Below are 53,527 nucleotides of genomic sequence, written 5' to 3'. Positions count from 1 at the left end.
GCTGTTTGACAATGCTGTCATGAGTGTTGGCAGATATTTTTTGCTGATATACATCTGCATGCCAATGTTTATGAATAGAAACAAGAAGCCGCTACCGACAAATAGAAGTGCCGCTTCATGAGGCCAAGTGCTCATGTCGGTGATATTCATATGAGGTCTGTCCTGTAAATAAGTTCTCCGAACTCTTCGCCACCCCAGCCCGTAGTGGGAGTTATGGGGAGTCGCGGAATTTCATGGTGACCATTGAAGTACTTCTTCGTTATGTATATGTTGTGTGGAATGCTTGTGGAGAAAGATACGAAAACAAACAGTGATGCTATCAGGCTCGCGTGAGGATACCATTCTTCAAGATTATTTAGCATGTTGCTGCCGTTAACCCATGAGGTCTACTGCAAGAGTGATGGTGAGTACAGTCGTGATCCATGTGATGGAAAGGACTGTAATCGTGTGCTGTGTGTATATAAGTATTTTAAGATGTCGTGGGAATCGTTCAATGTCCTGAGCCGAGACGTATCCCAGGGCGATCATCTTTGGAGCATATCTAATACTTCCATATACGAATTTTAGTAGTGCTCTTTGTGTGATGTAGCCTTGGCTTTCCAGAGCAGGTGCTATCTTCATGATGATAGGGCTGCTGCCGAGGGCCAATATCATTTTTCTGAGATGAAATTTTTGTATGTAAGATCGAAAGAAAAAATTTATCATGATCAGCACTACCCAGCCCGAGCATGAAAAAAGTTTCCACTCAAAAGACCATGAGTTAAAGTCGAACACGGAGAAAGTGGTCACGTATCGTTTTCCTGAAAATACATTGGTCTCGATTAAAGAGTTTCGTGATAGATCTTGGCTTTGCTCAACTTTATAAATGGTAGTGCGCTGCCTCAAGCGGCCTCTGTTCACGCCTGAAGTTTTCTGTGATATAAGTGAGGCCAATTTTACAGGACGGTCTATGATCAGGGAATAATAGGGATTAGTGAGATTCCTCCTAGAAAAAACAGCAGCATTACATTAAATAGAAAATTGTCTATGGTTAGCAGTTTTAATAAGTGCGGCGGGAACTCTTCGATGTCGCGAAGTGATAGGTATTCACTGGATAGTAGTCTTGGGCTGGATAATGCGCTTTGAAGCTCACGTATTGCGTATATTTTTCTTGAAAAACCCATTAAGGCTTGTGTCTTTAAATTTGAATGTAAGGCTGGGCTGCTTTTTACCGAGGAAAGTATCTCGGTGAAATGTTTTTTTACTATGTATGCTGAGTGCCCAAAGGCGATGGCGAATGAAATGACAAAACCTAATCCCATGAACATGATGCCCATGGTGTGCCAGTATTTCAACTCGACCAATTCAGTGTCTCCTAAGTAAGTGCGGCCCGTCCTGAGCATAAAAATTCTCGATTCAATAGGTCCCGGATTTAGTTCAGTCGCGGAGAAAGTGATCGTGAATGGATTCTCCAATTACGTTGCCAAGGTGCCCGCCACCATAAGCGCCCAGCCAAGAAGATCCACCAACTACAGTTACTGTACATACTGCATAACCCGCGATTGATGGTTTCTGGCCCCGGCCCAGACAGAGCTTCAGGCTAGAGGCAGCGTGCCCAGCAGCTAATCCGCCGAGAGCGGAGAACGTGAACTTATTCCCTTCCGTCAACGCAATTCTTGTGCACTCTTCATTTGTGCCTGTCTTACAGGCTTCCTTGATCAGAAGGGCAGAGGATACCCCTCCAATCCCGATGGCAATGTAGCCCCCGGTCTTCATATACGCAGTAGCTTTCTCCATTGACTTTACATATTTTGAGTAGCCTGGTATTTGCCCGGGACCGCCAGCTTTATTCCAGTGGTGTACTAAGCTTTTTGTTGAAACGTTCAAAGATTTTCTCAGCTTAGGATGGTCACCTAGTGAGGTGAAACCACGAATTCGCGTGGACTTGAATAATACGGTGTCTAGTTTTGCGAGTATTTGTCTGCGCTTTTCAAGAAATTCTCGGGATTTAAAGTGTCCATGGGTGCGGTAGGTATCCTGATGGAGCTCTTGGTACTCTATCAATATATTGGTTATATCTTTCATGTGCTTTTCCAGCACTGCTGCGGTCACTCCGGCCCATGTAGATGTTTCACCAAGAACTGCAGCAATCTCCCCGCGATACTTGACCATGAAGTCCGCATCGTCCGGCTCCAGATCCGCCAGCGCGACGGAAACTTCTTCCGCTGCGGCCATCAAATGAGCTTCTTCCCGTATGCACATGTAATTACGCGGATCAGCAAGCACTACCATCTGCCCCGCCTTGACGATACCGTCGCCCAGGCTGCCGTTCAGACCATTGAACTTGCGCATCACCTCCGGCGAAGGCGCATCGCCGAACAGCTCGGCGACCAACTGCTGGCGGGAGATGGATTTCGGCACGATGTAGAAGCCTGGCTCGGCGGGCTCGTTGTCTTGCTCTGCAGAGAAGGGCGCTGCCGGTGCCACGGGTGATGCATTCCGAGCAGTCGCGGCGGCGGGCGCTGCATGGCTGGTAGCCGCAGCCGCCGGACTGGCCATCCGGGCGGAACGCGCCGGCGGGTCCTGGGCGATCAGTCGATTGCTACCCGCAGGACAACCACATTGCACCTGTGCACCATGCAACGCAGTCGGCGCGCCATGCCACTTGAACCCTGCCCAACCCTCGACGATCGTGCCCTGCTGGCCACAGCGCGGGCATTTGCTGGTCTTGTCGCCGACCCGCAGTACGCCGCGGTTGCCCTGGGTCGAGTTGGGCAGGCTGCTGTAGCAGACGGCGCCGCTAGTGGTTTCGTCGCCGTGCAGGCCCTGGCCGAGGCCGTTGACTGTCGAACGGGTCATGGCTCAGTCCTCGCTCTTGCCGAGACGCACGTTGTTCCAGAGGCCTTCGTCGGGAATTCGTTGGGTAAGGCATTGCATTGGCATGGCTCCTTGCTCATAAGCACCGCCTGTTTCTTCGGAATGAAAAAGCAGCGGTGCGTGTCGGTTAGGAGCCTGCAACCCTGAAGGCTTGAGACTGGGAAAAACATCGGATGCGTCTGACAGATATGTAGGGATTTTTTGAGAGGGGGTGGGCATAAATCGTGTGAGGACCCTGCTAGCCTCATCGCCGGCAAGTCGGGGCGCCGTAGTCGCGGTCTCAAGACGGCTTGTCGGAAGCCTCCCAGGCAACTGCCAGGCCTGTTGCAATGAGCTGATTCGAATCCAGGGGGTGCCTGAACCGACACCCCCTTTTTTTGCGCCCGCTTGCGTCCAGGAACGAACCATCGAGCCGGCGTGCCCCCTGTTCCCGCCGATCACCTCGCCCAGCCGCCTGTGTTCACAGGCGCGCATTCGCGCGTGTCTCCTCGCCCGCCCCCTTGGCCCCCCACCAGCCACCTGACCTGGGGGGACGTGCTCATGCCGCTCGCCCGGCAGGATCAGCAAAACGCACAAGAACAAATCGAAGGTGCCTGTATGCAAAACCTGGAGTCGTTTCCCGACGATTGCATCGTCTGCCGCTCTGCCAGCGATGAGGGGGACAGTCGGTCAAGCGCAGCGTCCGCTGCTCGCGCAGCCCCCTCAGCGGTCTCGATAGACAGCCGAAGGCCAGGCCTGATCCTGCCGTGGCTGGCGAAACTGTCGCCCTGGATGCTGATCGCCGGCCTCGCCTACGCCGCGGTTTTCGTCGAGCCGTCGAGCAATGGCGCGCCACTGCTGCAGCCGGTGGTGGAGCCGCGCGACATGTTCTTCGGCGCCGCGGGCGACGCCACCTCGCTATGGGTGGTGGGCCAGGACGGCGCCGTGCTGCATGGCGTGGACGGTACCTGGCGCCGCGAGGTGCTACCCGGCCGCGGCAACCTGCAGGCCGTGGCGGTGTCGCCGGACGGCGAGGTGGTCACCGTCGGCAGCCAGGGTGACCTGTGGCTGCGCATGCCGGGGCAAGCCTGGCGCCACGCGCCGCTGCCGGTGGCGGAAGAGGGCGGCAAGCTGCTCGACGTGGCCTTCCTGCATGGCCACTTCTGGGTGGTCGGCGAGATGGGCGCGCTGTTCCGCGCAGCCCCCGGGGCCACTACCTGGGAGCGCATGGGCGAGGCGCAGGACGTCGCCTTCAACGCCATCCGCCCTGGCGTCGGCAACGACCTGTGGATTGCCGCCGAATTCGGCCGCCTGCTGCGCAGCCGCGATGGCGGGCAGACCTGGAGCACCCAGGAACTGGGCAGCGAGAGCCTGCGCGCAGTGGCGTTCGACGGCCAGACCGGGGTCGCCGTGGGCAACACCGGGCACCTCTACCTCAGCGACAACGGCGGCGACGACTGGCGTGCGCTGGCCGCGTTCACCAGCGACCACCTGCACGACGTCGTGGTGCGCAACGGGCTCTGGCAGGTGGTCGGTGACAACGGCAGTTACTTCCAGAGCGACGACCCAAGCGGTACCTGGACCAATGCCGCCCTGGGCATCGCCGAGCTGAGCAAGGGCTACCTCACGCGCATCCTGCCGCTCGCCGGCGGCAACCTGCTGGTGGGCCGGCAACTGGTGCTGCTGAGCGCCGGCCAGCCGCAGCTCATCGGTGAAGGAGCACGGCCATGAAACAGTTGCAGAGTTTCGCCACGCGCTTCGCCGAGTGGTGCATCGCCCGCCGCGTAGCGGTCAGCCTGGTGGTCGCCGTGATCACCCTGGGCTTCGCCCTGTGCCTGGTCCGCCTCGACGTGCAGACCCGCTTCGCCGACATGATTCCCCACAGCCACCCCTACGTGCAGGTGCACCAGGCCTACAAGGACAGCTTCGCCGCGAGCAATCGGGTGACCATCCTGGTCAAGGCCACCCAGGGCGACATCATCGACAGCCAGATCCTCGCCGAGGTGCAGCGCATCAGTCGCGCGCTGCGCAAGGTCGAAGGGGTCAACCCGCAGCAGATCGTCTCGCTGGCCTCGCGCAAGCTGAAGCGGGTCAACGCCTCCAGCGAGGGCATCGAGACCCGGCCGCTGATGAGCGAGGTGCCGACCACGCCGGAGGACCTGCGCCAGCTGCGCCAGGCGATCCTCAACAACTCCATGGTCTATGGCCTGTTCGTCGATCGCGAGTTCAAGTCGACCCTGATCCAGGTGGACTTCTACGATCACCTGGTCAACTACAAGGCGATCTTCCCGCAGATCCAGGCGATTCTCGACGCCTCGCCGGTCAAGGAGCGAGTCAGCCTGCACCTGGTCGGCGAGCCGGTGCTGTACGGCTGGGTCGCCCATTACCTGCCGGAAACCCTGAGCCTTTCCCTGCTGTCGCTGGGCGCCATGCTGGTGCTGCTGTTCGTGCTCAGCCGGACCTGGCGCGGCACCCTGCTGCCGCTGCTGGCCGGGAGCATCTCGGGCATCTGGGCACTGGGGATCAGCGCACTGCTCGGCTACAACTGGGATCCGCTGGTGGTGGTGGTGGCCTTCATCATCACTGCGCGGGCCTTCTCCCACTCGGTGCAGTTGATCACCCGCTACGACGACCTCGCCGTGGACGGCCAGGTGCCCTCGCGGCGCGCCGCCGAGCAGGCCATGGCCGAGCTGTTCCGGCCGAGCATGCTCGGGCTCTACGCCGATGCCGGGGCCATTCTCTGCGTGATGCTCACGCCGATTCCGCTGCTGCACAAAGTGGCGATCATCGGCGCGGTGTGGGTGATGAGCATCGCCGTGTCGGCGGTGGTGATGACCCCGATCATGCTGTCCTGGGTGCGTCGCCCGCAGGGCTTCGTGCACCCGCTCAAGCTCGACTTCATCCTCGATGCGGTGCTGCGCGGCGCGTCGCTGCTGGTCTCGACCCGGGCCCGCTACCTGGTGGCGCCGGTGTGCCTGGCGGCACTGGCCGGCCTGCTGTTCGAGGCGTCGCGGATCCAGGTCGGCGATGCCAGCGACGGCTCGCCGATTCTCTGGAAGAACGCCTCGTTCAACCGTGACAGCGCCCTGATCAACCAGCTGTACCCGGGTTCCGAACAGCTGTTCGTGGTCATCGAGGGGCATGCCCCGGATGCGCTGAAGACGCCCGAGGTACTGGCGTGGGCGCAGCGTTTCTCGCGCTACATGGAGCGCCAGCCGGAAATCGGCGGCAGCGTGTCGCTGGCCGACCTGGTGGTGGACGTGCGGCGCAATCTCTACGAGGGCAACCCGCGCTATCGCGAGCTGGGCGCCTCGCAGACCGAGAACGGCGAGCTGATCAACTTCTACCTGCAGGGCGCCGCGCCCGAGGACATGGCGCAGTATGCCGACCGTCACTTCCAGAACGGCGCCATCACCCTGTTCTTCCGCGACCACAAGGGCGAGACCCTGCGCAACGCCATGCACTACGCCAAGCAGTTCATCGCCGAAAACCCGCTGGAGCAGGCCGAGGTGAAACTGGCCGGTGGCGGCCTGGGGGTGATCGCGGCGGTCAACGAGGTACTTCTGCGCGACCAGATCGAAGCCATCGCCCTGGCCTTCCTGGTGGTGGTGCTGTGCTGCCTGGTGGTCTATCGCTCCTCGGTCAGCGGCATCTTCTTCATCATCCCGGTGCTGGTGTCCAACGTGGTCACCTTCGCCTTCATGTCCTGGCAGGGCATCGGCATGAGCATCAGCACCCTGCCGGTGGTCGCCCTGGGGATCGGCCTGGGCGTCGACTACGCCTTCTACATCGTCGACTCGATCAAGGAGTACCTGGAGAAGAACCCGCGGGCCAGCAACCTGGAAGCGGTGCTGCAGGCCATCGGCTCGGCCGGGCGCGGCGTGCTGCTGACCGCCTTCACCCTGGCCGCCGGGGTGCTCCTGTGGGGCTACTCGTCCCTGCGCTTCCAGGCCGAGATGGGCCTGCTGATCGGCCTGTGGCTGATGGTCTCGGCCTTCACCTCGCTGTTCGTCATGCCGGCCCTGGCGCTGGTGTTCAAACCCGACTTCATCTTCGCCCCCGCTCACCCGCAGGAGGAGCTGGGCGCCCGTGACTCCGAGGCCGCCGTGTAGACGACGGCCTGCGAGAGCAACAACTACTGCCATCCAACAAGAACAATGAGAGGTAATCGGGATGCAATCGACCCTTCGCGCCAAGCGGCCGACCTGGCTGCTCGCGCTGCTGCCACTGGGCGCCTTGTCCACCGCTGCGCAGGCGATGGACTATGGCAATGACGAATACGGTTTCAGCCTTGGTGGCTACCTGCGCGGCTGGACGTCGTTCAACCTGAACAACGCACCGGAAACCCGTGGCAACGACAAAGGCAAGCTGTCCATGCTGCGCGGCTCGCTGCTGCTGGATGCCGACGCGGTGACCGGGCCGTTGACCTGGAAGGCCATCGGCCGCTTCGACAAGGAGTGGATGACCGGCTACCAGGACGACCTGCAGGACATCAACCGCTCCATGGTCAACACCGGCTATCGCGGCCGCGGCAGCGACCTGATGGACGAGTACGACCGGGCCGAGCTGCGCGAGTTCTACTTCGACTACGAGTACGACCGGGTCAAGTTCCGCGTCGGCAAGCAGCAGGTGGTGTGGGGCGAGACCGACTTCTTCCGCGCCATGGACGTGGTCCACGGCTTCGATTACCGCTGGCGCTCCTTCCTCGAACCGGAGAACGAGGAACTGCGCAAGCCGCTGATCATGTTCAACACCACCGTGCAGGTGCCCGAGCTGGACGGCTCCCTGCAGGTGCTGGTGCGCCCGGGCTGGGACGCGCACAACGCGATCGGCAACAGTGTCGACTTCTACGGCGGGCGCTGGGCGCCGCAGCCGTATCGCGGCACCGACTTCTTCTCCCTGCTCGACACCGACTACGACCACCCGTCCGGCGACAACGAAAAGGTCACCGGTGGCCTGCGCTGGTCGGGCCTGGCCGGTGACGTCAACTACTCGCTGGCCTGGCTCAAGTCCTACCAGGGCGATCCGGTGGTCAACTCGCGCTTCGCGCCCTACAAGAAGACGCCCAAGGGTGTGCTCGGCGATGTGATCCACCCGGAAATCACGGTGTGGGGCGCCACCGCGTCGACCTACGTGGCGGCGGCGGACGCGGTGTTCTCCACCGAGGTGGTGTACACCGAGGGCGTGGGCTTCAACCAGGGCAGCTACCAGAACCCGATGTTCGGCGGCGCGGTGCCGCCGGGCTTCGCCGGCCTGCAACGCAAGGACACCCTGACCACCATGCTGCGCATGGACAAGACCGTGGACCTGACCCGCGTGCTCGGCACCAGCCGCCCGTCGTTCCTCTCCATGCAGCTGTTCAACACCCGCGTGCTCGGCTTCGACAGCGACGACGACCTGGTCGAGCTGGCCGCCTACGGCGCGAAGAAACGCCGCGACACCATGCTGTTCACCACCGTGCTGCAGACCAACTACCGCAACGACACCATCAACCCGTCGCTGGCCGCCGGCATCGATGTGAACAACAAGGGCGGTTTCCTCATCCCCGCCGTGGAGTTCGCCCTGGGCGACAGCTGGCGCCTGCGCGCCGAAGCCGACCTGTTCTACGCCGCTGGCCGCGGCAGTGATGGTGGCGGCGATGCCCAGGGCAAGGGCGACACCCGCCTGTTCGGCTATTTCGACAACCATGACCAGCTCGTGCTGCGTCTGACCCGCCAATTCTGACCCGGAGTCGCTGACCGATGAAAACCCTCTTCAAACACGCGGCGCTGAGCTGCGCCCTGCTGGCCACCAGCGTCACCGCGCTGGCCGCCGATCTGCCCGCGGGCACCCTGGTGAACAAGGCCAACCTCGACCAGGTGCTCAACGAAACCTTCGAGGGCAAACCGCTCAAGACCCTGCTGACCGACAAGGTGCAGTGGCAGATCCGCAACTACAACCTGGGCCTGACCCTGGCCCCGTCGCGACCGGTGGACCTCGACCCGGCCTACGTGGCGGCCAGTGCGGCCAACGTCGGCAAGGTCGGTTTCGACAAGGCCACGCGGACCGTGCAGGGCTGGGAGAAGGGCGTGCCCTTTCCCAAGATCGACAGCAACGACCCGGACGCCGGCGACAAGATCGTGTGGAACTTCATCTACGGACGGCCCATGGGCGACTCCCAGGAAATGAAGAACTTCCACTACATCCTCATCGACGCCAAGAAGGGCGTGGAGCGGGTCCAGCGCTACCGCCTGGACCGCTTCTACACCCGCGGCCGGCTCAACGGCCCGGCCAGCATCGGCAGCGACTTCATGCTGCAGAACACCCTGCTGTTCGCCGAGGCGCCGCAGGACATCAAGGGCATCGGTACCTATACCAAGCGCTACGCCGACGGCTTCAAGGCCGACGACGTGTGGGCCTACCTGAAGTCGGTGCGCCGCGTGCGGCGCATCTCCGGCAACGCCTGGATGGACCCGGTGGGCGGGCTTGACCTGCTCGGCGACGATATCGACGTCTGGGATTCGCCGCCCAACTGGTACAAGGGCATCAAGCTGATCGAGAAGCGCTGGATCCTCGCCGTCACCGACACCCCGGCGACCGTCGGCACCGTCGGCGGCGACAACGCCGCGGCGTTCCCGCAGCAGGACGTGAGCACCCCGCCGTACTGGAACCCCAATCCCAAGCTGGGCTGGCAGCCGCGCGAGGTCTGGGTGCTCGAGGGTACGCCGCCGGACGCCCACCCCTACGGCAAGAAGGTGCTCTACGTGGACGTGCAGGCCAACCGCCCGCTGATGGCCGAGATCTACGACAAGAGCGGCGAGTTCTGGCGTTTCCACCACATGCAGCAGCAGCCGATCGTCGGCGAGGACGGCTACAAGGCGATCCTGCCGGTCCAGGGCCAGCAGATCGACTTCAAGCGCCAGCACTCGACCAACTTCGTCTCCGCTTTCGTCATCAATCGCAAGGGAGCCAAGGTGATGCCGCGCGCGAAAAATCCGGCGGTTGAGTTGAGATATTTGAAATCCCAATTCTTTGCGCGCAGTGCAAGAGAATTGCAAATGTATCTACTCATTGAGCCAGTCAGGCGCATCAGGGCGACGACCTGAATCTGGGAACTGCTCGTCCTGTGCCCAATCACGCAGAGCTTGCAGATAATGCAGGAGTTGGGTGTATTGCTCTGCTCTCAGAGTTGTAGCGCGCACAAGCTCCAATTCGTCTCTGTGTCTGTCACGTAACCAGGTCAAGCGCTGAATCTCGCTATCACGCCAAGAGCGCTCTAGCCGTGCCGAGGCATCTGGGTCGGGTTCCAGTGCCTCCAGAACTGGCTCCCCTCGGTTGTTGAGCACGATGATTTGACCTGTGCGTTCGCCTTCAAGGAGCTTCTTTTTCTGAGCCGTCGTGACCTTTACAGCAGCCGGGGGAATGCTGTCGGCTACGTGTACAGCCGTGTCGTAAAAGCTGCGCGTTTCAGCGTGGTAGAAAAGGGTCATGACGATTCCTTAATTGCCCAAGGCGATCCAGAAGATGCTGCCAGGGGAGGCTGTGTAGTTGTTTTGCACGCGCACAACAGAGTTTGAAATTGCTGTCGCTCCTGGGGCCCTAGCTGATGGCGTTGCCATGCTGTGGAATGCCATCGAACAGAGGACGCCCAAGCTCTGACTCGGAAATGCAAGCGACATCGTTGCGTCGCGAGTAGGACCGACAGAGCCGGGACTGTCAGTAGCCACCGCGATGTCAGTCTCAAGACCCCAATTCACGATTAGGCCGCCGAGCCAAGACGGCAGTGCTATGTGGCCACGAGAAGTAAACGAGACTGAAAAACCGTAGCGAAGCTTGAGCGGCGTGATCGTCTTCGTGTCGTCTGCGCCAGCGTTGGCCTCTTCCTGGGTGGCAAGACGGGCCACGCCAAACGTTGATTCCGTCGCTTGCTTCCAGAGGAAGCCGATCTTCTTTTGCAGCGTCAGCGGAGTAACAGCCTTTACCGCATCAACTCCATCAATTACCTCCACATCTGTCGCAAGCCTTACGACGCCGAACACGGACTCCGTCGCTTGCTTCCAGAGGTCGCCGATTTTCTTTTGCAACGTCCATGGCGTTACGGTCTTTACCAAGTTCGTTCCCGCGTCTACCTCGGCTTGCGTGGCAAGCTTTGTGACGCCGTACTCCAGCTCTGTTGCTTGTTTCAGCAGAGTTCCAAGTGCGACCGCAAGCTTGAGCGGCGTGATCGCCCTCGTGTCGTCTGCGCCAGCGTTGGCCTCTTCCTGGGTGGCAAGACGGGTCACGCCAAACGTTGATTCCGTCGCTTGCTTCCAGAGACCGTCGAACTTCTTTTGCAGCGTCAGCGGAGTAACAGCCTTTACCGCATCAACTCCATCAATTACCTCCACATCTGTCGCAAGCCTTACGACGCCGAACACAGACTCCGTCGCTTGCTTCCAGAGGTCGCCGATTTTCTTTTGCAACGTCCATGGCGTTACGGTCTTTACCAAGTTCGTTCCCGCGTCTACCTCGGCTTGCGTGGCAAGCTTTGTGACGCCGTACTCCTGCTCTGTTGCTTGTTTCAGCAGAGTTCCAAGTGCGACCGCAAGCTTGAGCGGCGTGATCGCCCTCGTGTCGTCTGCGCCAGCGATGGCCTCTTCCCGGGTGGCGAGACGGGTCACGCCAAACGTTGATTCCGTCGCTTGCTTCCAGAGACCGTCGAACTTCTTTTGCAAGGTCAGCGGAGTAACAGCCTTTACCGCATCAACTCCATCAATTACTTCAACATCTGTCGCAAGCCTTACGACGCCGAACACGGACTCCGTCGCTTGCTTCCAGAGGTCGCCAATTTTCTTTTGCAACGTCCATGGCGTTACAGTCTTTGCAACATTGGTTCCCGCGTCTACCTCGGCTTGCGTGGCAAGCTTAACCACCCCATACAGGCTTTCGGTCGCCTCAAGCCACAACCTAGAAAGCACCTTGGCCACGGCCAAGTGTACCAATGCAGCATTCATGGGATTATCGGTACCGGTGCCGTCCTCGGCCCTTTCCTGCGACTCAAATGAGATTCCCAATCCGGCAAGGGTGCTCGGGGAACTGCCGTTTGTCGCGACCCCTTTCCCGTTGAAAGTAACCTTCGTATAGGTGCCAGCCGCAATACCGCTATCAGCCAAAGTGACGACGATATCCGCATCACTAGAGCCATCGAACATCGCGGAGCCGGTCATTGCGCCCCTAATTCGAAGCACTCGCGCTGTGGCGAGCTGAGTCGCCTTTCCTGCAGCGCTTACTCCATCTACCAGCTTTTGCAGTTGCGCTCGCAGCCAACGGGTTCGCCCAGAAAGCTGCTTGGCCTGCAGGTTGTCGATTCCTTCTGGCCCACCTAAAACCGGGTCAGACGTCTCCAACTGGTAAATTCCAGGTGCCCACTCATCGATTTCTGGCAAGTCAGCCATTAACTACTCCCTCGGTTGTAATAACCGTCACGCTTGGCGAAGCCGTTGTGACGGATTGCGATTGCTGTGAAATCAAGGGAGACCAGCCGGCAGCGCGCAGGTGCAACTGACAGCATCAGTCGCCGCACTAGAGCCGCTTGATCATTTGTGAGGGGGCGCTGCAGGAATACTCGGTAGCACGGCCATGCGGATGGATCGCCATGCACGTATTCGCCATCGCGTCGTATGGAACCGTCCCGGACACGATTACTGAGCCCCTCCTGTAGAGTGACTTCGCCGAAACCGAGCAGCCGGATGACTTCGCGTATCGCCCAGGGCGTGCCCTTGTAGCGATGCAGCTCGGCGGCGCTCTTGATCAAATTGCGTCGAGCGTCTGATGACTCGGCCAGCAGCCATGCTGTCTCATCGAGCAGTGAGAACTGATCAGCTAGAAATGGCAGTACCCTGGGTTTAACGAGGTCGACCAGGTAGACGAGCATTGCATTGAGATCGAGGTCAGACATGCTTTCAGCGAGCAGCTCAGCCAACAAAGAGAAGCGCTCGTCTCCGGCCAGAGCTGATGGAAGCTGCTGCTCAGCCATAGGCCACACCCTCGGGGATCAACTCGATAGCGGTGCAGTTGGCCCACTCATTGCCCTGAAGTTCGTGCAAGCCGCTGGGCAGTTCCAACTCCGCCCGATAGACGCCCGAGACTTGCAGCGCGGCGGTCAACTGCTCGCGAACCAGGTCAAGACCGAGCTTTGATCGACGATGTGCGGCGTAAGCCTCAGCGGCCTGTTGAGCCGCCGCCAGGGTGTCGGCCTGCTCAGCCGTGGCATAGAAGGTCAACCGAGCCCGGATGGTGTAGGCAACCTCGGTACAAGCCCAGGCATGCACTGTGTCGCACAAAGGGCGGACCTTCTCCGCACTCAACCGGGCTTTGACCTGATCGATGATGGATTGGGAAGGCAGCCCGGTATTGGTCAACAGAAAGAGTGCGACATGACCGTCTACCTGGCCTTCATCAGGGCCATGCACGGCTACATCGGTGATCGACTGATGCACTGCCAGCGCGTGATAGCGATATGCACCACGGCTACCAGCGTTGCTGAAAGCCTCGGGGGCTAGAATGATCCGCTCGCGGTAGCGGTCATCATCCTCATCATCTGCAGCATCAGCAGTTTCGCTGATGTTCGTTGCTACCAGCCCCGGCAGCGGGCTATTGCTGATCACACTAATCTGACCAGGCGCCCAGCCGTTACCTTGCGCGCCGGCCGTCATGCAGGTGGCATTCACAATAGTCGAAAGCTGGCCAGCCGCGATCTGCACGTCCTGGTCTGTGGTGAAGGACAACTTCCCATCTTGGGTACTGACGCGGGTGCCGGCACTGACGAGCAGCGCAATGGAGCGAACTGAGGGCATCGTGAAGCGCAGTTGACAGCGTGCGGGTTGGGCAAGCAACCGTGGTGTTGCCACAAGCTCGCCCAGGTAGTCGAGGATCGGACCGGAAGAGAATCGTACCAGGAGCTGCTCGCCGGCGTTCTGAATCGACATATCCAGGCGCGACCGCGTGTAAGCGATCAGATCGATGAACAGGCGCTCGATCTGTGCCGGGTACAGTGTCTTGCCCGACTTCGCTTCGTAGCGCGCGATCAGATCGGCCTCTACACCTGCCGGGTCGAACTTGACGAACTCGGGCCTAGGTAGATCGCGCATAAGGCACCTCAGTCATCTGGACGATACCGTCAGCAACCCGCCAAATAGCGCGGAGAATGATGCGCTCGGCGTCAAGCTGGACTTCGACACGAACGACGGACACGCGGGTTTCCCAGCGCCGTATTGCTTCTATGGTTTCGCGCACCAGGTACGGAGTGACCTGGTGGGTTGGCCAGTCGAGGTAGAGGTGCAAGTCGCTACCGAATTCTGGGCGGTGCGGATCGCTGCCCTTCGGCGTTACAAGGATGATGCGGATGGCTTGATCGATGTCGCGCAGGCCTTGAACAACCTCACCGGATGTACCGAGGGCGGGTTGCCAGTGGGCGGCGGTGATGCTTGTGTAGGGAGTTGGCGTAGTCATGCGCCAATGATGAGAAAGCCAGGCCAGCCCGGCTTTTAATCGGGTTTAAAGAGTGCTCGGCTAATGAGAGTGGTGGTTCGAGTTTCCACCTGCATCCATGACAGTGCCTGTTGCACTGATATCGCCATTGACCTGGAGATTACCGTCCAGTGTGACTTGGGGTACCTGAAGGTTGACAGCGGGAGCCTTCACGATCACAGGTTCGCCAGTCTCAAGCGTAACGCCGCGAGCGCACCTCACCGCTAGTTCGCCCACATTTTCCACGTTCATCACCCCAGCAGCCCGGTCATAGCTCACCACGGTTCCATCGCTATAGCGCACGTAGTCGGTATCTTCATCGACTATTGGTGGCGGCTCAGCGGTCGAGTAAACGCCGCCCAGGTACACCCCGCCAACACCGTCATCATCCAGCAGCACCGCCACCTGCTCGCCGATCTCAGGCATCAACGGACGCCGCTTGGTCCCTTGCGAGTTGCGCTGCGGAACGTTGAGCCAATAGCTCTCGACACCATCGCGGTCATCCAGGCGCACCCTGATGCGGCACGTCAAATAGTCCACCGCACTGACCTCGCCGTACTCCAACGCCACACTCATGCGACAACATCCGGCTGCGGCCCGTAGGTAGAGAGCGCAAGATCCGGCTGTATGTTCTGTTGAGTCATTGAGATCGAGGGCGCTGCGACCCTGCAGGCTTCCTGGTCGATGGTATAGCCACCGCTGCGCGTGATTCGGTGATGCGCAGCGGTGATCAAGTAGTCGCCACCCAGTTTTCCTGCAGCTCGCAGTGTCACGACGTTGCCGCTGACCAGCTCAGGCCGGCCCATGGCTGTCCAGCCGCCAGTCGTGCGCTCCCTGTTTGCTTTCGCAAGGTCGGCCTTGGCCTTGGCTTTGGCGATCTCTTCAGATGCAGCTCGCTTGCGCTGCTTCTTTGTGTCTGCGCTGGTTGTGGCTTTGCTTGAACTGCTGGGCACCGCCACCGTTTCACCGTTCACGATGTCGTAGGAGATCAGCTTTTTCTGAGCGGGCTCCTTGTGCTTGACCACGACCTTCTGCGGCACGACGGTGATCTGGTCACGAAGGCGCACACTTGCGAGGTCTGTCAGTGCCAGGGTGGCTACCGGCTTGCCCTTGGCCAGGTCACTGATCGAATGGAACACCATGCGCTTGCCGGTGACCTTGAACGCATAGTCATACTCCCCAGCAAGATTGCGCAGAAACGTCAGATCAGAGTCCTGCTGGGTCAGGCGGTCGAGTTTGATCGGCTCGATGCGCCCAACAAGCTCCATCCCCTGACGAGCCGCGATCTGTTTGGCGACAGCATCGAGCGTGGTGCTCTCGTAGGCGCGGTGCTCTGTGGTGCGCAGGGCGGACTGGATGCCAGCGCCCAGGGCACGAATGTTGACCGTTGCTGGCGGTGCATTCAGCTCAACCTCGTCAATTTCGAAGTTGCCCAGGGTGCGCAAGGGCTTACCCTGCCATCCCATCGACAGGGTGAGCAGGTCGCCATGGCCTGGATACCATGCATCGGACCATTTGCCTTCTGTGTCTTCCAACTCGACGTCAAGGCTGTCGGCCTGGCCAGTCAAGTAGTCTGAGTACGTCAGTGACAACAAGTGCTGGCTGATATCGTGCGTGATGTTGCTGTGCTGATAGCTCAGTACGAAGCGAGCCTCAGGCACCTGGTTCGGTGTCAGCGCATCCACGGTGGGAGATCCTCTGTAGTCGGTTGTTGCTCAAGCATTGGAATGGCAAGGGTCAGCCCGGCAGGCAATGCAGCGGTAAGCGGCACATGTGGGTTTGCCTGGGCGATTGGCTGATACCGGTGGGCATCGCCGTAGTACTTCCAGGCCAGCGAGTCCCAGCGCTCACCCTCGGTTGTCACGTGCAGAATGAACATGATCAGGCTTTCCTGGTGATGACTTGCGCGGCCAGGCCAGCGAGGCGCGTGCCTGCGCTGTCCATCGTGGTCAGCGCTTGGCCAAGGGAGTCACGCGATGCTTCGAAGCGCTCGACGATGTTTCCCAGATCGACCGGGTTCAGGCTGGAGCGTGCCCCCATCACACTGCCCAGCACGTCTTCGCCCATCTTCGCAAGGTCCGCACCGTCCTTCAGCAAACCCGCTGCCTCGGTCAGCCCCTCAAGCGGCCCGATGACCTGGGCCGTCACACCGAGCATCTGCGGAACCTGATTGAGGATCATCAAGGCGTTGCCGCTTTTAATCTGGTCATACAGGTTCTTGCCGGCCTGAAGAATGTTTGCAGCCGTCTTCGCGTGACCGATGACCATCTGCGTTGTGCTTGGGGCAGGCATGAACTTCGACAGCAGGCCAGGCGAGCCCGCAGCAGCAGCGGTAGTGCCGCTTACTGCAGGGCTGATCAGAGCAGGCGGCGCAACAATCTTGCGCGTGAACGCTCCGGTGTACTCACGCAAACTCAGTTGCACGGCAGCCGAGGCAAGCTGGCCGGTTGCTGACATTCGGTGATGAGCCAGGCTCAAATCGGTAATAACTTGCGGGCCGAGGTAATCACCATTGCCGAGTACCAGGGCCAGCGGTAGATGTATGGATTTGGCTTCCCGTAGCGCCTTCCAGCGCGCCTCAGGATCTCCGAGCTGCGGACGAAGCTCGATGCTTAAGTTGATCTCATCGAGCCCTTCACCGATCCACTCCAGCAGAGGCTTTCCTTTCATGCGCGCGTGCTCTGCCCATTCTGCGGCTGATCGCAACTCCAGCCCGACGATGCCACCGGAAACGGTGAATTCAATGTCACCCAGGATTGCAAACATCAGGCAGATCCTCCCGCAGGACCGTAGCTACGGCGGCGTTGGTCGTGCTGGAAGCGCTCCATGAAGCGCACGAACTCGTCATAGCCGCTTCTTAATGCCTGCTCGACCTGCTGTTGCTGGGCGCCGGCAGGCAACTCGATCTTCGGCGAGTAGTGAACGACCACAGGCTTTTCGTCTTGCGTCGCCGCACCAGAAGCCGCACCCATTCGGCTTGCGAGAGACACCGCCTCAGGGCGGGGTGGCGGGCGCGGCGCCCACTGGGTTGTGCTCGCTGCGGAAGGCGGCGCTGGCGGCAAATTATTAGGAACCGGCGGTTGAGACGTGCCTGGCTTGGGCATGGGCGACAGCAGTTTCGGGGCGGCAGGTTCAAAAAGGACGGGGGCCGTTTGCCGGACGAACTCGAACTGCGGGGATCGCACCAACGGTTCAGGCAAGACGGGTTCAGGCATCATCGGCGAAAGCATTTTCGGCGCTGCCAGCTCAATGCCGGTTACGCCAGAAAGTCCGAGCGCTGCTTGTCGAACCAACCCCTCCTGACTGGTGATCCCGATAGCCGCACCTTCGCTGATGTTCGCCCCGTAGCCGATAAACACACGGCTGGGCGACTGGATACCCAGCGTTTCGGTGAACCAGGTCTTGATAGAAGTACCGACTGCGATAACAGACTCTTTGGCCGCATCGAGCGCATTGCCGATCCCGCTGACCAGGCCGGAGATAATCATGCCGCCGAAGTCGGTGAACTTCGCCGGCAACTCGACTCCGAAGTACTCAAGCACCCCGGCAAACGCGCGGTAGAACAGGCCTACGGGAGAGAAGTTTGCGATCAGCGCAGCAATACTGCCGATGCCACCTTCAAACGCTTTGGGAATCTCACCAATGAACTCAAGCAGCCACCGTGCCGGCGTAAACAATGCCGAGATCACACCGCCAACGGCTAGACCGAAATTCATGCCGGATGTCGTCGCATGGCCAAGCTCATCAGATGTCAGTTTGATCGGCGCGAACAGCTCGCGGAACCAACCGATCATGGGTTCGATCATCTGCCCGACAGCGGAGAACAAGGGTGCCAAGGATGAAAACGCAGCAGAAAAAGCATCGCCAATCGGTTTGAGACCTTCCAGCAACCCAGTGAAGAAGCCCGACGAAAAGGCGCTGATCCGATCCCAGTGCTGGTAAACAAGGAACGAGGCAACGGCGAGCGCAGCAAAAGCGGCAATGATCCAGCCAATCGGTGTGGCGGCCAGCACAGTGCCGAAAAGCCCGGTCACATACGTCAGCCCTGGAATAATGCCGACCAGGTTTCTGATCCCGGCAATGAAGGGCGCGAAGCGTGCGGCAATCAGTGCTCTGTTGAAAAGTGCCATTCGGCCCGAAATCAGTGATAGCGCAGTGCCAAAACCGTTGAGCGCGGACGCGCCCAGGTTCATGCCATAGCGAATTCCAATAACACCGAGCTTCAACGCGACAAGCCCGGCCACAAGTTTGATCGCACCACCGACAAGTTCCGAATGCTCCTCGGACCACTTAGAGAACGTTTGAACCATCGGCACAACTCGTTGTGTCAGGTCGACGATGGTGGGCAGAACAATCGTACCGACCGCGATGCCCAGGTCCGTCATCCCAATCGTCAGAGCTTTGAGTTGCTCCTTGGCGCTGCCCATTCGCTTTTTCCAATCGGAATCCAGCACACCTTTATCAGCAGCGTCCTTACTGCCTTGCTTTATGCGCGTGTTGTCCTCCTGGTTGGCCAGCGCCGGACGGACAAACGCAAGTACCTGTTGATCTGCAAACAATGCACTCAACTTATAGGCCTCATCCAAACGAGTCAGGGCGGTCTCGCGCTCCTTATCGTCTTTGATGTCCAGCGCTTTCTTGTACTTGCCCGCCGCTGCGGTCGCATCGCTTCCAAGGTACTTGGTGATGACCCTGATCATCGACTCTGCCGGAGAGAGGCCTCCACGAACATGGTTTTTCATCGCATCTTCGAGATCGATACCTGCATCCTTGAAGGCTTTTGTAGTTTCGGGCGAGGTCAACTTGTTCATGAAGTTCATGAAGTTGTTGGCGGCTTCATCGTTGCTACCTGCACCTTTGCGCGCAATCTGCAAAGACGCTCCGATCTCGGCCACCGCACGCTCTCCGGTAATTCCCAGGGCAGCAAATTGCGGTGTGAGTTTTGGCAACCACTTGGCCATGTCCGCGAGTTCAAACTGACCACTTTTACCGGCGTAGGCCAGCATGTTCATCGACCGTTCAAAGCCGGTAGACGTGATGCCCAAGTTGTCGTTCAGCGCGATTGCTACTGCGCCGAGATCATCCATTGATGCCCGAGTCGCGGTGGCTGACTTCGCCATGATTGGCGCATAGGCTTCCAGCTCTTTGACGTTAGAGATGCTCCCCGCAATGAGCACCCCAACGCCCTTGCCAACCTCCATTTGGGTCTGATTCCACTGCAGCGCAGCGCCGCGCATTACATCGCTGAGGCCTTTTTCCTTTTTCTCGTCAAAGTCTCCGGTGATCGCGATGTCGCGCACCAGATCCTGAAAATCAACCGCGATATCGACTGCCTTGGCAACTGGCGCGGCGACTACGGCGGCTGTCCCTGCCGTTTCCATTGCCTCGCCGCGAAGCTCGGCACGTTCGTTTTTCAGGGTTTCAGAGCGTGCGATGCTGAGGTTGAGCCGCTCCTGTTTGGATCTGAGCTGATCAATTGCTCGACCGACTTGATCATACTCACGGCGAAGGCGTCCGATGCCCGATCCACCGCGAGCAATCGAGTCCGAAAGCTCTGAGCCGATTCGCTTCTGCTTTGCAGTGAGCCCGTCAGTTGCCCGCCCGAGCTGCTGCACCACGGACTTTGCTGAGCCAAAAGCGGCATTCAGCGTGCCTGATACAGCAGCCCCGATCTTCAATCCAACAAGGATTTCGTTTGCCATGATTCGCTACGCTGCCGGAGTTTGAAAAGGACCGGGAGCTATACAGCTCCTGGTCGGGTGATCAATGGCGCATGTTTTCGGCGGCTTCGAGGCGGCGGTTGATTTCCCGCTCGCACACGTCGCACCAGCGCCAGTACTCAGTCATGGTCAAGCGCCGAATCTCCGATGGCTGCATCCTCAACACGAGCAGCAGTGCTTCGTCCCAGGACTTCAGCGATGTCTCCGCCATCAGCGATTCCCCGAAACACCTCGGTCACTACCTTGGCATCGGCGATGTCGAGTTCCCCAATGTCCTCCATGGTCAGGCCGGTCATCCTGGCGAAAATGAAGTCCTCCTGGGCCACTTCGCCTTTGGCGTAGGAATGGGCAGCCGCCAAGTCTTTACGCTTGAGGCGTTTGATAGGCAGCGTGGTAATCAGCTCACCAGCAGCGTTAGTGAAGGGGAATTTGAGGGTAATGCTGAGGGGGGCGGCCATTTGATGCTCCAGGTTGATCGGTCTGATCGGTTGCTCTGAAAGAGCCCTGAGCATCACACCTGGTCGTGGTGCTGACTTTTAATCGGGTTTAAAGAGCAAGCCCCGCATTTTCGCGGGGCTTGCATTGCCATCCTGGCAGCTTCATCCATGAAGCGTTTCCTGACTACGCTTGCCCAATATTTTTTCTGTACTTGGCCAGTTGATCCTGGCCGCCGACTTTGAAGATGTTGGCCAGGTAGTCCAGCAACACCACCTCGCTGCCATTGAGCACCTGGCGCACGTAGATCGCCGAGAACGGCGATTCGAACTTCGTCGGGTCGCGCGGCTTGTACGTCCCCAACTGGTACTCCTTGAACATCACGGTCATCAGCGTGACCAGTGGCATCTCGTCCACCAGGCCGGCGCTGTTGAAGACCTGGACGTTCGACCGGAGCTGCAACTGCACCGTCTTGAACGGCGTAGCGAAGCGCTTGGCCGCGTCGTAGTACAGGCTGTTCCAGACGATCTTGCCTTCGAGCTTGTCGATGCCGTCCGGCAGCTCGATCAGGCCGACCATTCCCAAGCCCTGAAAGTCGCTCATCACGGACTTGACCGTGCCGAGGTCGATTTCTTCGACGCGCCCGAAGAAGCTGTTGCCGTCCAGGTAGACCGACGCATTGGTGATGCGATGTGCGCTAAACCCTGTCATTTAGGAGGCCCCCAGGTTGACGAGATATTCCCCGGTGATTTCGGTTTCGAAGGTGCCCCGTTCGAACGGCAGCGGCACGGTGAGTTTGTAGTTGAACAGCATGTGCCCCAGCTCCAGCTCGGTCTGTGGGTTGCGGGCCGGGTCATACCAGCACTCGCCACCGATCAACGCCTGGTCACCGACCAGTTTGCGCATGTGCTGATTGACGCTCTCCGTGATGCTCTCGATCAGCGAGTCGGTGATGGGCTGATCCACGAACTGCAGCGAGCTGTAGCGGATCGACTCGTCGATGACGTCCTTGGTCCGACGCACGTTTTCGAAGTTGCGCATGTGGGTCACGGTTGGCCAGGCCGCCGTGCGGTTGCCCCACAGACGCAGGCCCGTGCCGAACGAGTTGAACACCGTGGTGATGCCGTTTTCATTCAGCAAGTTCACTTCGCTGCCGGCGTCATCGATACGCGCCGTCAACGGTCGCTCAAGGCCGATCACGCCCATCAGTTCCTTGTTGGAGCTGCTCCACCAGTAGCCGTTGTCGTTATCAACCTTCGCCCGCAGGCCTGCTGCGCGGATCGACAGCGGCTGCAAGCGCTCACCACTTACGGCGTCATAGACCTTGACGTGCGGATAGCACAGGCGAACTCGGTCGCTGCTGGTATTGAAGTTGATAGCGCCGGCAGGGCCGCGCCCAGCGATGACCTGTTGCACCGTGGTGCCAATGGGCGCATCGATGTAAGTGACACCACCGACCTTGGTCGCCGAGGCGATCAGTTCTACGCTGACAGCGTTGAGCGTACTGAAACCCGGTGCGATGAAGATCTTCGGGAAAAAGCCAAACTCGTTGTAGCTGTCCTGGAAAGCCAGCAACCCGCTGCGCTGGCCAGCTACCGACACTGCGCCGATGATGTCTGTAGGAGTGACCTTGGTAGGGTCGGCATAGGCATAGTCGATCTTCACTTTGCCATTGATCGCGATGCCGCCCGTACTGATACGTTGCACAAGGCCGCTGAGCATATCGACGGTGTAGTCAGTCCCCAGGACGTAAGAGGCGCTGCCATCATCGGATTTCAGCGTCAGTATCTGCAGAGCCCCATGATCCAACTGCAGGCGGTCGTTATCAGCGAACTGTCCAGCTACACCAGGAACGCTGGTGCGATGCACCGCCGGATCGAGCACGTTGTAGACCAGGACAGTGCCTGCGCCGAAGTCGTAGATGCCATCCAGCGCCTCTGGAATGCTGAAGCCTGGCAGGTGACCGCCAAACTGGGCGCCGTCGATGTCGTTGAGCGACAGCGTCAGCTTCTTCACCGGCCCGGTCGGCGCAGTGCCGATCAGCGCGATGACCGCCGATTTGACGACGCGGATCGCGCGGGGGCCGCGTTCGACCTCCGTCGTTTCGATGCCGTGCAGGTAGTTAGCTGCCATTGGCTTGATCTCCTTCGTCCTTCCCGCTTGCACCTGGCTTCGCGGGTTTGGTGGCTGCGGGTTCAGGCACCAGGTGCCCCAGTTCCAGCAGCACGCGGGTGTAGTCATGTTCAGCAGGGAGTTCGACCGGCTGGCCTGGCAGCAACTGAACGTCGAGCAGATTGCCGGGGGAGACTCGCAGACAAGCCGCGCTTTGCGGGCCGGTGTAGCGGTAGCGTGTGAGTTTCATTGAAAGCCCTCATTTTCAAATTCTGCGCGGGTGAGGAACGGGCCATTGCTTGGGGCGACAAACTGGATTTGCGTAGCGCGGGTTGTGATGTCCAGGGCGTATTGCCATACGCCCTGGACGTGCCCCAGAAACTGCTCAGAAATGGGCTGGCATGGGCGATCGCAATGCGGTGGAAGCCAGCCGGTGATGCTCTCCCGAATACGGTCCAAGTAACTGGTCACCCCGTCCTTGCCGTTGAGCTGGCGGAACACAAGCGTGAAGCGAAAAACCAACTGACGCTCTTGGAACACCGCATCTGTTGCATCGGATTCGCCGAATTTGCTGCGACCGTAAGCCACAAGGATGGCGCCTCTCGGATGATTCAGTCGGTAGCCCCCAGGTGCTTCTGGAAACAACTCAACCGAGAGTTCCCCCGTAAAGTGCTCCTGCAGGCGCGCGAGCAATGCGTCCTGCAGCATGGCGGTTTGGGTTTTCGGGATCATCGGTAGCCACTCCAAACGTCGTCACCGAATTGCTGGTGGCGCGAGCGGACGCGGATCTCACCGGGCTCGGGAGCCGCCTGGCCTCCAGGCATACCGAGGGTGACAACGCCATCGCGGATGCTCTCCAGCAACTTGATGGTGTCTTTGCGGCTGTCCTTGACCGCGTCCGGCATCGAACCCTCTGGCCTGCGCTGATAGAGCCAATGCCTGGCCAACAGCACCACTGCATCCCGCAATACGGTTGGCACCGGGTCCAGCGGCAGGTCGTAGCGGCCACGCAGGTAACCATCCACCATTTCTTCGCCCTGGCGAATACCGTCCTCGATCACGCCTTCATCAGGCTCCTGGGCTGCAGGGTCATCATTCGAAAGCTGGATCAACGTCAGCTCCGGGATCGCCCGGCCAATGTCATTGCGGGTGCAGTAGCGCATGGTCAGATACCGCGCACGATGCGGATGATGTCACCCGCTGCAGTCGCGGCATCCAGGGCAGTGCCGTTGCTGATACCTGCTGCGTGCACGACGGCACGACCAGTCGCGTCCGACTCGACTTCGGCACCCGCCGCGATAGCCCCGCCTGCAGAGACAAGGCAGATGCCCAGGACATCGACCGGAGCCGCGTTACCGGCTTCGGTATCCGCCGCAACCGAGCCCAGAGACTTTGCGCCTGCAGCGCACAGGCCGCCGCCCAGACCGGCGAAGCGGTGACGTGGCAGATCGACCAGGGCCAGCAATGAGGTAGTGAGCACAGTCTGTTTGGTCTTCACTGGATACCTTCCTTCGGCTTGATGCAGCCGTTTTTCAGCAGAGGCAACGCCACGGCATCGAGCAGCAGAAGCTCGGCGCCAGCGGTGTACAACTGGCCATCGAGCAGCACATCACTTTGGGTAGTGACTTGATAGCCGCGCGTTGCGGGCTCAGGTTCGGGTTCGGGTTCGGGCTCGGGGGCTTTGGTCGCACCGCCGCTGGCCGAGGCTTGCTGATCAGTGGCGCCCGCTCCCGATGTATCAGAGGCCTGGGCCGTTTTCGGCACCTGGCCTTGGCCAGCCTCGGGTTTCTGTTCCTGGTCTTGGGGGGTGGATTTCGCAGCCATGTTTCACCTCAGCCGTTGATGTCGGAGATCAGGTAGCCGGCATCGGCGCCGACGACGACGGCCTTGTAGATGTCGGTGTTACGCACGAAGTGGAGCTTGCCGCCGGCCCCGTCGAAGGTGTCGATCTCCGGCATACCCTTGCGGCGCAGGGTGTAGCCGAAGCTCGGGTCTTCGTAGTTGGTTTGGGAGCCACCCTGTGGTTTGGCGACATAGGCCAGTTGCAGGGTGTCGGTCCAGATATCACCCACCGAGTTGGTGTTGGCGAGCGCCTCACCGATATGGATGTCGTTGATACCGAACAGCACCTTGAGGTGCTCGAGGGTGATCAGTTTGCGCTCATTGCTGCCCAGGGCTTCCTGCAACTTCGGATGGAACTTGAGCGATGCGTAGGCCGAAGCACCCATGGTGATAGTGTTCGGGCGAATGCCGATACGACTGCGGATCACTTCCTTGCCACGCTCGACATCCGCTACCGGGTCACCACCGCCATTGCTCCACTGGCTGTTGCCAGCCAGGGTGACCTTCGCGCCCGCCAAGTAGGTGCCGGGGTTCTGTGCGAGCTTCGCGCAGGCGACCTCGCGACGCAGGTCAATGACATCGACGACACGGCGCGAAGCGCGTGCCTGGGCATCGAACATCGCCTCGTTCTGTTCCCGGTAATCGACCGGGTAAGCGATGTCATGCTCACGCAGCACTACGTCCAGTCCATCAACATCGTCAGGGTTCATGATGTTGGACTGCGCCCGGATTGCACGTTCTGTGTCGTAAAGCTCGAACGCTTCTTTGCCGAACAGCGGGATAGTGCCGGCCTCCTTGTCCATCGGTGCAATCGGGAACAGCGCTTCGCCGATGAATTGGGCGTTGCGGTACCCCCGTGCAAGGTTGGTCAGTACCGGATCGACAACCCGGACTTGCTTCAAACGATCTGCCATGGTGGCTCCTCGATCAGATGAGCTGGCGGACAGCCTGCTCGTAGGAAATGTTTTTCTCGGCGGCCAGGGCGGTTGCACGCTGGTGCAGGTCCAGGCGGTCGGGGTCGGTGTTCTTCTCGGCGAACTCCAGGTCGGCCTTCACCGAGCCACCGCCGTGGCGCTCCTTGCTGGCCTTCTCGGCGAAGTCGATCTGCTTGGGTAGGTCGCTGAAGATCGCCTTGAGGCCAGTGGTGACCGGCTGTCGTTCGTCGCCCTCGCCGAACTCCAAGGGCTTGTCGTTGGACTCGGCGAAATCCAGGGCTGCGATCAACGCGGGAGCATGCTTGGGCAGCAGACGACCTTCGCTGACCAGGCCTTCGGCGAAGGCGACATGGCTCTGATGGATACCCTCCAGGCGGGCTTTGCGGCTCTGTTCCTGGTGCTGCTTGACCTGGCCTTTGAGGCGGTCGTTTTCCGCCTGCATGGCGGTGATTTCTTCGGGCGTCACATTGGATTCCTCTGTGATGGATCGGGCGGGTTCTGAAAAGGACGGTCGTGGGTCGTGCTCACGCGCAGCTTCGGCGAGGCTGTTGATCTGCCAGTCAGGGATCACCTGGTCGGCGACCTCCAGGCCGCGATCACCGATCAGGAAGTCACGCAGCCGGCGCCACAGGGACGCGCTGGTTTCGTGACCGAAATCGCCGAACTCGATGACACCTTCTTCGCCATCGGCCAGCTCGATGGGCCGCAGGCCTTTCACCGCTGGCGGCTGTGCGCCGAGGAAGCCGACATGGCGCAGGTAGTACACGCCGGGGACGGGGTTGTTCGGGGCGTCCGGGTGATAGAAGGAGGCGGAGATTTTCTTGAAGCTGCCTTTGCCCACCAGGTCGGCGAACGCCGGGTCAACTTGCGTGGGGGTGGCGATCAACCCTTCGTTGCTGGCACTGAGCGATTGAACCCAGCCCGCCGCTGGTGCGTCGTGTCTGGGGTGACCGATCACCAGGGGCGCTTCATGTCGGGCAGGATCGTAGGCCAGGACTGTGGCCGTCAGGTCCGATTCGCTGAAGCTGAAGCTGTCACCGCTCATGGCGACGTGCTTGCCGGGCTTGAAAATGTGCAGTGGTTTCATGAGCTGTGCGCTGCGTTTGATGACGATGCGCACAGCCTGACCTGCCGTTGGCGGACTGACTTTTAATCGGGTTTAAAGAGTGCGGATGCGACTGGAATAGTCAGAGGCGGGAAACGCGGAGCGGGATAGCATTCAGACTTGGCTTTATAAAGCGCTGTAAAGCATTCGTCAGCGCTGCCAGGCCTTTGCAGGATGAACCGGAGCGCCCGAACCGTTTCGTCGCTCCTGTGGCCGCTACTGGCGGGCGGCCTTTTCCAGGTGCGCGAGGGCGAGATCCAGGATGGCTTCCTCGGCCTCAGGCTGCAGATCTCCCTCAGTGTTCATCGGCAAATATGGACGACCTGGAATGTCACCCCACAGGTGCGGGAAGTCCGACTGGGTGCCACCGAACTGCATCATGGCGGCATAAGGCTTGTTGCTGCCCACAAGCGCAGAGCTGTCCGTTGCTTGCGTAGTGATCGAGCTGGCCAAGCCTGCACCGCTGACCTGCAGGATCTGACCAGGCCAGTTGCCGTTCTTCTCGCGCCGCGCGGTTGTGACATCGGACAGGCTCTGCCACTCGGGACGCCCTTCCTCGTCGAAGTTTTCTTCTGTCTGACTCAGCAACTCTGCAGCGATGCCCCGCATCAGCGGCGCCAAGTCACCGACCGCCCATTCAACTTTACTCAGTGCAGCCTGCAGGCGCTGATGATCCAGTTCGACTGTGAACACTTCAAACCCCCTAGGCGGCTGCCTGTTTGCGTTTAAGCATGTCGCCCAGGCCAGCACCTGGTGCATGGTTGAATCCGGGATCAGTGCGGAAGGTGATCGCCTTGCCCGCGGCGTCCGTCGTTCGGATGCCTGTGACGGGGGCGGTGCGGATCTCACCGGTACGTTTGTCGATGCCGGTCTCCACGGTTTCGGTGAACAGGCGTCCTTCGCTCGACACGACTTTCAACCCTCGACGCTTCACTGCGGCTTCGCTCAGCGCAACGACACGGCATCTGCAGTTGAACCCATTCGGCGGGAAGATCGCAGACCAAATCGGGTCATCGTGGCGGAACACTTGACCATTCAGCGCGCGGTGACTTGGTCGCGTCTTGCCATCCAGGATGGCCACGTACATCCAATACGGGTGCGTTTCGGTAGTTTGCTCCATCTCGGCCTTGCGCCCGGCCATATAGGCGCTTTGCAAGTTGGTCTGATAGATCGTCTTCAGGCGGCGTGGGCTCCCCAACTGGATCATCTCGCCAACGCCCTGGCTGTCGACGATAACCTGCTTACCCCACCAGCCCTGCGCCTCCAGGACCGGCTGCAGATCCGCGATGAACTGCTTCAGGGTCTGACCCTCCTGCAACGCAGTTTCCAAGGCGCCGCGAATGTCCGACAGCAAGTCAAGGCGCATGGCTTTGGCAACCGTAAAGGCCTGGTCATGTGCCTGGTCGAGCATTTCCTGCCAGTTCCAGGTGATGGCATAACCCTTGGACTTCAGGTAGGCCACTGCGTTTTTCGGCTCAAGGCCAAAAATAGCCTTGAGTTCGGTCGGGCTCGGGGTCTTCATAGGGCGCGCCATCAGTCTTCACGGTCCGCATTGGCATTCAACCGGCCCCAGATGTTGGCCAGAAACATCAGCCGCGTGAGAGTCTCCTGCAGTGCTTGGTCGTCCATTGTTGGGTTGGCCTCGGCCAGCAGGCCAAGCGCCTCAGTGTCGGTGCGAGCGCGCAACAGGGCGTCAATCACTGGGGCTACAGCCTGCTCACCGTGCTCCTGGAGTAATTCGGCGGGAAGACTGTTGATCACCTGATCAAGCGCCACCTGGTCAAGAATGGGTTTCAAGGTTGACTCAGCAAACTCAGGCGAGCCGGTCGGCTCAACGGTGGGAGCAAGGTCGCCTTCCTGCAGGTTGTAGGTGCGCATCCAGTATTGCTGTGTGAACTTCACTCCCGAATCGGTGAGCGACTTGTCCCGCTCGGCCAAGGTCTTGTCGATCTGATCCTGTTCCCACAACTCGTACACGGGTGCATCGACGTGCTCACCGAAGTTGAGATCGACGACCAGACGGATCGCAGCATTGAGCGTTGCCGCGACAATACTGGCGTCGCCGTCGCGGATGTCTTCGGTTACATCCAGTCCGGCCATCGCGCTAGCGCGGTTTGAATTCGACTCGGTTGTCTGGTTCTGGCCGAGCAGCGCGACGTTGATCTCGCTGCGGCAGTACATCAGCAGTTCACGGTACACATCAGCGCTACCGGTTTTGCCTGCGGCCTCTTTGATTTCGACACTGGAATCGTTGGGGATGACCGCGACGGCGTCCTGCACCATCTGCTCCAGGCTGTCCAACAGATCATTGGTTTCTTTGGTCGCCGCACCACGCGGGTGCTTGCCGATCAGCCAGGGGCTGCCGTATTTCTCGGTGAACTGAACCCAGAACTTCATGCCGCCCTTCATGAACACCACAGGCCAGAAGCACATGGACATGTCGGCAAACCCATACGGGTTGTTATAGGTCGCGTCCTGTCGGGCCACGATGAAACGCTGCGGGTCGCACAATTCGCCCTGGATACCGGCGTCGCGAGCGCGGAAACGGAGCTGGTTGTCTTGGTCGTACAGAAACCACTCGGCGGGCTTACCCAGCAAATCCTCGGGCACCAGGTGAAGGCCTACGGACTTCCACATCAGCTCAACCGGTTGGTAGCCAAACAGCGCCGCATCGAGCAGCTCACGAATGATGCGGTCGAGATCGAGGTCGGCCAGCCAGTCCCTGACAAAGCGCTCAACCCGGACCGGTGCCTGGCCGCGCTTCAAGTCGCGTTCAAGGGCGAGCACCGATGACTTGCGGCGACGGATGTTGCCGCCGACCAGGGCAGAACTGCGCAGGTCACGGTAGACCTTGATGTCCTTGCCCTGGGCTTTGAGGATCGGGTCTGGGTTTGGCAGGTACATGCCCAGGGCCTGCGCATCGAAGCTGCGCCCACGGCTGGCAATGTGGTCGGTCAGACTCTTGTCGCGCCGTGCCTCGGCGAACGTGACGAACTCTGTGGGGCTGACCCACACGCCCTTGCTGCTCATGCGTACCCCTGAAAGATCTGTGATGCCGCACGACGGCGGCGGGATTTGACTTTGACCGGAGCAGACGCGCTGTCCAAGGTGGCGAAAGTGGCCAGCACACCAGCTCCAGCGAAGTCGCCATGGCGGTACAGCTCCGGGTCCTTGAGGTCCTGCTGGCGGGCTTTGACGATCATCGGGATGCCATCCACGGTTTCGATTGCGCGGATGTCTTGTTGCAGCGAGTCGTCCTTGGGCAGTGTGATGGTGCCGTCTTCGAACAAACCAACGAAGCGCGGCATCCAGGCCCCATACCAAGCCCGCGACAGTTTCACCTGGTGAATGCGTTCATGGCCGAATTCATCGGCTGTGTCCTCGGCCAGCGTCTCGCCGTTGCCCGAGGCGTCCAGGGCGGCGCTGATGAAGTTGGGAAGACCACGCAGAATGGCGAACAGCACTTGTTGCTGTTGCCGGGTCGGCACCTTGTGCATCTCGACCACGAACGGCACATCACGGTGACGCTGTTGGTCAACCGACATTGGGCAGATGATCGAGAAGTCGCGGTGGCGCGCGTAGTCCATGCCGAGATACCAGCGCAACTCAGGGTCGAGCTGCTGTAGCAAGGGCAACAGGTGCGGCTCCATCCAGGTCTCGATGAACGCTTCGCGTCGATAGACCGCCTGCAGGGTGAAACTCTCGTCCAGGGCGAGTCGGAGTACTTGCCGATCCGAACGCATAGCGTCTTCGATCCACACACCAGGTACGCACACACCGTTGCCGTCCCGAGGGATCGCGTCCAGCTCTTCGCGCATCTGTGCCTTGCGCGGACCGTATGCGTTGCGGATGCTTTTGTACCAGGCCTCCTTGCCCTCGGCGGTGGGCTCTTCGCCACGCATCATGCAGCGCCGCTCGTACAAGCCATTGGCAACGGCATCATCGAACGTCGCTTTGTAGACCACCGCGGCATTACCGTAGCGGCCCTCCTGAATGTCATTGATCATGCCGTTGAAGGCATTGGCCTTGCCGTTGTGAGTGCTGATGATCACGATGCGACCGCCCCAGATCAGCAGTGCGGTTGCAGCATCGAGCACAGCCGAGACGTTCCGGTGATAGGCCGCTTCGTCGATGATCACCTTGCCTTGGAGGCCACGCAGGTTGGCGGGGTTGCTCGACAGCGCGACGATCTTGAAGCCCGAGGCATAACGGATGCGGTAGGCATTGATCTGGCGAGTGTTGCCTGACTCGTCCTGGTCTTCGAACAGGAACTCCTCGATCTCACTGACGCCCGAGGCTTGAGCCTCGGCGATTACGCGGGAGAACTTGGCGCAGTAGCCGATGAACTCCAGGCCCTTTTCCTTTGTGTCGCCGACGTAGAACACGTCCATGCCGCCCGCGCTCTTGCGGGACGCAGCGGTAATCACAGAATCCAGGGCTTCGGCGAATGTGATGCCGGTGCGGCGACCTTTCTCGCACAGCTTGATCTGCGCGTCGATGGCCAGCCAATCGGCCTGGTGCGACATCAGCAGGCCTTCGGTGATCGGGTTGTAGCCTTGAGGAATCGACCGAACGGAGTCCGGCAGTTCGTCCCATTCAACGACGCGCACGGTGCTGCTGCTGGGCTTCACCGCTGGGGTGCTCATACTTTTACACCGAGGAACTTCTGACGCCAGAACAAGGCTTGTTCTTCATCCATGCCACCGCTGCGGACTTCCTTGTCCAGTTCGGCTGCCTGCTCCTGGAGCAGGCGTTCGCGCGCAGCACGCTCGATGAACTGGCGCTCTTTTACACTCAGGGTCCGGGCTTCCATGGTCGCCTTGGCGGCACGGGCCAGGGCTGCCACTTCTTTGATAGTCACCTCATCTTTTTCGTGGGCGCCCATTGCGGCCTGGTAGGTCAAGGTCGAGACGGCTTCTACCAGCAGAGCGCCAGTCTTGTCGCTGGAGTCTTCGCCCAGTGCACCCACGAAAGCTTCGGCCTGCTCACGGTGCTGCCGGGCTTTCTCGGTGAGCTGCTCAAAGCCCACCTTGAAGCGCCCGAGCGCGCTGCGGCTGGGCACTTTTTCGTTTGGGAATCGGCTGCGCAGATCTTCAATCATCTCGTCGAGAGTCATCCGATCTTCACGCAGCAGTTTTTGCAGGTACGCCTTAACCACTGGGGGCAGGCGGCTGACCGACGATTTACCCGCCATCTCAGGCCCCCGGTCGCTTGATGCCTGGGCAGCGTGCGCGGCCCGCAGCGATGTCCTGACCGCGCTCGGTGAGGGTTGCAACCAAGACCGGGCCGATGTCATCCAGGGAGACGGCACCCTGTTCGCCTAGCCAGTGCAACTCAGTCTTCACCTGGTCGCGGCTGACGCTGTGACCATAGCTGTCCAGGGCCGCATTCAGCACCGAGCTGTTGGCGCGGTAGGTCGGCATTTCAACCAGCAAACGTAGGATCACCAGGCGCATGTCCTGGCGCAGGAACTCTGCGTATGGGGTCATTTCTTTTCTCGCAGCAGGTAGTCATTGATTCGGTCCACCGAGCGGGCGATAGCCTGGACGCCCGACAGTTCGGCACGCACGGCTTTCATGTCGCCGAGCAGCTCGGCAATAGCCGCATGATCCGGCATGTGTCGCACACGCTCTTCAAGGGCAACGATGCGGGTACGAAGCTCCAGCAACTCTTGGGCACTTGCAGCCTGGCGGTTCGTCAGCCAGGTGTAGACGCCGAGGACCGTGAGGATCAGCCACTGCACGGTCTGGAAGCCGAAGTTCAGCTCATTCAGGTTCATCGAATCCCTCTCTTCTGCAGGTGCTCCAGGGCCGATTGGCAGTCCACGCAATGTTCAGTACCTGGCGCGGCCTGGCGGCGTTCTTCCGGGATTGCATCGCCGCACTCTTCGCAGCGATATGCCGAGGCGCCAGACCGCTTTTGCAGGCCGTTGCGGTGAACCAGCAAGGCCGCTTCGGTGAAATCGTTGTCTTGTGCCTGGTCAGCTACATCCATACGCGGTCAGTCCTTTTCTTGAAGATCGAGCACGGCGTTGAGCTGTGCCAGGTTGTTGCGAGCCCACATGCCATAGTCCTGGGCATGTGCGAGGATGTCGGCAGGTGTAACGCGGCTTTCCAGTAGCTCGGCGTCAGTGCCGGGGGCGGGGCTGGTCGCTGCTTGAGGGTGGCCGGCAGTGGTGCCTTGGACGGCGGCGGGCACACCGAGGGCGGCGTTGTAGTCGCGCAGCCAGCCAGCAGTGAACACGCAACGAGGAATGGCAACAGGCTTGGACGCAGGCGCAGGCAGGTAGACGGTGGTGACATTGGGGATTCGCTCCTGGAGCTGCTCCAGCTCCGTTTGGTGTTGGGCCTTCGCGTTGATGAGTTGTGCTTCGGCGTCGTTGGCGCGGCGCATCTCGCTCAGGAGGTCGTCGAGGTTTCGCTGTCCGTTGGCCACGGCCTGCTCCGCATGCTCGCGCTTCAGGTCGGCCAGGTCGGCTGCACCTGCAGCAGCGGCCTGGCGATCTCCCAGTCCGTACCCGACAGATCCCGCTGCCGCAGCACTCAGGGCGCAGGCGGCGACCGCCCAGGCCAACCCGCTCGGCAGGGACAAGAAATCAAGCGCGGCCATGCTTGTGCCTCCAGCGATTGCGCATGTGTCGAGGTCGTCGGGTGGCGCAGGGCAACCAGGTGCCAGCGGCAGTCGGTGAGAGACAAAGCCAGGTGAGTGGCAGCGGCAACAGCAGCCGCAGCTTCACGGTGGTGTGTCCTGGTCGGGGCCTTGTTTCACCAGGCGGGCGAGGAACAACAGAAGTGCCAGCGCGCTGTTGAGCACGGCATAGGCCCGATCCGAGAGCTGCGCTTCCCACATCGGCAACACGTTGATCTGCAGGAAGCCGAACAGCGCGATCAGCAGGCCGAGCTGGACGCTGTAGAGGCGATAGCAACGGCGCCAGTTGGCGATCAGTTTCATACCGGCTCCCCGTGGTAGGCACCAGGGACGATGCCGGCCAGTTGCAGACCTTCGTTGATCAGTGCGTCGCCGTACCATGCACCCTCGGGCAACGGGCCGGCGCCGTTCTCGTGGCGGATGATGGCTTCCACCAGGGCGCGCATGATCTTGTAGTCGTACACGTCGATGCGGCCATCAGGTGACACGCCGACGCGGGTAGCTACTTGCCTAACGTAGCTCTCGGTGTTGTTCTCGTTGGGTGGTGCCCAGCGCCCGATGATCTTGCGGATGGTCCGCAGAGAATGTTTGTCCTGGTAGGTGACCAAGGTGCGGGCGATGGCCCGGACTCCCCAGCGGGGGTCTATGAACTGAACGAAATCGGTATCGTTCTGGTTCGCCGACATGCCTTGCCAGCGGGTGCCTTTGACGTGTCGGATGTTGCCGGGGTTGTGATTGCGGATGCCGCGCGGGGTGTTGGGTCGCATGACGCCTCCTGCTGGTTGGGCGCCAGGGCGGCGCCGAAACGAACACGCCGCCATGATCGGCGGCGTGGGCAGGAAGCGCTTTTAATCGGGTTTAAAGAGGTGAAAGCAGGCGTGTCGCGTCACTGAACCACGCCGGTTGCGCGGTACAGACCACGGGCGCCGGTCACGGCATCCGAGTGCGTGTTGCCTTGGATACGGTTAACCGTATATAGGGCCAGTAACTCATCACAGTCCTGCTTGGACTTGGCGCCCAGCAACACCGCGTTGATCCCTTCGAGGATGTCGGTGGAATCCGCGTACTGACCCTTCTCGCGAATTTCCTTGGTCATGACCCAGGCAGATGACGCCAGCGCCTCTTCATCTTTACCGTCACACACCGTTAACCCTCTGGTAAGAGCGGCCTGTGTACGCTTTACCTCAGGAGAGCTTGCCTTGACTCTTTTATCCAGGCTCAACTCGGTGAGCTTTTCAGCGACAGTTGCCGCAGTGGCAGAGATCGAAATCGAACAAAGCAAAACAAACACCAATCCTTTCATACAGCATCTCCTTGGTTGTAGCGGGACCACCCGCAGATTGTGAATGAAGCCATTCACCGGTGCGCTTGAAGTGTCAGAAAGGCAAAAATGCCCGCTACGGCTGTTACACCTATCGACCAATGCTGTAGCGATGCTGGCAGGTGATCCTTGATTAGAAAACTGCAAGTCGCAATAGCAACGAATACACCGAAAGCTTTTAACAACCGATTGTTGTTTTCGATCTTTCGTTGCTGGTTCTCCTCCTCAGCGACGATCTGATCATGACGGTGCATATCGTAGTCGCAGTGCATGCATAGCTGCGTGTATCTCCACGCGGGCTGCCCACACTGGGGGCACTCCCGCTCTCTGTCGCTTCCAGGAGGGGGTAACTGCTTGGCAGAGTTGATCTCAAAGTTCTGTGTGCCCAGGTTGATATTCCCATGGTCACCCTTGATCTTGATAACCAGTTCATGGTCCTTGCCATCGTCGGGAAGATTCCTGATCTCTTCGGTGAGCCTCACCGATAGCTTCGCCATTAGCTCCTCATCGCTACGCATAACGCTCCTTGCTACTTCAGCGATTCACCACCAACTTTAATACCCTATCTACTTGGGACTCGTCGAACGTCTGACTGTCGTTCAAAACGTTGTACACCTCGGCTGCGACCGCAGCTAACTTCTTGGTCGGCCATCGCTTGCCTGCCAACTTGGCAGCGGCTTCCAGCATCTCGACGATCCGCTCCAAACGCGGCACATCTATGTCCGCAGAGTCTTTATCACCGCCCCCGGAACTGCGGCATCCAGTCAGTACGAATTGAATGTCGGCCCCTGCTTGGGCGAAAGAGAAAAGAACCTCTCCACCAGGCACGGCGGCGCCACGCTCGTAGCGCCCCCAGATCTCGCGCGAAACCCCGCACTGCTCGGCGGCAGAGGCTTGCTTCAACCCCAGTCGGACGCGCTCTTCTTTCATCCGCTCAGCCGAAAGAGAAGAAAAGGTCACATTACCCTCTTGTAAAAGAGAACTTTGGTTCTCATAATCATCCACACAAACCCAAACCATCTTTGCATCACAGGAGCCACCACCATGGCCACCCATGCCAAAGCCCTAAGCGCCGACCAGGTGAAAGAGAGCTTTCGCCGCGCCGGCAAAACAATCACTGAATGGGCTCTCGAAAACGGCTACACCCGCAACGAGGTGTATCGCGTTCTCAATGGTCAAGCCAAAGCCCACTACGGAAAAGCGCATGACATTGCCGTGAAGCTGGGCATGAAAGCCAAACCGGCGCTAGCCGCATGAGGTTCGTCATGGCACTCAACTCGCTTTCACCAAGCAGTACTGATAGTCGGCCAGGAGCTGGTCGGCCATCTCATTCAGTGTGCTTATCACTGTTGGGCACCCCGCAATATCAGCTTGCAGACCTTGGCTGGCAATCCTCAGATCAGCCTGCAATTTCTGTTGGTTCAAGTGCCCCTCGCGCTGTAGCGAGCCTGTCAGGATCATCACGCAGCGGGCAAGCCCTTCAATGCGGCCTGCCAATTCTTCGAAATCTCGCGTTTCCATTGTCAGCTCCGGTTGTCAATTTACAGGAAAAGATTGCGCCCGCTGTAATCCTTTTGCCCATGTGCAAACCCGCAATTTGTTTGGAAACGCTTCCAGGCTGGGCTTTCCAATGACTCGCCGCCGCTGGAAGAACCTGCGCCCGACCTCGCTACGTCACGCACTAGAGCTGTGTAAGGACTATGCACGGGAGAACCACAGCAAAGGTGTCGAGCGCATCGCGGATCAGATGGGCCTCGCCGACCATTGGGCGCTTTACAAGTGGCTACAAAGTGGACGGATGCCCGCGAACCTGATTCGCCCGTACGAGCAAGCCTGCGGCTGTGACTATGTAACCCGCTGGATCGCGGCAAGTGCCGGTCGACTGACAATCGATATGCCGACCGGGCGTCACTGCACTGCGCAGGACATGCAAGCCCTGCAAGAGCTGCTCACCGCTGCCACCGGTCAGTTGCTGGACTTTTATGCAAAGCACTGCGATGCAAACGAAACCCTTGCATCGATTCAAGCCGCCATGGAAGCGCTGGCCTGGCACCAGGGCAACGTCAAGCAAAGCCAACAACCACAACTCGAACTGGAGGGGCAGCCATGAGCCGCACCGTCTCTGCTGCTGCACGCGTACTGCGAGTGCTCAAGGCGCTCAAGGGCCACACCGTGACGGGGTTGAGCAACACCGAGCTGGCCCAGTTGGCCGGCGAAAGCCCGAGCAATATCACCCGCGCGATGCAGACGCTGATCGAAGAAGGGCTGGCGGTGAAGCTGGACAACGGGCGTTTCGCTCATTCGGTAGGCGTGTTGCAGATCGCTCAAGCACACGCGGAACACATGGCACGGCTGCAAAGCCGGATGCAGGAAATCAATCAGCGCATTACCGCTGGCTCGATGAATTGAGGGGAACACCATGGCACGCAGCAAAGCTAAGCCCGCAGAACAGGAACAACTGCCCGCCCTGAACGGTGAAGTTCTCACTGCTACGCAGAATGCGATGGCAGCCACACTGGCCTCGCATAGCGATGAGCGCGACCTACTGAATCAGTTGCTTGGCCAAGCTCAGATGGCTGGGGCTTTTGAAGAGTTTTCCCGAACCGTTCGGACTTCGAAGCTTGCCTACGTCAAGGAAAACAAGCTCTACAAGGCTATCGCAGGTAAGAAAGCTCCGAACGGTTCGGAGCTTTCCGGCACCTGGGAAGAGTTCTGCTCGATGCTTGGCATCTCTGTTGATAAAGCTGACATGGACATTACCAACCTGCGGGCCTTCGGCGAGGAGGCCCTGGAGTCCATGTCTCGCATGGGCATTGGCTATCGCGAAATGCGTCAGTACCGGCGCCTGCCCGACGACCAGAAAGCAGCCCTGATCGAGGTCGCGCAGTCCGGCGACAAGGACGCCTTCGTCGATTTGGCTGAAGATCTGATCGCGAAGAACGCGAAGGATAAACAGGAGCTGGCCCAGCGACTCGACAATGTGAATGCCGACTATGAGGCGCAGAGCCAGGTCTTGGCTGACACATCGAGCAAGCTCCAGGATGCCAAGCTGGAGCTGGAGAAAACCCGTCGCTTGGTGACAGCCAGGACTTCTGACGAAAAGATCAGTGCGATCCGGGAGCAGGCCACCAAGCTGGCAACCGAAGCGGAAGACGCCATTTCCTGCAAATTGCACCCAGCTATTCACTTTCTTGTCCAGCACACCGCAGAGAGTGGCACGGATCACCGCGCAGTGATCGCGGGCCTACTCGCCCAAGTGGAGCGGGCTGTGTCCTCAATCAGGCTGGAGTACAGCATCCCTGCTACTCCCGACTCAGATGCAACCCCGGATTGGATGCGCGAAGACGCAGACCAGAAAGTCGTCAATGCATTGGCAGGGGCGTAACCCATGAACGCCGTTGTGACCCAACGTCTCGTTGATCTGGCCCGTGCGGTGGAAGTTGCCCCGCATGGCCAGCGCACCGAGCTCTGCCGAACAGCGGCCATTGAGCTGGGCATGTCCCTACCGACCATCTATCGAAAACTTCGGGAGGTCACTGTGAGTTCCCCTCGCAAGCGCCGCACCGACGCAGGCCAAAGCACCTTGAGCGAGCAGGAAGCCTATCTGATCTCTGCATTGCTCCTGGAGTCGATCCGCGCCAACAACAAGCAACTCTCCACCGTTGAGCGTGCTGTGGAGCGGCTGCGTAGTAACGGCAAGATCCTGGCTGGTCGTATCGAAGAGAAGACAGGGGAATTCGTACCTCTGTCGATCAGTTCCATCATTCGTGCTCTGCGGACTTACCGTCTGCACCCGGATCAACTGTTGCAACCGGAGCCGGCTGTCTCGCTGGCCAGCCGCCATCCAAACCACGTATGGCAAATCGATGCTTCGATCTCCACCCAGTTCTATCTTGACGATGATGGCGCCAAGACCATGAACCAAGCTGAGTTCTATGACGGCAAACCCAGCAACTTGAAAAAAATTGAACGCAAGCGGCTTTGGCGCTACGTCATTACCGATCACACCAGTGGCACCATCTATGTGCAGTACGTGTTGGGTGCCGAATCTTCGGAAAACCTGTGCAACGTGCTGATCAGTTGCATGCAGAAGCGCGGCGAAAATGATCCCTTCCATGGCGTGCCGTTCATCATCATGACTGACCCTGGTGCGGCCATGACTTCGGCGATCTTCCGCAATCTGTGCAAGGCATTGAGTGTCGAGCTGATCATCAACAAGGTGGGCAACGCCCGCGCCAAAGGGCAGGTTGAACAAGCCCACAATATTGTTGAACGCGAGTTCGAGTCAGCCTTGAAGCTACAGAAAGCCGAAACGCTGGAGCAGATCAACGGCTGGGCGGGCCAGTGGATGCGCTACCACAATGCGACAGCCATCCATACGCGCCACCGTCGTACCCGGTATGGGCAGTGGCTCACCATTCACGCAGACCAACTGCGCCTGGCGCCCGCAGTGGAGATTTGCCGAGAGTTGGCAGTGACCGCCCCCGAGACACGGAAGGTCAACGATTTCCTCCAGGTCTCCTATCGCGGCGGACAGTTCGACGTGTCCGGCATTCCAGAGATCATGGTGGGTGATTCCTTGCTAATCACCCGCAACCCCTGGCGTGACGAAGACAGCGCCCAGGTAGTTGTAACGAACGAGGACGGTCGGGAAGCCTTCCATGTGGTGGAGCGAATCGCCATTGATGCCAACGGCTTCAAGGCGACCTCCGCAGTGATCGGCGAATCCTTCAAGTCCCAGGCCGACACCCCAGCGCAGAAGGCACGTAAAGCAATCGAACAACTGGTCACCGGGACCGATTCCCAGGAAGACGCTACTGCTGCACGCAAGAAGCGGGCAGTGCCGTTCAACGGCGAGATCGATCCACACAAGCACATTACGGATACCGTGCTGCCGTCCTACATGCCACGACGCGGCGTTGCGTCGCCCCTTACCGCGCCAACCGTCGAGATCATGCCGCTTTCGCATGTTGAGGCTGCGAAGCTGCTACGCGTCCAACTAGGGACTGCCTGGACTGCTGACTCCATGACCTGGCTCAAAACCAACTACCCCAACGGCGTGCCGGAAGACCAACTCGACGCCATTACTCAGCAGTTGCGCATGCCTGCCCGGCCTGGTCTGCGTGTCGTGGGAGGGAACGCTTGATGCTGAAGCTCAAGGACGTGCTTGCCGAGGCGAAGGTGCCGCAAGCCGAGTTGGCCCGCTCGGTAGACCTGAGTCAGGCCGCCATTGCTCAACTGATCAACCACAACCAGTGGCCCAAGTCGCTGAACCGCAAGGCTTTGCAGGGACGCATCGAAACGTTCCTCGCTAAGCACAGCGCCAACGTGGCTGCTATCAGCGCAGCTTTCGAAGAAGTGGAGCCCCGGCGCACCAACGCCGAGGCCCCTGCATCCCCACCCGAAAACAACCAAGTAAACGACCAGGAGTGCGAGCCCATGCTAATGGCCAAACAGGTACTTACACCAGCAGCACGGAAACAGTTTGGTCTGTTCCGTGATCCGCTCGATGAACTGCAAGACGCTGCCGACATGTATGTAAGCCCGGATATTCGCTATGTTCGGGAGTCCATGCACCAGGTCGCACGACATGATGGGTTCTTGGCCGTGATCGGTGAATCCGGCGCAGGCAAGAGCACATTGCGCCGAGATTTGCACAACCGTCTGGAGGCGGAGAACGCTCCGGTGATGGTGATCGAGCCGTACATCCTCGCGATGGAAGACAACGACACCAAGGGCAAAACTCTCAAGAGTACACATATCGCGGAAGCGATCATGGCAGCGGTCGCGCCGCTGGAAAAAACCAAGTCCTCGCCAGAGGCTCGTTTCGCTCAAATGCACCGTGCATTGAAAACCAGCCATGCAGCCGGCAATCGACACTTGCTGATCATCGAAGAAGCCCATTCGCTGCCCATCCCGACGCTCAAGCAACTGAAGCGTCTGCGCGAGCTGGAGGTTGGTGGTTTTACAAAGCTGATCTCCATCATCCTGATCGGTCAGCCGGAGTTGCTGAACAAGCTGAGCCCCCGAAACGGCGAGGTACGGGAAGTTGCGCAACGCGTCGAGATCGTCGAACTGTTGCCCATCTCGGTTACTGCCGTTGAGCAACACCTTGCTTTCCGCTTTGGTCGACTTCAAAAACCCCTGCAGGAAATCATCAGTCAGTGTGGCATCCAGGCAATCATTCAACGCCTTAGCACCAGTGGCCGGGACAAGACCAGCCAGCTCTATCCGCTTGCTCTGAGCAACCTGACGAAGGCTGCCATGAACCTGGCCGCGCAGATCGGTGAGCCCCTGGTCACCGCTGACGTAGTGAAGGGGGTGTGAGATGGCGACCATAAATCCAAGCGCGCCTATCAGGCATCTGCACCTGGTGCCGGGTTCTGTCGCCCCGGTGGAGCGGACCTTGCCGGCCTGCAACACCTTGACTCCTGAGCTGGCTCAAAAGCTGGCGGCCATCAACTCGGTATCCCGGAGTCTGCGCAAGGCTGGCGTTCGGATCGAGGCGACGGTTGTTCTGGACGTGACGATTTTCATTGCGGCTGAGACCGCTGATTTTCTCGCAGTCGTGTTCCGCCAGCAGTGGCAAGGCGCTTGCTGGAAGACTTCCGGTAGCCGCACCAGGAACATGGTCACAATCCAAGGCGTACGCGTGGTGTGGTTCACGCCGGTGAGGGAGCAAGATCAATGAGCAATCTTACCGACCGCTACGACACTCTGATTATTCGTGGTTCCACCAGCAAGGAGGTTCCACGCGAAGCTGCAGGAGGTGAGGTTGTTTCGTGGGCGGCTGGCCACGCTCTTGCTGAATCGAGACCACTGGAAGAGTTCGTCTGCGACCTCGTCGATGGGAACTACAGCAGCGTGGACGCCATTGAGGAGGAGGCTCACAAGGTGTTGGAGCTTTCACGGCGTCAGCGAAGTCAAGGATGGCTTGACCCGGATCAAGCGGCGGCCGCAGTTGAGGAAGAAACCGTCGAAACGCTTCGCAAAGCACTGGTGACAGAGTGCAATCGCTACAACGATCTGTACATCCAGCACACCAACTTTGTCGCAATATCCCAGCGTGTTAGCCAGGACCTGGCTGCCATGTGCGAGGCGTACTTGGCCGGGGATGGGGAAACTGCTGCAGCCAGGCTTAGGGCCTTTGCGTTGGCCTATCAGCAAAACACCAAGCCTATGGATGGGAGGACGCACTGATGAGCGAACACCTGGATAGCGACTGCAAGAAATGTGGTGTCCCTTATCCCTCAATCACCGCTTCCTCCGCAGCTCACGATGCGAACCTGATTGACGTGGTTGTCACCTGTGAAGATTGCGGCCACACCCTTAACGCTTTCATCGCCTTGAGCGAGATGACTGTGATTACTGTTTCTGAAGAGGAAGCGAAAGATGACTGACACAAAACAAGCGACCTCGATCACCATTCCGTCAGGTTTCGTCATGAATGCTGCAGGACACCTAGTGCCCGAGAACCAGGTGCGCGAGCACGACAAGCTGCGCGACGGTGTTGCCCGTGACCTAGGTAACGCCGCTGAGCGCATCAGCGCTTTGCTGGCCGAATTCAAGAAGCAGGCTCTGGCGGATATCGCGGACCTAATTGCCGTTTCATCTGAGCGATACGGCGTCAAGCTTGGCGGGCAGAAAGGCAACGTTTCGATCACTACCTATGACGGACAGTACAAGATCGAGCGCACCTTCGCTGACCGTATCGTCTTCACCGAAGAGATCCTGGCGGCGCGCGAACTCATCAACAATTGCATCAGCGATTGGTCCGAAGGTGCAAACAACCATTTGCGGGTGCTTGTTGACCGGGCGTTCCGGGCCAACAAACAGGGGCAGCTCATGGTCAAGGATGTGCTGAGCTTGCTGCGTATCGAGATCAACGATCCCGTCTGGAAGACCGCGATGCAGGCACTCAAGGACTCTATCCAGGTGAACGGCACCGCCGTCTATATCCGCGTGTACAAGCGGCATGGCAACACAGATCAGTACCTGCCGATCAATCTGACGTTGGCGGGGGTGTGACGTGGACCAGGACCGCATCCTCGACAAGATCAAGAAATGCCTGGAAATGGCCAAGGGCAAAGGCTCCAACCCGAACGAGGCAGAGATAGCCCTACGCCAGGCCCACAAGCTGATGGAGGCCTACAACCTGGAGATGGGGGACGTGCTGGCCAGTATGGCTGGTGAGGCCAAGGTGGCTGCTGGATCAGAGAGCGACCCACCTGCCTGGCGTGTGCGCCTGGCCCATGTCTGCGCGGAGGCTTTCGGCGCGCACTTCATTATTAGTGCTCCTTGGTTCGAGCACGCCTCATTCATCTTCATCGGTTGCGGGGCGGCACCAGAGCTGGCCGGCTATGCGTACCAGGTATTGGAGCGCCAACTACAAAAGGCTCGGCGGGACTTCCTTGCGACGCAGAAACGTTGCAAACGCGCCACCAAGGTAGCGCGCGGCGATGCCTTCGCACACGGTTGGATTGATGCTGTTTCGGCCAAGGTCGAGCAATTCGCTGGGGTCGAGGACAACATAGCCGAGGCCATTCAGGCATACATGGAGAAGAAGTACCCGAATCTCGGCCAGGCCAAGATGAAGCGCCGCAAGCTCAAGGCCCGCGACGAAGTGGCGGGTGACGCCGGGTATGAGGCTGGCCGCTCCGCGCAACTGCATCATGCAGTTGGGCATCAACCAGTCGCGCGGCTGACCCAGGGGGTGTGATATGTCGCAACCCAACCCATTCAACCGGCCCGGTCAGGAGTATGGCCCGGTGGATACCGAAAGCCGCATCCGCGCCCTTGAGCATTTCAATGTCGACCAATGCCGTGCTGCGCTCGCTTTGCCCCACCTGCAGAAGGCCGTGGAAAAGAAGCTGCATAGCCGGATTCGTCAGTTGGAGAAGCTCACAACCCCTGCCTCGAACGAACGGGAGAACAGCTTGTGACTACTACACCGTCCAATTCTGATCGGCTGCGTCTGATCAAGCTGATCCATGTTGCTCGTCGCGAACTTCAGATGGACGAGGACACCTATCGCCTGATGCTTGCAGCGATGCCTGGCCTTGGCGGGGCAACTTCGACAGCCAAGTTGAGCGTTCCAAAGCTTCATCTGGTTTTGGAGCAACTCAAGGCAAAGGGATTCAAGGTTCGTCCAAACAACAAGGGCAAGCGGCCAGTGGCCGCTGACCCTTGGTCCAAGAAGATTCGGTCGCTGTGGCTGACCTTACGTGACCAGGGAGCACTGCGGGATTCATCTGAGGAAGCTCTGGTCAAGTTCGTCCGCGGCCAAACGGGCGCGCACGCTCTGCAATGGCTCGACGCCAAGCAGGCACACCAGGTCATCGAATCGTTGAAACAGTGGATTGCTCGCAAAGAGCAGGTGGAGGCATGAAAGGCGTAAGTCGAGGTCCGGCTGGGGATCTACTGGATGACCTGGCCGAGCAGGTAGCAGTTGCGGCCATCGATGCCTTCGGCGTATCGAAGGACGCCGGCACCGCTTTGGGAACTGACGTAGCTATGCGCATGATTGAGCAGTGGGGTGGGCAAATGTTGTATATGCCCAAGGGTGTTCGTATCGAGGCGTCGCGCATACATCATCAGATCTACGAAGAATGGAAGGGGAACAACCACCGTGAGCTGGCTCGCAAGTATGGCTTCTCACTGCCGTTCATCTACCGAGTGATCAAGGTGCTACGTAAGGCTGATCTGAATAGCCGCCAACCTGATATGTTCAGCCCGCCCGGTCACGATTGACCGGGTTTCACATCATTGCAGTATGCGCAACACAATTGCAGTTGCCATCCCACCTTGGCCCATCGCTTGCCGGACTATCCCGGATTTATCTCGCCACTCCCCTAGGGTTTATCTCAGTCCCCATCACCAAGGAGTCCGACTTCACCCTGGGCAAGCTCGAAGCGGCCGGCAAGTGACGACCTAGCACGCGGCACATCCTCCACCACCCATCACTCCCGCCTCTGCGGGAGTGATGCTTTTCAGGGCCCCCTCACCTCTGCCCGGGAGTTGCACATGTACCTGTTATCTTCCGCCTTCAGCATTCGCAATCTGTTGCATCGAATCGTCGCCCTGGCCGGTGACGATGACGCCTCTGCGCTTTCCGATCGACGCCTGGCCGCCCGCGCGGAAACCGCGCTGCAGTGCCTGCAGCAGCGCCTGGACGCCCTGGCGCGGCAGGTCGAAGAGGCCGCCGTCGGGCGAGGCCTGCTCGAAGCCGACAACGCGCGACTGCTGGCCGACCTCGCCCATGAACGCAAGCGCAGCGACGTCATGGCCGCCTGCGCCGATGGTTGCTGGGAAATCCGCGTCGCCGGCGACGGCACGTTGCCGCTGGAGGCCGAGCTGCTTTTGTCGGCGAGCCTGCGCGGCGTGCTCGGCCTCGATCCGGCCAGCCGCCTCGGCGCCTTCCTCGCCTGCGTGCATCCGGACGAGCGCAGCAGCCTGCAGCGTTTCGTCCACGGCAACCTCAAGACCGCTACCGCTCGCCCCCCGGCGGCGTACCGGCTGCGCCTGGCGGCTGGCGCCTACCGCTGGTTCCAGATTCGCTGCGACAGCCTGGCCGAGGCCGACGGCAAGGGTGTCAGGCTGATCTGCACGCTGCGCGATATCGACGACGGCCGGCGCCTGGGCGAAACCCTGGAAACCAGCGAGCAGCGCTTCCAGCTGATGCGCGAAACCATCCGCGAGGCGCTGTGGGAGATGGAGGTGGTCGAGGGTGATCCGGTGAACCCGCGCAACCGGCTCTGGTGGTCGCCGCAGTTCATCCGCCTGCTCGGCTTCGACGAGGGCGAGCACTTTCCCGCGGAGCTGGACAGCTGGGCCTCGCGCCTGCACCCCGAGGACCGGCCGAACGTGCTGCAGGCCTTCGCCGAGTACATGACCCGGCGCGAGGCGTCCGGCCCGCTGGAACTGAGCTACCGCCTGCAACTGAGGAATGGCGGCTACAGCTGGTTCCGCGCCCGTGGCATGGCCTGTCGCGACGCCCAGGGCCTGCCCCTGCGGGTGATGGGGTCGCTGGTCGATGCCCAGGACGAGTACGAGGAAAGCCAGCTGCGCCGCCTGCAGGCGCGTCAGCACGCGGCGCTGCAGGACAACCTGCAGAAGCTCGGCGCCATCGTCGGCACCATCCAGGGCATCGCCACCCAGACCAACCTGCTGGCCCTCAATGCGGCGATCGAGGCGGCCCGTGCCGGCGACCTCGGCCGGGGTTTCGCCGTGGTCGCGGACGAAGTGCGCACCCTGGCGATCCGCACCACCGAGGCGACGCAGCAGGCCAAGGCAATGATGACCGCGGTGGAGTGAGCTCCCCCCATCGGCCACCAGTGCCGGGGGGACGTCGGGCATCCGGCGAGCCGGCATGATCGGTTCATACAAGAACAATCAGCAGGTATCCCCCCATGTCGAGCCCCCGTGCCCTCGTTCGTCCCGCCGCCGCGGCCCTCGCTGTTTCCCAGACCACGCCCGCCCAGTGATTTCATCGTCACCGGTCGGCTGGCCGGTGACTCCCGACACAACAGGAGTCCACCCTATGAACCCTAGCAACCTGCCCCCGCAGCAATGGCCTGCCGAACCCAGGGTCACCCTGGGTCCCTGGGCCTGCGAGCCGCCGCTGGACGAAGAGTCCGAAGCCTTCCGCCAGAGCCTGCGCCAGTTCGCCAGCAAGGTCATGCGCCCGATCGGCCTGGAGCTGGATCGCCTCAGCGCCGAACAGGTAGCGGCCAAGGGCTCGCGCCTGTATGAGTTCTTCGCCGAGTACGACAAGCTCGGCATCAGCCAGGAGCTGCTGGCCAGCCTCGACGACGAGCAGCGCGCGGTGATGTTCCCGCTGCTGTTCGAGGAACTCGGCTGGGGCGATGCCGGCCTGGCGATCTCGGCGGCCACGCGCATGCTGCCGCTGTACATGGCGGCCAAGCTGGGCAACTCGTTCGTCCTCAAGGAGTATTCCGAGCAACTGATCGGCTGCTGGGGCATCACCGAACCGGACCACGGTTCCGACTCGCTGGATGTCAGCCGGCAGATCTTCCATGCCCAGGGCAGCTATGGCCGGCCCAACTGCGTGGCGCGGATCAGCGACGGCCAGCTGGTGATCAACGGGCAGAAATCCGCCTGGGTTTCCAACGGCTGCATCGCCGACCTCTGCGTGCTGTATTGCGCCGCCGAGACCGCGAGTGGCCCGGACACCCAGCACGGCTACTGCGTCGTCGTGCCGACCAACCTGCCCGGCGTTTCCCGGGGCAGGCCGCTGGAGAAAATGGGCCAGCGTCCGCTGCCCCAGGGCGAGCTGTACTTCGACAACGTCAAGGTCAGCCTCGACCACATCCTTGCCGGTCCGGATGACTACAAGCGCGCGGTCTATGCGATCCACACCGACGCCAACCTGCTGATGGCCGCGACCTTCACCGGCGTGGCGCGCTCGGCCTACGACCACGCGCTGGCCTATGCCCATGAACGCAAGCAGGGCGGCCAGCCGATCATTCGCCACCAGGACGTGGCCCGGCGCCTGTTCCACATGCTGCGCAAGGTCGAGGCCGCCCAGGCGCTGACCCGCCGCGTCGCGCGCTTCAACAACCTGTCGTCGGTGCCGGCGCTGCAGGCGGCGATGCTGGCCAAGGTCACCGCCACCGAGCATGCGTTCGAGGTCGCCAGCGACGCCATCCAGATGTTCGGCGGCAACGGCCTGACCCGCGAGTACCCGGTGGAGAAGATCTTCCGCGATGCCCGCGCCTCGATGATCGAGGACGGCTGCAACCAGATCCTCGCGATCAAGGGCGGCTACAACCTGATCAACCAGGAGTGGCTGTGATGAGTGTCAGCGAACTGGACCAGCAACTGATCCGCAATGCACGGCAGAACGCCTACGTCATCGGCGTCGGCATGACCCGCTTCGGCAAGCACCTGGGGCGCAGCCTCAACAGCCTGGCGCGCGAGGCGATCAAGCAGGCGCTGGACGACGCCGGTATCGAGGCGCGCCAGCTCGAAGCGGCCTGGATGGGTACCGGCGCCGCGCCGGTGATCACCGGCCAGGTGTGCATCGCCGGCCAGGCGGTGCTGCGCGGCCTGGGCGTCGGGCGTATCCCGGTGGTCAATGTGGAGAACGCCTGCGCCACGGCGTCCACCGCGTTCCAGCAGGCCTGCAGCATGGTCACCCACGGTCTCTACGACGTGGTCATCGCCGCGGGCTACGAGAAGCTCTACCACGAGGACAAGGCGCGCACCTTCTCGGTCTTCGACGGTTGCGTCGATGTCGACGAGCAGGACGCCGTGCTCGGCTTCCTGCGGGACGGCCTGCTGCGCTCCGGTGCCCAGGTCGACCTGGCCCAGGCCGGCAAGGATCGCTCGTTGTTCATGGACATCTACGCCACCTGGGCGCGCGACTACCTGGCCATGGCCGGCGGCGAGGCGCGTCACCTGGCCATGGTCACCGCGAAGAACTCCCGGCACGGCGCGCTCAACCCGCGCGCGCAGTTCCAGGACGTGCTCAGCGTCGAGCAGATCCTCGCCTCGCGCAAGATCGCCGACCCGCTGACCCTGCCGATGTGTTCGCCGATCGGCGACGGCGCGGCAGCGGCGGTGATCGTTTCCGAGCGGGCGCTCAAGCGGCTCGGCGCACGCCAGCCGATCCGCGTCGCCGCCTCGATGATCGTCAGCGGCTACGACTACACCGACGACGACACCCCGGAAGTGACCCGCTGGGCATCCGGCCTGGCCTACCAGGCCGCCGGCGTCGGTCCGCAGGACCTGAGCCTGGTGGAGCTGCACGATGCGTCCTCGGCCTCGGAGCTGATGTACTACGAAAGCCTCGGCCTGTGCGGGCGTGGCGAAGGCGTGGCGCTCCTGGAGTCCGGCGCCACCGAGCTGGGCGGGCGCATTCCGGTGAGCGTGTCCGGCGGTCTCAACCGCAAGGGCCATCCCATCGGCGCCACCGGCCTGGGCCAGGTCTTCGAACTGGTCGAGCAGTTGCGCGGCAACTGTGGCGCGCGCCAGGTGCAGGGCGCCAGCGTCGGCCTGGCCGAGAACGGTGGTGGCTTCATCGGCGCGGATGCCGCGGTGATGAGCATGACCATCCTGACCCGCTAGGAGCCTTCCATGTCCAACGATTCCCTGATCCTGGCCCACGTCATCCAGCGCAAGGCTGCCGAGCAGCCGGACCTCGATGTGCTGACCTTCGTCCACGTCGATGCCGACCAGCAACTGCGCGACTGCACCCGCAGCTACCGCCAGCTGTGGGAGAACGGCCAGCGCATCGCCTCCGGGCTCAACGACGAATGGATGGCCCAGGGCGATGCCTTCGCCCTGGTCATGTTCAACCATCCCGAGTTCGTCGAGGCGATGGTCGGCTCGTCCATCGCCGGCACCGTGTTCGTGCCCATCGATGCGCGGGCCAGTGGCGACAAGCTGCAGTACCTGCTGGACTTTTCCGCGAGCCGCGGCGCCATCGTCGCCGACCACGCCCTGGCCGCAGTGCTGGAGCTGGACGCGCGCCTGCCGAAGCTGGAATGGCTGTGGGTGCTGGATACCGGCGCGCAGATCGGCGAGCTGCCCGTGCACCCGCGCATTCGCATCCGCGCCCTGGGCGACGTGCTGGAAGACCGCGTGCCCGACATCGCCATCCGCGCCAACGATCCGCAACAGCCGATGCAGTTGCTGTTCACTTCCGGCACCACGGGCAACCCCAAGGCCATCGTCGCCCCCCATGCACGCTTCGCCGCCATCGCCAGCCTTGGCGCCCAGGTCGGCCTGCAGCCCGGCGACCGGCCCTATACCGGGCTCAGCCTGACCCATGCCAACGCCCAGTGCATCACCCTCGGCAACGCCCTGTTCATGGGCCTGCGCGCGGTGATCAGCCGCCAGTTCACCAAGTCGCGGCTGTGGGAGATCCTGCGTCGCTACCAGTGCACCGTGTTCAACCTGCTCGGCGGCATGACCACCGCCGTGTACTCCGAACCGCCGCGTGCGGACGACGCTGACAACCCGGTGCGCTACGTGTTCAGCGCCGGCATGCCGGCGAGCATCTGGCAGGACTTCGCCCGACGTTTCGACGTCGAGATCTTCGAGTTCTACGGCACCGCCGAAGGCGGCCTGACCCTCAACCCGCCAGGCGGCCCGATCGGCTCCATCGGCAAGCCGCCGACGCACCTGCGCTGCGCGATCCTCGACAGCGAGGGCGGCGAAGTGGCGGCCGGCCAGCGCGGCGAGATCTGCTTCCGCGCCGCCGACGGCGGCGCGCACCCGCCGGTGGCCTACCTGAACAACCCGCAGGCATCCGCGGCCAAGACCCAGGGTGGCTGGTTCCATTCCGGCGACATCGGCCACCAGGACGAGCACGGCTGGGTCCACTTCGACTATCGCGACGGCAGCGGCATCCGCCGCAACGGCGAGTTCATCGAGCCGGCGCAGATCGAGAAGGTCATCGCCGAGATGGGCCCGGTCGCCGACGTCTACGTCTACGGCCTGCCCAGCGCTAGCTGCGCGCCGGGCGAGAAGGAAGTGGTCGCCGCCGTGGTGGCCTTGCCCGGCCAGCACCTGGACCGCCGTGAACTGCTCGCGCACTGCGCCCGGCACCTGCCGCGCAACCTGCTGCCCAGCCATGTGCAACTGCTTGACGAGATTCCCAAGACGGCCTCGGAGAAACCGCTCGAACGCATCCTGCGCGAGCGCCTCGAAGCCGAACTGGGTGCTGCCTCCTCACAACAACGATCCGCATGAAACAGGAGAACAAGAAAATGTCCGATATCAAGGTCGTGGTCTACGGTGCCAGTGGCTACACCGGCAAACTGATCGCTCGTCACCTGGCGGCCCGCCAGATTCCCTTCATCGCCGCCGGCCGCAGCGCTGCGAAGATCCACGAGCAGTTCGCCACCCAGGCGGAGCTCAAGGATGCCCGTTATGAAGTGCTCGAGGTGGCCAACGAAGAAGGCCCGCTGACCGAGCTGCTGACTGGCAAGGCGGTGGTCTACAACACCGTCGGCCCGTTCATGCAACTGGCCGAGCCGATGGTGCGCGCCGCCCTGGCCGCGGGCTGTCACTACCTGGACAGCACCGGCGAGCAGGACTGGATGCTCCATGTGCGCGAGAAGTACGGTGCGGCCTATGCCGAGCGCGGCGTCGTGCTGATCCCGGCGCTGGCCTTCATGTGGACGTCCGGCCACCTGGCCGCGGAGGTCTGCCTGGAGACCCCCGGCATCGACACCCTGGACCTGGTCTACGTCACCCGTGGGTCCCTGCCCTCGGTCAGCTCGACGCTGTCGTTCCTGCGCATGTGCTGCCAGCCGCAGTACCACCTGGCGCAGCGTGAGCTGGTCGAGTGGCAGCCCGCCACGCCGTACCACGCGGTGGCGCCGACCTTCCACCAGGTCCTCGATTGCCTGCCGTGGAGTGGCGGTGGCGAGCCGGTGTGGTACCTGGACGACGCGCGCGTGCGCAACTGCAGCATGCTGGTGAACTTCGGCAACCCGACGGTGATGAGCAGCGTGCTCAAGCTGGCCCGCGAGTTCAACGAAGTGCACCGCTTCAAGTCGGCGCAGGAGCAGGAAGAGGTGACCAACGGCTGGGGCCACGAGTGGACGCCGCTGGAGCCGCCGCGGGAAAACCCGGAGCACTGCCGCGCGGTGATTTCCTGCCACGGCAGTGGTCCGTCCAGCCAGTCCACGGTGATCCTGCAGGGCAACTGCGGCTACGAGCAGGCCGGTTCGGTGGCCGTGGCCGGTATCGAGCGGATCCTCGCCGGCCAGGTCGCCGCCCGCGGTTTCGTCAGCCCGGCGGCGGCCTTCGGCGCGCGCTACCTGCTGGCCGCGATGGAGCGTGATGGTCTGACCAAAGTCATCGTGCGCAACTGATCCACTTCGTCGAATCGACGCTTTGCGGTGCGGGCCTGCGATGGCTCGCGCCGTTTTTTTTTATCAGGGAGGTTCGTGGACATGAAAGAACTGCTGAGTACCTTCGGCCTGTCCGGCAAGGTTGCCTTGATCACCGGCGCGGCGCGCGGACTGGGGGCCCAGACCGCCGAAGCGCTGGCCCGCGCCGGGGCCCGCGTAGTGATCAGCGACATCCTGCCGGAGGTGGCGCAGGAGACTGCCGCGCGCATTCGCGAGCAGGGTGGCCAGGCACTGGCGCTGAAGCATGACGTCACCCAGGAGTCGGATTGGCAGGCGGTGGTTGCCGAGGTCGTCGAGGTGTGCGGTGGCCTGGACGTGCTGGTGAACAACGCCGGCATCGAACAGGTCGGGCTGATCACCGAAACCCGCCTGGAAGATTTCCAGCGGGTGCACGAGATCAACGTTTCCGGGGTATTCCTCGGCCTCAAGCACGCCTCCCGCGCGATGCGTCCGGGGGGCGCCGCCGGGCGTGGCGGGGCGATCGTCAACCTCTCGTCCGTGGCCGCTCTGGTGGGTGTGCCGGGGCTTGGCAGCTACTGCTCATCCAAGGGCGCGGTGCGCCTGCTGACCAAGGCTGCGGCGGTGGAGTTCGCGGCGTTGGGCTATGGCATCCGGGTCAACTCGCTGCATCCGGCCATCGTCAAGACCGAGTTGGGTGCCAACGTCGTGCGCGGCTTCGCCGATGTCGGCCTGGTTGCCGACGAGGCGCAGGCGGAGAGCCTCATGCAAAGCATGCACCCGCTGGGCTACGGCCAGCCGCGGGATGTCGCCAGTGCGATTCTGTACCTGGCCTCCGATGCGGCCTGCTGGGTCAACGGCACCGAGCTGGTGCTCGATGGTGGATTGAGTGCGCGATAACTGAGGATACAGATGATGGGACGTTTGCAAGACAAGGTCTGTTTGATCACCGGCGCGGCCAAGGGTATCGGCCTGAGCACTGCGGAACTGTTTGCCCGGGAGGGCGCGAGCGTACTGCTCACCGATATCGACCAGGTTGACGGCCTCGCGGCGGCCAATGCTCTGGACGAGCAGGGGCTGACGGTGGGCTTCCTTCAACAGGATGTCACCGACCCGGCGCAATGGGGCAACACGCTGGACTTCTGCGAGAAGCTGTTCGGACGCATCGACGTGCTGGTCAACAACGCTGGCGTGGGCGCCTTCTGCGATGTCGAGCAACTGAGTCTGGAGCAGTGGCGGCATACGCTGGCCTGCAACCTGGACAGCGTGTTCCTCGGTACGCAACAGGCCATCAGGCGGATGAAGGCGCGCGGCGGCGCGATCATCAACGTGTCGTCCATCGAGGGCCTGATCGGTGAACCGCTGGTGCCGGCCTACAACGCCAGCAAGGGCGCCGTACGCTTGCTCACGCGCTCGGTCGCGGCGCATTGCGCGCGTCAGGGCTACGCCATCCGGGTCAATGCGTTGTGCCCCGGCTATGTCGAAACGCCGATGGTGCAGGGCGCTTTGGCCGCCGCGCCGGACGAGCAGGCGCAGGGCATGCTGGAGTATCTGCGCCAGCGCATCCCCATGGGTCGCATGGCCCGACCTGAAGAGATCGCCAAGGCCATGCTGTTCCTGGCCAGCGACGACTCCAGCTACATGACCGGCGCCGATCTGGTGGTCGATGGTGGTTATCTCGCTCAATAGTCGAGGGTGATCGACCCGAACTGATCCGGTGCTTCTGCGTGTCCCCGGACGCTTGGCTTGCGTCCGGGGTTTTTCTTCCAGCACCTCTCCAGCGCGGAGGAGGGCAGCCCGCCGTTCATTTTCATCAGCATCCGCTGCACTTGCGGTAGTTCCGGGAGCTTGGGGTTGCCCCCCCTGCAACCCCGAAATCCCGTGAAGAACCTTTTTTGGCGCGTCCGATGATTTGACTGGAGATTGCATCAGGGCTGGCAGGTACCTGTTCTGAGTCTTGCAGCGCTCTCAAGACCGAGCGCCGCCCGCGCGGCGCATCGCGGATGAATCCGCTCCCACATTTGTTGCAACGTGCCTATGCCTGACAGGCCATGGTTGACCGCCTGTTGGGTTCGACTCGATATCGAGTCGAAGCGATACATCGCCGAAAAAACAAAGGCTGACAACCCAAATCCCACAGGCCATGGCACGTTTCCCGGCGGCAGCACCAGGTCGTTGATGCTCTGGTAGCCGCCCAGGGCGGTCTGGATCGCATGCTGCGATGGCACGTTGGCGCACAGGCG

Annotated in this window: 62 protein-coding genes and 3 pseudogenes (1 of these 65 cut by a window edge); 26 read left to right on the top strand and 39 right to left on the bottom strand. The window is 60.9% G+C overall.

The genetic code is table 11. The features are described 5' to 3' along the window. The 3 genes from RTI28_RS16325 to RTI28_RS16315 form a co-directional block, all read right to left on the bottom strand. Positions 1 to 150: the 5' portion of a hypothetical protein gene (locus RTI28_RS16325; protein WP_316921412.1), read on the bottom strand. The gene continues 255 nt to the left of window position 1, outside the view; 150 of the gene's 405 nt are visible here — the first part of the coding sequence; it begins with the start codon at positions 148 to 150; its stop codon lies off the left edge, out of view. Positions 151 to 953: 803 nt separating this feature from the next. Next, positions 954 to 1,343: a hypothetical protein gene (locus RTI28_RS16320; RefSeq protein WP_316921411.1), complete on the bottom strand. Its 390-nt coding sequence runs from the start codon at positions 1,341 to 1,343 to the stop codon at positions 954 to 956. Positions 1,344 to 1,416: 73 nt separating this feature from the next. After that, positions 1,417 to 2,838: a PAAR domain-containing protein gene (locus RTI28_RS16315; RefSeq protein WP_316921410.1), complete on the bottom strand. Its 1,422-nt coding sequence runs from the start codon at positions 2,836 to 2,838 to the stop codon at positions 1,417 to 1,419. 789 nt (positions 2,839 to 3,627) lie between these two features. Between RTI28_RS16315 and RTI28_RS16310 the strand changes: the two genes are divergently transcribed. From RTI28_RS16310 to RTI28_RS16295, 4 genes are all read left to right on the top strand, one after another. Next, positions 3,628 to 4,566, top strand: coding sequence for a WD40/YVTN/BNR-like repeat-containing protein (locus RTI28_RS16310; protein ID WP_316921409.1), 939 nt, complete (start codon positions 3,628 to 3,630; stop codon positions 4,564 to 4,566). Then, positions 4,563 to 6,947 carry an efflux RND transporter permease subunit gene (locus tag RTI28_RS16305; protein ID WP_316921408.1) on the top strand — a complete coding sequence of 795 codons (2,385 nt, stop codon included), beginning with the start codon at positions 4,563 to 4,565 and terminating at the stop codon, positions 6,945 to 6,947. Before RTI28_RS16310 ends, RTI28_RS16305 begins: the two co-directional genes overlap by 4 nt. Before the next feature lie 61 nt (positions 6,948 to 7,008). Next, complete coding sequence (locus RTI28_RS16300; protein WP_316921407.1) at positions 7,009 to 8,559, top strand: DUF1302 family protein; 1,551 nt, start codon at positions 7,009 to 7,011, stop codon at positions 8,557 to 8,559. A 17-nt stretch (positions 8,560 to 8,576) separates the two neighbouring features. Then, positions 8,577 to 9,920: a DUF1329 domain-containing protein gene (locus RTI28_RS16295; RefSeq protein WP_316921406.1), complete on the top strand. Its 1,344-nt coding sequence runs from the start codon at positions 8,577 to 8,579 to the stop codon at positions 9,918 to 9,920. Here RTI28_RS16295 and RTI28_RS16290 read toward each other — a convergent pair. The 34 genes from RTI28_RS16290 to RTI28_RS16125 form a co-directional block, all read right to left on the bottom strand. Further along, positions 9,879 to 10,304 carry a phage tail assembly chaperone gene (locus RTI28_RS16290; protein ID WP_316921405.1) on the bottom strand — a complete coding sequence of 142 codons (426 nt, stop codon included), beginning with the start codon at positions 10,302 to 10,304 and terminating at the stop codon, positions 9,879 to 9,881. The genes RTI28_RS16295 and RTI28_RS16290 overlap by 42 nt on opposite strands. Positions 10,305 to 10,313: 9 nt before the next feature. Then, the gene (locus tag RTI28_RS16285) at positions 10,314 to 12,248 is read right to left on the bottom strand and encodes a hypothetical protein (protein ID WP_316921404.1); all 1,935 of its coding nucleotides are present in this window, start codon (positions 12,246 to 12,248) and stop codon (positions 10,314 to 10,316) included. Beyond that, entirely contained in the window at positions 12,248 to 12,829 is a 582-nt protein-coding gene (locus tag RTI28_RS16280) for a phage tail protein (RefSeq protein WP_316921403.1), read from the bottom strand. The genes RTI28_RS16285 and RTI28_RS16280 overlap by 1 nt, the downstream gene beginning before the upstream one ends. Next, positions 12,822 to 13,943: a baseplate J/gp47 family protein gene (locus RTI28_RS16275; protein WP_316921402.1), complete on the bottom strand. Its 1,122-nt coding sequence runs from the start codon at positions 13,941 to 13,943 to the stop codon at positions 12,822 to 12,824. Before RTI28_RS16275 ends, RTI28_RS16280 begins: the two co-directional genes overlap by 8 nt. Next, positions 13,927 to 14,304, bottom strand: a complete 378-nt coding sequence (locus RTI28_RS16270) for a GPW/gp25 family protein (protein ID WP_316921401.1) — start codon at positions 14,302 to 14,304, stop codon at positions 13,927 to 13,929. The genes RTI28_RS16275 and RTI28_RS16270 overlap by 17 nt, the downstream gene beginning before the upstream one ends. Before the next feature lie 60 nt (positions 14,305 to 14,364). Beyond that, complete coding sequence (locus RTI28_RS16265; protein ID WP_316921400.1) at positions 14,365 to 14,898, bottom strand: phage baseplate assembly protein V; 534 nt, start codon at positions 14,896 to 14,898, stop codon at positions 14,365 to 14,367. Then, entirely contained in the window at positions 14,895 to 16,007 is a 1,113-nt protein-coding gene (locus RTI28_RS16260) for a contractile injection system protein, VgrG/Pvc8 family (protein WP_316921399.1), read from the bottom strand. The genes RTI28_RS16265 and RTI28_RS16260 overlap by 4 nt, the downstream gene beginning before the upstream one ends. Next, on the bottom strand, positions 15,995 to 16,201 hold the full coding sequence (locus tag RTI28_RS16255; RefSeq protein ID WP_316921398.1) for a tail protein X: 207 nt from the start codon (positions 16,199 to 16,201) through the stop codon (positions 15,995 to 15,997). Before RTI28_RS16255 ends, RTI28_RS16260 begins: the two co-directional genes overlap by 13 nt. Positions 16,202 to 16,203: 2 nt before the next feature. Beyond that, positions 16,204 to 17,088 carry a phage tail protein gene (locus RTI28_RS16250; RefSeq protein WP_316921397.1) on the bottom strand — a complete coding sequence of 295 codons (885 nt, stop codon included), beginning with the start codon at positions 17,086 to 17,088 and terminating at the stop codon, positions 16,204 to 16,206. After that, on the bottom strand, positions 17,088 to 20,024 hold the full coding sequence (locus RTI28_RS16245; protein WP_316921396.1) for a phage tail tape measure protein: 2,937 nt from the start codon (positions 20,022 to 20,024) through the stop codon (positions 17,088 to 17,090). Before RTI28_RS16245 ends, RTI28_RS16250 begins: the two co-directional genes overlap by 1 nt. 137 nt (positions 20,025 to 20,161) lie before the next feature. Continuing rightward, on the bottom strand, positions 20,162 to 20,500 hold the full coding sequence (locus RTI28_RS16240) for a phage tail assembly protein (RefSeq protein WP_316921395.1): 339 nt from the start codon (positions 20,498 to 20,500) through the stop codon (positions 20,162 to 20,164). A gap of 163 nt (positions 20,501 to 20,663) precedes the next feature. After that, entirely contained in the window at positions 20,664 to 21,188 is a 525-nt protein-coding gene (locus RTI28_RS16235) for a phage major tail tube protein (protein ID WP_316921394.1), read from the bottom strand. Next, positions 21,189 to 22,610, bottom strand: coding sequence for a phage tail sheath subtilisin-like domain-containing protein (locus RTI28_RS16230; protein ID WP_316921393.1), 1,422 nt, complete (start codon positions 22,608 to 22,610; stop codon positions 21,189 to 21,191). Next, entirely contained in the window at positions 22,600 to 22,839 is a 240-nt protein-coding gene (locus tag RTI28_RS16225) for a hypothetical protein (RefSeq protein ID WP_316921392.1), read from the bottom strand. Before RTI28_RS16225 ends, RTI28_RS16230 begins: the two co-directional genes overlap by 11 nt. After that, on the bottom strand, positions 22,836 to 23,321 hold the full coding sequence (locus RTI28_RS16220; protein ID WP_316921391.1) for a Gp37 family protein: 486 nt from the start codon (positions 23,319 to 23,321) through the stop codon (positions 22,836 to 22,838). Before RTI28_RS16220 ends, RTI28_RS16225 begins: the two co-directional genes overlap by 4 nt. After that, the gene (locus tag RTI28_RS16215; protein ID WP_316921390.1) at positions 23,318 to 23,752 is read right to left on the bottom strand and encodes a DUF1320 domain-containing protein; all 435 of its coding nucleotides are present in this window, start codon (positions 23,750 to 23,752) and stop codon (positions 23,318 to 23,320) included. Before RTI28_RS16215 ends, RTI28_RS16220 begins: the two co-directional genes overlap by 4 nt. A gap of 2 nt (positions 23,753 to 23,754) precedes the next feature. Next, complete coding sequence (locus RTI28_RS16210) at positions 23,755 to 24,087, bottom strand: capsid cement protein (RefSeq protein WP_316921389.1); 333 nt, start codon at positions 24,085 to 24,087, stop codon at positions 23,755 to 23,757. After that, positions 24,084 to 24,413, bottom strand: coding sequence for a hypothetical protein (locus tag RTI28_RS16205; RefSeq protein ID WP_316921388.1), 330 nt, complete (start codon positions 24,411 to 24,413; stop codon positions 24,084 to 24,086). Before RTI28_RS16205 ends, RTI28_RS16210 begins: the two co-directional genes overlap by 4 nt. Before the next feature lie 8 nt (positions 24,414 to 24,421). Next, positions 24,422 to 25,345: a hypothetical protein gene (locus RTI28_RS16200; protein ID WP_316921387.1), complete on the bottom strand. Its 924-nt coding sequence runs from the start codon at positions 25,343 to 25,345 to the stop codon at positions 24,422 to 24,424. A gap of 13 nt (positions 25,346 to 25,358) precedes the next feature. Then, positions 25,359 to 26,453 (bottom strand): peptidase, encoded by a 1,095-nt coding sequence (locus RTI28_RS16195; RefSeq protein WP_316921386.1) that lies wholly within the window; start codon positions 26,451 to 26,453, stop codon positions 25,359 to 25,361. A gap of 234 nt (positions 26,454 to 26,687) precedes the next feature. Next, entirely contained in the window at positions 26,688 to 27,164 is a 477-nt protein-coding gene (locus RTI28_RS16190; RefSeq protein ID WP_110970242.1) for a phage virion morphogenesis protein, read from the bottom strand. 10 nt (positions 27,165 to 27,174) lie between these two features. Next, a complete protein-coding gene (locus RTI28_RS16185) occupies positions 27,175 to 27,993 on the bottom strand; it encodes a phage minor head protein (RefSeq protein ID WP_316921385.1) in 819 nt (272 codons plus the stop codon). A gap of 11 nt (positions 27,994 to 28,004) precedes the next feature. Next, a complete protein-coding gene (locus RTI28_RS16180) occupies positions 28,005 to 29,501 on the bottom strand; it encodes a DUF935 family protein (RefSeq protein WP_316921384.1) in 1,497 nt (498 codons plus the stop codon). Next, on the bottom strand, positions 29,498 to 31,117 hold the full coding sequence (locus RTI28_RS16175; RefSeq protein WP_316921383.1) for a hypothetical protein: 1,620 nt from the start codon (positions 31,115 to 31,117) through the stop codon (positions 29,498 to 29,500). Before RTI28_RS16175 ends, RTI28_RS16180 begins: the two co-directional genes overlap by 4 nt. Beyond that, positions 31,114 to 31,665 (bottom strand): phage protein Gp27 family protein, encoded by a 552-nt coding sequence (locus tag RTI28_RS16170; RefSeq protein WP_110970238.1) that lies wholly within the window; start codon positions 31,663 to 31,665, stop codon positions 31,114 to 31,116. The genes RTI28_RS16175 and RTI28_RS16170 overlap by 4 nt, the downstream gene beginning before the upstream one ends. 1 nt (position 31,666) lies before the next feature. Next, positions 31,667 to 31,960, bottom strand: a complete 294-nt coding sequence (locus RTI28_RS16165) for an ArsR family transcriptional regulator (protein ID WP_316921382.1) — start codon at positions 31,958 to 31,960, stop codon at positions 31,667 to 31,669. Further along, positions 31,957 to 32,250, bottom strand: a complete 294-nt coding sequence (locus tag RTI28_RS16160) for a DUF2730 family protein (RefSeq protein ID WP_110970236.1) — start codon at positions 32,248 to 32,250, stop codon at positions 31,957 to 31,959. Before RTI28_RS16160 ends, RTI28_RS16165 begins: the two co-directional genes overlap by 4 nt. Then, positions 32,247 to 32,465 (bottom strand): TraR/DksA C4-type zinc finger protein, encoded by a 219-nt coding sequence (locus RTI28_RS16155; RefSeq protein WP_316921381.1) that lies wholly within the window; start codon positions 32,463 to 32,465, stop codon positions 32,247 to 32,249. The genes RTI28_RS16160 and RTI28_RS16155 overlap by 4 nt, the downstream gene beginning before the upstream one ends. Before the next feature lie 6 nt (positions 32,466 to 32,471). Continuing rightward, complete coding sequence (locus tag RTI28_RS16150; RefSeq protein ID WP_316921380.1) at positions 32,472 to 33,080, bottom strand: lysis protein; 609 nt, start codon at positions 33,078 to 33,080, stop codon at positions 32,472 to 32,474. 123 nt (positions 33,081 to 33,203) lie between these two features. Continuing rightward, positions 33,204 to 33,422 (bottom strand): hypothetical protein, encoded by a 219-nt coding sequence (locus RTI28_RS16145; protein WP_316921379.1) that lies wholly within the window; start codon positions 33,420 to 33,422, stop codon positions 33,204 to 33,206. Next, complete coding sequence (locus RTI28_RS16140; protein ID WP_316921378.1) at positions 33,419 to 33,886, bottom strand: structural protein; 468 nt, start codon at positions 33,884 to 33,886, stop codon at positions 33,419 to 33,421. The genes RTI28_RS16145 and RTI28_RS16140 overlap by 4 nt, the downstream gene beginning before the upstream one ends. A 119-nt stretch (positions 33,887 to 34,005) precedes the next feature. Beyond that, positions 34,006 to 34,422: a hypothetical protein gene (locus RTI28_RS16135; RefSeq protein ID WP_316921377.1), complete on the bottom strand. Its 417-nt coding sequence runs from the start codon at positions 34,420 to 34,422 to the stop codon at positions 34,006 to 34,008. Between the two features lie 53 nt (positions 34,423 to 34,475). Then, positions 34,476 to 34,958, bottom strand: coding sequence for a hypothetical protein (locus tag RTI28_RS16130; protein WP_316921376.1), 483 nt, complete (start codon positions 34,956 to 34,958; stop codon positions 34,476 to 34,478). 16 nt (positions 34,959 to 34,974) lie between these two features. Next, positions 34,975 to 35,445, bottom strand: a complete 471-nt coding sequence (locus RTI28_RS16125) for a helix-turn-helix domain-containing protein (protein ID WP_316921375.1) — start codon at positions 35,443 to 35,445, stop codon at positions 34,975 to 34,977. Between the two features lie 39 nt (positions 35,446 to 35,484). Between RTI28_RS16125 and RTI28_RS16120 the strand changes: the two genes are divergently transcribed. Then, on the top strand, positions 35,485 to 35,697 hold the full coding sequence (locus RTI28_RS16120; protein WP_316921374.1) for a DNA-binding protein: 213 nt from the start codon (positions 35,485 to 35,487) through the stop codon (positions 35,695 to 35,697). A gap of 15 nt (positions 35,698 to 35,712) precedes the next feature. On the opposite strand, the gene RTI28_RS16115 is transcribed toward RTI28_RS16120, so the two are convergent. Further along, positions 35,713 to 35,961 (bottom strand): hypothetical protein, encoded by a 249-nt coding sequence (locus RTI28_RS16115; protein WP_316921373.1) that lies wholly within the window; start codon positions 35,959 to 35,961, stop codon positions 35,713 to 35,715. Positions 35,962 to 36,070: 109 nt separating this feature from the next. Between RTI28_RS16115 and RTI28_RS16110 the strand changes: the two genes are divergently transcribed. The 21 genes and pseudogenes from RTI28_RS16110 to RTI28_RS16010 all read left to right on the top strand — a co-directional run bounded on the left by RTI28_RS16110 (position 36,071) and on the right by RTI28_RS16010 (position 52,973). Further along, complete coding sequence (locus tag RTI28_RS16110) at positions 36,071 to 36,550, top strand: hypothetical protein (RefSeq protein ID WP_316921372.1); 480 nt, start codon at positions 36,071 to 36,073, stop codon at positions 36,548 to 36,550. Further along, positions 36,547 to 36,849, top strand: coding sequence for a helix-turn-helix domain-containing protein (locus tag RTI28_RS16105; protein WP_316921371.1), 303 nt, complete (start codon positions 36,547 to 36,549; stop codon positions 36,847 to 36,849). Before RTI28_RS16110 ends, RTI28_RS16105 begins: the two co-directional genes overlap by 4 nt. A gap of 10 nt (positions 36,850 to 36,859) precedes the next feature. Beyond that, positions 36,860 to 37,825: a hypothetical protein gene (locus RTI28_RS16100; RefSeq protein ID WP_316921370.1), complete on the top strand. Its 966-nt coding sequence runs from the start codon at positions 36,860 to 36,862 to the stop codon at positions 37,823 to 37,825. Positions 37,826 to 37,828: 3 nt separating this feature from the next. Continuing rightward, positions 37,829 to 39,586: an integrase gene (locus RTI28_RS16095; protein ID WP_316921369.1), complete on the top strand. Its 1,758-nt coding sequence runs from the start codon at positions 37,829 to 37,831 to the stop codon at positions 39,584 to 39,586. Continuing rightward, positions 39,586 to 40,767, top strand: coding sequence for an ExeA family protein (locus tag RTI28_RS16090; RefSeq protein WP_316921368.1), 1,182 nt, complete (start codon positions 39,586 to 39,588; stop codon positions 40,765 to 40,767). The genes RTI28_RS16095 and RTI28_RS16090 overlap by 1 nt, the downstream gene beginning before the upstream one ends. A gap of 1 nt (position 40,768) precedes the next feature. After that, complete coding sequence (locus RTI28_RS16085; protein WP_316921367.1) at positions 40,769 to 41,131, top strand: hypothetical protein; 363 nt, start codon at positions 40,769 to 40,771, stop codon at positions 41,129 to 41,131. Then, complete coding sequence (locus tag RTI28_RS16080; protein ID WP_316921366.1) at positions 41,128 to 41,640, top strand: hypothetical protein; 513 nt, start codon at positions 41,128 to 41,130, stop codon at positions 41,638 to 41,640. The genes RTI28_RS16085 and RTI28_RS16080 overlap by 4 nt, the downstream gene beginning before the upstream one ends. Beyond that, positions 41,640 to 41,840: a hypothetical protein gene (locus RTI28_RS16075; RefSeq protein WP_316921365.1), complete on the top strand. Its 201-nt coding sequence runs from the start codon at positions 41,640 to 41,642 to the stop codon at positions 41,838 to 41,840. The genes RTI28_RS16080 and RTI28_RS16075 overlap by 1 nt, the downstream gene beginning before the upstream one ends. Beyond that, on the top strand, positions 41,833 to 42,468 hold the full coding sequence (locus RTI28_RS16070; protein ID WP_316921364.1) for a DUF3164 family protein: 636 nt from the start codon (positions 41,833 to 41,835) through the stop codon (positions 42,466 to 42,468). Before RTI28_RS16075 ends, RTI28_RS16070 begins: the two co-directional genes overlap by 8 nt. A 1-nt stretch (position 42,469) precedes the next feature. Beyond that, on the top strand, positions 42,470 to 43,159 hold the full coding sequence (locus tag RTI28_RS16065) for a DUF2786 domain-containing protein (protein ID WP_316921363.1): 690 nt from the start codon (positions 42,470 to 42,472) through the stop codon (positions 43,157 to 43,159). Position 43,160: 1 nt separating this feature from the next. Continuing rightward, positions 43,161 to 43,382, top strand: coding sequence for a hypothetical protein (locus RTI28_RS16060; RefSeq protein WP_316921362.1), 222 nt, complete (start codon positions 43,161 to 43,163; stop codon positions 43,380 to 43,382). Next, positions 43,379 to 43,828 carry a regulatory protein GemA gene (locus RTI28_RS16055; protein WP_316921361.1) on the top strand — a complete coding sequence of 150 codons (450 nt, stop codon included), beginning with the start codon at positions 43,379 to 43,381 and terminating at the stop codon, positions 43,826 to 43,828. The genes RTI28_RS16060 and RTI28_RS16055 overlap by 4 nt, the downstream gene beginning before the upstream one ends. Beyond that, entirely contained in the window at positions 43,825 to 44,190 is a 366-nt protein-coding gene (locus RTI28_RS16050; protein WP_316921360.1) for a Mor transcription activator family protein, read from the top strand. Before RTI28_RS16055 ends, RTI28_RS16050 begins: the two co-directional genes overlap by 4 nt. A gap of 273 nt (positions 44,191 to 44,463) precedes the next feature. Beyond that, positions 44,464 to 45,450 (top strand): annotated as a pseudogene (locus tag RTI28_RS16045) (PAS domain-containing protein); the annotation flags it as partial. An 81-nt stretch (positions 45,451 to 45,531) separates the two neighbouring features. Continuing rightward, positions 45,532 to 45,741, top strand: a pseudogene (locus RTI28_RS16040) (methyl-accepting chemotaxis protein); the annotation flags it as partial. A 238-nt stretch (positions 45,742 to 45,979) separates the two neighbouring features. Further along, on the top strand, positions 45,980 to 47,254 hold the full coding sequence (locus RTI28_RS16035) for an acyl-CoA dehydrogenase (RefSeq protein ID WP_316921359.1): 1,275 nt from the start codon (positions 45,980 to 45,982) through the stop codon (positions 47,252 to 47,254). Then, positions 47,254 to 48,528, top strand: a complete 1,275-nt coding sequence (locus RTI28_RS16030; RefSeq protein ID WP_316921358.1) for a thiolase family protein — start codon at positions 47,254 to 47,256, stop codon at positions 48,526 to 48,528. The genes RTI28_RS16035 and RTI28_RS16030 overlap by 1 nt, the downstream gene beginning before the upstream one ends. 9 nt (positions 48,529 to 48,537) lie before the next feature. After that, the gene (locus RTI28_RS16025; RefSeq protein ID WP_316921357.1) at positions 48,538 to 50,157 is read left to right on the top strand and encodes a class I adenylate-forming enzyme family protein; all 1,620 of its coding nucleotides are present in this window, start codon (positions 48,538 to 48,540) and stop codon (positions 50,155 to 50,157) included. Between the two features lie 17 nt (positions 50,158 to 50,174). After that, positions 50,175 to 51,287, top strand: coding sequence for a saccharopine dehydrogenase family protein (locus tag RTI28_RS16020; protein WP_316921356.1), 1,113 nt, complete (start codon positions 50,175 to 50,177; stop codon positions 51,285 to 51,287). 81 nt (positions 51,288 to 51,368) lie between these two features. Next, entirely contained in the window at positions 51,369 to 52,184 is an 816-nt protein-coding gene (locus RTI28_RS16015; RefSeq protein WP_316921355.1) for a glucose 1-dehydrogenase, read from the top strand. A 15-nt stretch (positions 52,185 to 52,199) separates the two neighbouring features. Next, a complete protein-coding gene (locus RTI28_RS16010; protein WP_316921354.1) occupies positions 52,200 to 52,973 on the top strand; it encodes a glucose 1-dehydrogenase in 774 nt (257 codons plus the stop codon). Between the two features lie 458 nt (positions 52,974 to 53,431). On the opposite strand, the pseudogene RTI28_RS16005 reads toward RTI28_RS16010, so the two are convergent. Beyond that, positions 53,432 to 53,527: pseudogene (locus tag RTI28_RS16005) on the bottom strand (hypothetical protein); the annotation flags it as partial.

It is taken from the genome of Pseudomonas sp. zfem002 (assembly GCF_032621685.1).
Classification (GTDB): Bacteria; Pseudomonadota; Gammaproteobacteria; order Pseudomonadales; family Pseudomonadaceae; genus Aquipseudomonas; species Aquipseudomonas japonica.
This window is presented reverse-complemented; position numbering and strand designations above follow the sequence as displayed.

Excerpts from the sequence above, each read along its gene's own strand:
- RTI28_RS16150 (WP_316921380.1), bottom strand. The coding sequence starts at position 33,080 with ATGGCCGCGCTTGATTTCTTGTCCCTGCCGAGCGGGTTGGCCTGGGCG.
- RTI28_RS16310 (WP_316921409.1), top strand. The coding sequence starts at position 3,628 with ATGCTGATCGCCGGCCTCGCCTACGCCGCGGTTTTCGTCGAGCCGTCG.
- RTI28_RS16315 (WP_316921410.1), bottom strand. The coding sequence starts at position 2,838 with ATGACCCGTTCGACAGTCAACGGCCTCGGCCAGGGCCTGCACGGCGAC.
- RTI28_RS16240 (WP_316921395.1), bottom strand. The coding sequence starts at position 20,500 with ATGGCCGCCCCCCTCAGCATTACCCTCAAATTCCCCTTCACTAACGCT.
- RTI28_RS16170 (WP_110970238.1), bottom strand. The coding sequence starts at position 31,665 with ATGGCGGGTAAATCGTCGGTCAGCCGCCTGCCCCCAGTGGTTAAGGCG.
- RTI28_RS16265 (WP_316921400.1), bottom strand. The coding sequence starts at position 14,898 with ATGAGTGTGGCGTTGGAGTACGGCGAGGTCAGTGCGGTGGACTATTTG.
- RTI28_RS16090 (WP_316921368.1), top strand. The coding sequence starts at position 39,586 with ATGCTGAAGCTCAAGGACGTGCTTGCCGAGGCGAAGGTGCCGCAAGCC.
- RTI28_RS16070 (WP_316921364.1), top strand. The coding sequence starts at position 41,833 with ATGACTGACACAAAACAAGCGACCTCGATCACCATTCCGTCAGGTTTC.
- RTI28_RS16205 (WP_316921388.1), bottom strand. The coding sequence starts at position 24,413 with ATGGCTGCGAAATCCACCCCCCAAGACCAGGAACAGAAACCCGAGGCT.
- RTI28_RS16155 (WP_316921381.1), bottom strand. The coding sequence starts at position 32,465 with ATGGATGTAGCTGACCAGGCACAAGACAACGATTTCACCGAAGCGGCC.
- RTI28_RS16095 (WP_316921369.1), top strand. The coding sequence starts at position 37,829 with ATGAACGCCGTTGTGACCCAACGTCTCGTTGATCTGGCCCGTGCGGTG.
- RTI28_RS16245 (WP_316921396.1), bottom strand. The coding sequence starts at position 20,024 with ATGGCAAACGAAATCCTTGTTGGATTGAAGATCGGGGCTGCTGTATCA.
- RTI28_RS16115 (WP_316921373.1), bottom strand. The coding sequence starts at position 35,961 with ATGGAAACGCGAGATTTCGAAGAATTGGCAGGCCGCATTGAAGGGCTT.
- RTI28_RS16060 (WP_316921362.1), top strand. The coding sequence starts at position 43,161 with ATGTCGCAACCCAACCCATTCAACCGGCCCGGTCAGGAGTATGGCCCG.
- RTI28_RS16110 (WP_316921372.1), top strand. The coding sequence starts at position 36,071 with ATGACTCGCCGCCGCTGGAAGAACCTGCGCCCGACCTCGCTACGTCAC.
- RTI28_RS16235 (WP_316921394.1), bottom strand. The coding sequence starts at position 21,188 with ATGACAGGGTTTAGCGCACATCGCATCACCAATGCGTCGGTCTACCTG.
- RTI28_RS16255 (WP_316921398.1), bottom strand. The coding sequence starts at position 16,201 with ATGTTCATTCTGCACGTGACAACCGAGGGTGAGCGCTGGGACTCGCTG.
- RTI28_RS16185 (WP_316921385.1), bottom strand. The coding sequence starts at position 27,993 with ATGAAGACCCCGAGCCCGACCGAACTCAAGGCTATTTTTGGCCTTGAG.
- RTI28_RS16085 (WP_316921367.1), top strand. The coding sequence starts at position 40,769 with ATGGCGACCATAAATCCAAGCGCGCCTATCAGGCATCTGCACCTGGTG.
- RTI28_RS16165 (WP_316921382.1), bottom strand. The coding sequence starts at position 31,960 with ATGACCCCATACGCAGAGTTCCTGCGCCAGGACATGCGCCTGGTGATC.
- RTI28_RS16200 (WP_316921387.1), bottom strand. The coding sequence starts at position 25,345 with ATGGCAGATCGTTTGAAGCAAGTCCGGGTTGTCGATCCGGTACTGACC.
- RTI28_RS16015 (WP_316921355.1), top strand. The coding sequence starts at position 51,369 with ATGAAAGAACTGCTGAGTACCTTCGGCCTGTCCGGCAAGGTTGCCTTG.
- RTI28_RS16100 (WP_316921370.1), top strand. The coding sequence starts at position 36,860 with ATGGCACGCAGCAAAGCTAAGCCCGCAGAACAGGAACAACTGCCCGCC.
- RTI28_RS16160 (WP_110970236.1), bottom strand. The coding sequence starts at position 32,250 with ATGAACCTGAATGAGCTGAACTTCGGCTTCCAGACCGTGCAGTGGCTG.
- RTI28_RS16305 (WP_316921408.1), top strand. The coding sequence starts at position 4,563 with ATGAAACAGTTGCAGAGTTTCGCCACGCGCTTCGCCGAGTGGTGCATC.
- RTI28_RS16215 (WP_316921390.1), bottom strand. The coding sequence starts at position 23,752 with ATGCGCTACTGCACCCGCAATGACATTGGCCGGGCGATCCCGGAGCTG.
- RTI28_RS16035 (WP_316921359.1), top strand. The coding sequence starts at position 45,980 with ATGAACCCTAGCAACCTGCCCCCGCAGCAATGGCCTGCCGAACCCAGG.
- RTI28_RS16290 (WP_316921405.1), bottom strand. The coding sequence starts at position 10,304 with ATGACCCTTTTCTACCACGCTGAAACGCGCAGCTTTTACGACACGGCT.
- RTI28_RS16250 (WP_316921397.1), bottom strand. The coding sequence starts at position 17,088 with ATGTTTGCAATCCTGGGTGACATTGAATTCACCGTTTCCGGTGGCATC.
- RTI28_RS16025 (WP_316921357.1), top strand. The coding sequence starts at position 48,538 with ATGTCCAACGATTCCCTGATCCTGGCCCACGTCATCCAGCGCAAGGCT.
- RTI28_RS16295 (WP_316921406.1), top strand. The coding sequence starts at position 8,577 with ATGAAAACCCTCTTCAAACACGCGGCGCTGAGCTGCGCCCTGCTGGCC.
- RTI28_RS16270 (WP_316921401.1), bottom strand. The coding sequence starts at position 14,304 with ATGACTACGCCAACTCCCTACACAAGCATCACCGCCGCCCACTGGCAA.
- RTI28_RS16280 (WP_316921403.1), bottom strand. The coding sequence starts at position 12,829 with ATGGCTGAGCAGCAGCTTCCATCAGCTCTGGCCGGAGACGAGCGCTTC.
- RTI28_RS16130 (WP_316921376.1), bottom strand. The coding sequence starts at position 34,958 with ATGCGTAGCGATGAGGAGCTAATGGCGAAGCTATCGGTGAGGCTCACC.
- RTI28_RS16120 (WP_316921374.1), top strand. The coding sequence starts at position 35,485 with ATGGCCACCCATGCCAAAGCCCTAAGCGCCGACCAGGTGAAAGAGAGC.
- RTI28_RS16135 (WP_316921377.1), bottom strand. The coding sequence starts at position 34,422 with ATGAAAGGATTGGTGTTTGTTTTGCTTTGTTCGATTTCGATCTCTGCC.
- RTI28_RS16195 (WP_316921386.1), bottom strand. The coding sequence starts at position 26,453 with ATGAAACCACTGCACATTTTCAAGCCCGGCAAGCACGTCGCCATGAGC.
- RTI28_RS16145 (WP_316921379.1), bottom strand. The coding sequence starts at position 33,422 with ATGAAACTGATCGCCAACTGGCGCCGTTGCTATCGCCTCTACAGCGTC.
- RTI28_RS16180 (WP_316921384.1), bottom strand. The coding sequence starts at position 29,501 with ATGAGCAGCAAGGGCGTGTGGGTCAGCCCCACAGAGTTCGTCACGTTC.
- RTI28_RS16225 (WP_316921392.1), bottom strand. The coding sequence starts at position 22,839 with ATGAAACTCACACGCTACCGCTACACCGGCCCGCAAAGCGCGGCTTGT.
- RTI28_RS16075 (WP_316921365.1), top strand. The coding sequence starts at position 41,640 with ATGAGCGAACACCTGGATAGCGACTGCAAGAAATGTGGTGTCCCTTAT.
- RTI28_RS16030 (WP_316921358.1), top strand. The coding sequence starts at position 47,254 with ATGAGTGTCAGCGAACTGGACCAGCAACTGATCCGCAATGCACGGCAG.
- RTI28_RS16010 (WP_316921354.1), top strand. The coding sequence starts at position 52,200 with ATGGGACGTTTGCAAGACAAGGTCTGTTTGATCACCGGCGCGGCCAAG.
- RTI28_RS16080 (WP_316921366.1), top strand. The coding sequence starts at position 41,128 with ATGAGCAATCTTACCGACCGCTACGACACTCTGATTATTCGTGGTTCC.
- RTI28_RS16175 (WP_316921383.1), bottom strand. The coding sequence starts at position 31,117 with ATGAGCACCCCAGCGGTGAAGCCCAGCAGCAGCACCGTGCGCGTCGTT.
- RTI28_RS16220 (WP_316921391.1), bottom strand. The coding sequence starts at position 23,321 with ATGATCCCGAAAACCCAAACCGCCATGCTGCAGGACGCATTGCTCGCG.
- RTI28_RS16140 (WP_316921378.1), bottom strand. The coding sequence starts at position 33,886 with ATGCGACCCAACACCCCGCGCGGCATCCGCAATCACAACCCCGGCAAC.
- RTI28_RS16050 (WP_316921360.1), top strand. The coding sequence starts at position 43,825 with ATGAAAGGCGTAAGTCGAGGTCCGGCTGGGGATCTACTGGATGACCTG.
- RTI28_RS16275 (WP_316921402.1), bottom strand. The coding sequence starts at position 13,943 with ATGCGCGATCTACCTAGGCCCGAGTTCGTCAAGTTCGACCCGGCAGGT.
- RTI28_RS16230 (WP_316921393.1), bottom strand. The coding sequence starts at position 22,610 with ATGGCAGCTAACTACCTGCACGGCATCGAAACGACGGAGGTCGAACGC.
- RTI28_RS16105 (WP_316921371.1), top strand. The coding sequence starts at position 36,547 with ATGAGCCGCACCGTCTCTGCTGCTGCACGCGTACTGCGAGTGCTCAAG.
- RTI28_RS16300 (WP_316921407.1), top strand. The coding sequence starts at position 7,009 with ATGCAATCGACCCTTCGCGCCAAGCGGCCGACCTGGCTGCTCGCGCTG.
- RTI28_RS16285 (WP_316921404.1), bottom strand. The coding sequence starts at position 12,248 with ATGGCTGACTTGCCAGAAATCGATGAGTGGGCACCTGGAATTTACCAG.
- RTI28_RS16020 (WP_316921356.1), top strand. The coding sequence starts at position 50,175 with ATGTCCGATATCAAGGTCGTGGTCTACGGTGCCAGTGGCTACACCGGC.